At 62.5% G+C, this 57,509-nt stretch carries 48 protein-coding genes, 2 tRNA genes and 1 pseudogene (1 of these 51 running past the window's edge); 29 read left to right on the plus strand and 22 right to left on the minus strand.

The window, feature by feature from the left end:
* The coding region (locus HHL24_RS23440) for a DUF6444 domain-containing protein (RefSeq protein ID WP_230417547.1) at nt 1–215 on the minus strand (215 nt) is incomplete at its 3' end.
* A gap of 353 nt (nt 216–568) precedes the next feature.
* Between HHL24_RS23440 and HHL24_RS23445 the strand changes: the two genes are divergently transcribed.
* The gene (locus tag HHL24_RS23445) at nt 569–2,920 is read left to right on the plus strand and encodes a UvrD-helicase domain-containing protein (protein WP_169487759.1); all 2,352 of its coding nucleotides are present in this window, start codon (nt 569–571) and stop codon (nt 2,918–2,920) included.
* Complete coding sequence (locus HHL24_RS23450) at nt 2,917–3,819, plus strand: 5'-methylthioadenosine/adenosylhomocysteine nucleosidase (RefSeq protein ID WP_206002986.1); 903 nt, start codon at nt 2,917–2,919, stop codon at nt 3,817–3,819. The genes HHL24_RS23445 and HHL24_RS23450 overlap by 4 nt, the downstream gene beginning before the upstream one ends.
* On the opposite strand, the gene HHL24_RS23455 is transcribed toward HHL24_RS23450, so the two are convergent.
* A complete protein-coding gene (locus tag HHL24_RS23455; protein ID WP_169487760.1) occupies nt 3,820–5,724 on the minus strand; it encodes a propionate--CoA ligase in 1,905 nt (634 codons plus the stop codon). It lies immediately after the preceding gene.
* 295 nt (nt 5,725–6,019) lie between these two features.
* Complete coding sequence (locus HHL24_RS23460) at nt 6,020–7,285, minus strand: MFS transporter (protein WP_169487761.1); 1,266 nt, start codon at nt 7,283–7,285, stop codon at nt 6,020–6,022.
* Between the two features lie 486 nt (nt 7,286–7,771).
* Between HHL24_RS23460 and HHL24_RS23465 the strand changes: the two genes are divergently transcribed.
* On the plus strand, nt 7,772–9,451 hold the full coding sequence (locus tag HHL24_RS23465; protein ID WP_169487762.1) for a methyl-accepting chemotaxis protein: 1,680 nt from the start codon (nt 7,772–7,774) through the stop codon (nt 9,449–9,451).
* Between the two features lie 431 nt (nt 9,452–9,882).
* On the opposite strand, the gene HHL24_RS23470 is transcribed toward HHL24_RS23465, so the two are convergent.
* The 4 genes from HHL24_RS23470 to HHL24_RS23485 are packed head-to-tail and all read right to left on the minus strand — an operon-like array spanning nt 9,883 to nt 14,848.
* On the minus strand, nt 9,883–10,743 hold the full coding sequence (locus HHL24_RS23470; protein WP_169487763.1) for an efflux RND transporter periplasmic adaptor subunit: 861 nt from the start codon (nt 10,741–10,743) through the stop codon (nt 9,883–9,885).
* A 13-nt stretch (nt 10,744–10,756) separates the two neighbouring features.
* Nucleotides 10,757–10,957, minus strand: a complete 201-nt coding sequence (locus HHL24_RS23475) for a DUF1656 domain-containing protein (protein ID WP_169487764.1) — start codon at nt 10,955–10,957, stop codon at nt 10,757–10,759.
* The gene (locus tag HHL24_RS23480) at nt 10,947–13,157 is read right to left on the minus strand and encodes an FUSC family protein (RefSeq protein WP_169487765.1); all 2,211 of its coding nucleotides are present in this window, start codon (nt 13,155–13,157) and stop codon (nt 10,947–10,949) included. The genes HHL24_RS23475 and HHL24_RS23480 overlap by 11 nt, the downstream gene beginning before the upstream one ends.
* Before the next feature lie 11 nt (nt 13,158–13,168).
* Nucleotides 13,169–14,848: an efflux transporter outer membrane subunit gene (locus HHL24_RS23485; protein ID WP_169487766.1), complete on the minus strand. Its 1,680-nt coding sequence runs from the start codon at nt 14,846–14,848 to the stop codon at nt 13,169–13,171.
* A 223-nt stretch (nt 14,849–15,071) separates the two neighbouring features.
* Between HHL24_RS23485 and HHL24_RS23490 the strand changes: the two genes are divergently transcribed.
* Both HHL24_RS23490 and HHL24_RS23495 read left to right on the plus strand, forming a co-directional pair.
* Entirely contained in the window at nt 15,072–16,010 is a 939-nt protein-coding gene (locus HHL24_RS23490) for a LysR family transcriptional regulator (protein ID WP_169487767.1), read from the plus strand.
* Nucleotides 16,011–16,228: 218 nt separating this feature from the next.
* Complete coding sequence (locus HHL24_RS23495) at nt 16,229–16,387, plus strand: hypothetical protein (protein ID WP_169487768.1); 159 nt, start codon at nt 16,229–16,231, stop codon at nt 16,385–16,387.
* A gap of 140 nt (nt 16,388–16,527) precedes the next feature.
* On the opposite strand, the gene HHL24_RS23500 is transcribed toward HHL24_RS23495, so the two are convergent.
* The 5 genes from HHL24_RS23500 to wrbA all read right to left on the minus strand — a co-directional run bounded on the left by HHL24_RS23500 (nt 16,528) and on the right by wrbA (nt 21,019).
* Nucleotides 16,528–17,247, minus strand: a complete 720-nt coding sequence (locus HHL24_RS23500; RefSeq protein WP_169487769.1) for an SOS response-associated peptidase — start codon at nt 17,245–17,247, stop codon at nt 16,528–16,530.
* A gap of 195 nt (nt 17,248–17,442) precedes the next feature.
* Nucleotides 17,443–18,249, minus strand: a complete 807-nt coding sequence (locus HHL24_RS23505; RefSeq protein WP_169487770.1) for a metallophosphoesterase — start codon at nt 18,247–18,249, stop codon at nt 17,443–17,445.
* A 51-nt stretch (nt 18,250–18,300) separates the two neighbouring features.
* A complete protein-coding gene (locus HHL24_RS23510) occupies nt 18,301–19,719 on the minus strand; it encodes an FAD-binding oxidoreductase (RefSeq protein WP_169487771.1) in 1,419 nt (472 codons plus the stop codon).
* 74 nt (nt 19,720–19,793) lie between these two features.
* Entirely contained in the window at nt 19,794–20,222 is a 429-nt protein-coding gene (locus HHL24_RS23515; protein ID WP_407947521.1) for a DUF2069 domain-containing protein, read from the minus strand.
* A gap of 194 nt (nt 20,223–20,416) precedes the next feature.
* Nucleotides 20,417–21,019: an NAD(P)H:quinone oxidoreductase gene (gene wrbA / locus HHL24_RS23520; RefSeq protein ID WP_115780521.1), complete on the minus strand. Its 603-nt coding sequence runs from the start codon at nt 21,017–21,019 to the stop codon at nt 20,417–20,419.
* Between the two features lie 120 nt (nt 21,020–21,139).
* Here wrbA and HHL24_RS23525 point away from each other — a divergent pair, with 120 nt between their 5' ends.
* Nucleotides 21,140–22,453 (plus strand): YihY family inner membrane protein, encoded by a 1,314-nt coding sequence (locus HHL24_RS23525; protein WP_206002988.1) that lies wholly within the window; start codon nt 21,140–21,142, stop codon nt 22,451–22,453.
* Between the two features lie 9 nt (nt 22,454–22,462).
* On the opposite strand, the gene HHL24_RS23530 is transcribed toward HHL24_RS23525, so the two are convergent.
* The 3 genes from HHL24_RS23530 to HHL24_RS23540 all read right to left on the minus strand — a co-directional run bounded on the left by HHL24_RS23530 (nt 22,463) and on the right by HHL24_RS23540 (nt 25,399).
* A complete protein-coding gene (locus tag HHL24_RS23530; RefSeq protein WP_012433756.1) occupies nt 22,463–22,783 on the minus strand; it encodes an Mpo1-like protein in 321 nt (106 codons plus the stop codon).
* 199 nt (nt 22,784–22,982) lie between these two features.
* On the minus strand, nt 22,983–23,828 hold the full coding sequence (locus HHL24_RS23535; protein ID WP_169487772.1) for an alpha/beta fold hydrolase: 846 nt from the start codon (nt 23,826–23,828) through the stop codon (nt 22,983–22,985).
* Complete coding sequence (locus tag HHL24_RS23540; protein ID WP_230417548.1) at nt 23,825–25,399, minus strand: O-acetylhomoserine aminocarboxypropyltransferase; 1,575 nt, start codon at nt 25,397–25,399, stop codon at nt 23,825–23,827. The genes HHL24_RS23535 and HHL24_RS23540 overlap by 4 nt, the downstream gene beginning before the upstream one ends.
* 239 nt (nt 25,400–25,638) lie before the next feature.
* On the opposite strand from HHL24_RS23540, the gene HHL24_RS23545 reads away from it, so the two are divergent.
* The 4 genes from HHL24_RS23545 to HHL24_RS23560 all read left to right on the plus strand — a co-directional run bounded on the left by HHL24_RS23545 (nt 25,639) and on the right by HHL24_RS23560 (nt 30,953).
* Nucleotides 25,639–26,103: a CBS domain-containing protein gene (locus HHL24_RS23545; RefSeq protein ID WP_169487773.1), complete on the plus strand. Its 465-nt coding sequence runs from the start codon at nt 25,639–25,641 to the stop codon at nt 26,101–26,103.
* A gap of 155 nt (nt 26,104–26,258) precedes the next feature.
* Complete coding sequence (locus tag HHL24_RS23550) at nt 26,259–28,196, plus strand: MFS transporter (protein WP_169487774.1); 1,938 nt, start codon at nt 26,259–26,261, stop codon at nt 28,194–28,196.
* A gap of 121 nt (nt 28,197–28,317) precedes the next feature.
* Nucleotides 28,318–29,418, plus strand: coding sequence for a chorismate synthase (gene aroC / locus HHL24_RS23555; RefSeq protein WP_169487775.1), 1,101 nt, complete (start codon nt 28,318–28,320; stop codon nt 29,416–29,418).
* Between the two features lie 47 nt (nt 29,419–29,465).
* Complete coding sequence (locus HHL24_RS23560; protein ID WP_169487776.1) at nt 29,466–30,953, plus strand: tetratricopeptide repeat protein; 1,488 nt, start codon at nt 29,466–29,468, stop codon at nt 30,951–30,953.
* Nucleotides 30,954–31,087: 134 nt separating this feature from the next.
* On the opposite strand, the gene HHL24_RS23565 is transcribed toward HHL24_RS23560, so the two are convergent.
* Nucleotides 31,088–32,761, minus strand: a complete 1,674-nt coding sequence (locus HHL24_RS23565; RefSeq protein WP_169487777.1) for an electron transfer flavoprotein-ubiquinone oxidoreductase — start codon at nt 32,759–32,761, stop codon at nt 31,088–31,090.
* A 191-nt stretch (nt 32,762–32,952) separates the two neighbouring features.
* Here HHL24_RS23565 and HHL24_RS23570 point away from each other — a divergent pair, with 191 nt between their 5' ends.
* Both HHL24_RS23570 and HHL24_RS23575 read left to right on the plus strand, forming a co-directional pair.
* A complete protein-coding gene (locus HHL24_RS23570; RefSeq protein WP_169487778.1) occupies nt 32,953–33,729 on the plus strand; it encodes an SDR family oxidoreductase in 777 nt (258 codons plus the stop codon).
* Between the two features lie 241 nt (nt 33,730–33,970).
* Nucleotides 33,971–34,402 carry an acyl-CoA thioesterase gene (locus HHL24_RS23575; protein ID WP_169487779.1) on the plus strand — a complete coding sequence of 144 codons (432 nt, stop codon included), beginning with the start codon at nt 33,971–33,973 and terminating at the stop codon, nt 34,400–34,402.
* A 121-nt stretch (nt 34,403–34,523) separates the two neighbouring features.
* Here the strand turns inward: HHL24_RS23575 and HHL24_RS23580 are convergent, their stop codons facing one another.
* A complete protein-coding gene (locus HHL24_RS23580) occupies nt 34,524–35,069 on the minus strand; it encodes a LuxR C-terminal-related transcriptional regulator (RefSeq protein WP_169487780.1) in 546 nt (181 codons plus the stop codon).
* Between the two features lie 243 nt (nt 35,070–35,312).
* On the opposite strand from HHL24_RS23580, the gene HHL24_RS23585 reads away from it, so the two are divergent.
* The 15 genes from HHL24_RS23585 (at nt 35,313) to HHL24_RS23655 (ending at nt 49,262) form a co-directional block, all read left to right on the plus strand.
* Nucleotides 35,313–36,017, plus strand: coding sequence for a CoA transferase subunit A (locus HHL24_RS23585; RefSeq protein WP_169487781.1), 705 nt, complete (start codon nt 35,313–35,315; stop codon nt 36,015–36,017).
* 2 nt (nt 36,018–36,019) lie between these two features.
* Complete coding sequence (locus tag HHL24_RS23590) at nt 36,020–36,661, plus strand: CoA transferase subunit B (RefSeq protein ID WP_169487782.1); 642 nt, start codon at nt 36,020–36,022, stop codon at nt 36,659–36,661.
* A 342-nt stretch (nt 36,662–37,003) separates the two neighbouring features.
* Nucleotides 37,004–37,915, plus strand: a complete 912-nt coding sequence (locus HHL24_RS23595) for an alpha/beta fold hydrolase (protein ID WP_169487783.1) — start codon at nt 37,004–37,006, stop codon at nt 37,913–37,915.
* Between the two features lie 94 nt (nt 37,916–38,009).
* Entirely contained in the window at nt 38,010–38,363 is a 354-nt protein-coding gene (locus tag HHL24_RS23600; RefSeq protein WP_169487784.1) for a RidA family protein, read from the plus strand.
* A gap of 60 nt (nt 38,364–38,423) precedes the next feature.
* Entirely contained in the window at nt 38,424–40,667 is a 2,244-nt protein-coding gene (locus HHL24_RS23605; RefSeq protein WP_169487785.1) for a RelA/SpoT family protein, read from the plus strand.
* A 130-nt stretch (nt 40,668–40,797) separates the two neighbouring features.
* A tRNA-Val gene (locus HHL24_RS23610) sits at nt 40,798–40,874 on the plus strand.
* 249 nt (nt 40,875–41,123) lie between these two features.
* A complete protein-coding gene (gene thrS, locus HHL24_RS23615) occupies nt 41,124–43,031 on the plus strand; it encodes a threonine--tRNA ligase (RefSeq protein ID WP_169487786.1) in 1,908 nt (635 codons plus the stop codon).
* A 49-nt stretch (nt 43,032–43,080) separates the two neighbouring features.
* Nucleotides 43,081–43,605, plus strand: coding sequence for a translation initiation factor IF-3 (infC, locus tag HHL24_RS23620; protein ID WP_074263967.1), 525 nt, complete (start codon nt 43,081–43,083; stop codon nt 43,603–43,605).
* Between the two features lie 247 nt (nt 43,606–43,852).
* A complete protein-coding gene (rpmI, locus tag HHL24_RS23625) occupies nt 43,853–44,050 on the plus strand; it encodes a 50S ribosomal protein L35 (protein ID WP_074282768.1) in 198 nt (65 codons plus the stop codon).
* Nucleotides 44,051–44,079: 29 nt separating this feature from the next.
* A complete protein-coding gene (gene rplT / locus HHL24_RS23630; protein WP_006052502.1) occupies nt 44,080–44,439 on the plus strand; it encodes a 50S ribosomal protein L20 in 360 nt (119 codons plus the stop codon).
* A 157-nt stretch (nt 44,440–44,596) separates the two neighbouring features.
* The gene (pheS, locus tag HHL24_RS23635; RefSeq protein ID WP_074282769.1) at nt 44,597–45,610 is read left to right on the plus strand and encodes a phenylalanine--tRNA ligase subunit alpha; all 1,014 of its coding nucleotides are present in this window, start codon (nt 44,597–44,599) and stop codon (nt 45,608–45,610) included.
* Nucleotides 45,611–45,752: 142 nt separating this feature from the next.
* Nucleotides 45,753–48,188 (plus strand): phenylalanine--tRNA ligase subunit beta, encoded by a 2,436-nt coding sequence (gene pheT / locus HHL24_RS23640; RefSeq protein ID WP_169487787.1) that lies wholly within the window; start codon nt 45,753–45,755, stop codon nt 48,186–48,188.
* Nucleotides 48,189–48,257: 69 nt separating this feature from the next.
* Nucleotides 48,258–48,668 carry an integration host factor subunit alpha gene (locus tag HHL24_RS23645; protein WP_063496729.1) on the plus strand — a complete coding sequence of 137 codons (411 nt, stop codon included), beginning with the start codon at nt 48,258–48,260 and terminating at the stop codon, nt 48,666–48,668.
* Between the two features lie 46 nt (nt 48,669–48,714).
* A complete protein-coding gene (locus tag HHL24_RS23650; protein ID WP_169487788.1) occupies nt 48,715–49,122 on the plus strand; it encodes a MerR family transcriptional regulator in 408 nt (135 codons plus the stop codon).
* Between the two features lie 63 nt (nt 49,123–49,185).
* A tRNA-Pro gene (locus tag HHL24_RS23655) sits at nt 49,186–49,262 on the plus strand.
* 93 nt (nt 49,263–49,355) lie between these two features.
* Here HHL24_RS23655 and HHL24_RS23660 read toward each other — a convergent pair.
* The 4 genes from HHL24_RS23660 to HHL24_RS23675 all read right to left on the minus strand — a co-directional run bounded on the left by HHL24_RS23660 (nt 49,356) and on the right by HHL24_RS23675 (nt 55,866).
* Entirely contained in the window at nt 49,356–50,936 is a 1,581-nt protein-coding gene (locus HHL24_RS23660) for an aspartate:alanine exchanger family transporter (RefSeq protein ID WP_169487789.1), read from the minus strand.
* A 311-nt stretch (nt 50,937–51,247) separates the two neighbouring features.
* A complete protein-coding gene (locus tag HHL24_RS23665; protein WP_169487790.1) occupies nt 51,248–52,378 on the minus strand; it encodes an acyl-CoA dehydrogenase family protein in 1,131 nt (376 codons plus the stop codon).
* A 12-nt stretch (nt 52,379–52,390) separates the two neighbouring features.
* Nucleotides 52,391–53,599 (minus strand): acyl-CoA dehydrogenase family protein, encoded by a 1,209-nt coding sequence (locus tag HHL24_RS23670; RefSeq protein ID WP_169487791.1) that lies wholly within the window; start codon nt 53,597–53,599, stop codon nt 52,391–52,393.
* Between the two features lie 146 nt (nt 53,600–53,745).
* On the minus strand, nt 53,746–55,866 hold the full coding sequence (locus tag HHL24_RS23675) for a 3-hydroxyacyl-CoA dehydrogenase NAD-binding domain-containing protein (RefSeq protein WP_169487792.1): 2,121 nt from the start codon (nt 55,864–55,866) through the stop codon (nt 53,746–53,748).
* A gap of 175 nt (nt 55,867–56,041) precedes the next feature.
* Here HHL24_RS23675 and HHL24_RS23680 point away from each other — a divergent pair, with 175 nt between their 5' ends.
* Together HHL24_RS23680 and HHL24_RS23685 are read left to right on the plus strand one after the other, a co-directional pair.
* Nucleotides 56,042–56,959, plus strand: a complete 918-nt coding sequence (locus HHL24_RS23680) for a LysR family transcriptional regulator (RefSeq protein ID WP_169487793.1) — start codon at nt 56,042–56,044, stop codon at nt 56,957–56,959.
* A 187-nt stretch (nt 56,960–57,146) separates the two neighbouring features.
* A complete protein-coding gene (locus HHL24_RS23685) occupies nt 57,147–57,335 on the plus strand; it encodes a hypothetical protein (protein WP_169487794.1) in 189 nt (62 codons plus the stop codon).
* A 70-nt stretch (nt 57,336–57,405) separates the two neighbouring features.
* On the opposite strand, the pseudogene HHL24_RS44120 reads toward HHL24_RS23685, so the two are convergent.
* Nucleotides 57,406–57,509: pseudogene (locus HHL24_RS44120) on the minus strand (LysR family transcriptional regulator); its annotated part runs 49 nt beyond the window's last position; the annotation flags it as partial.

The raw sequence follows: 57,509 nt of genomic DNA on the forward strand, positions 1-57,509 counted from the left end.
AGCGTCTTGCCCTTATGCCCCGGCTGCGCGCCAGGCTTTGCCCCGCTCGTGCCGCGCAACGACTTCGGCTTGCGCCCGGGCCCATCGCTTGAGGGCGGCTTGCTGGAGTTACGACTGTTCTTCTCGAGTTTCGCTTCGAGCGCGTTCAGACGCTTCACGAGATCAACGATGAGCGCGTCCTTCTGTTCGTGTGTGAGGTCTTTGAAATCAGGCATCTTCGTCATGTCCTTCACTATGCACAGCCTGGCTGCAGTTTACAAGCGCTGAATAGTTACGCGGCGGCAAAGAAAGTAAGTGCCGCCCCGCACAGGGGCGACGCTAATAGACCAATAACAATTCAAGGAAAGGCCAACGCCGTAAGCGCACAGACGGAAAGCGCCGCACAGACAAACAGACCAGGAAAAGGCCAACGCCCCGGGCATACAGACAAACAAGCGCCGCGAAGGCACAAAGCTAGGGAAACGCCACCACCATAGCCACCCGCCCCGCCAAACAGTCAAACAACCCAAAAAAACCCCAGCCCCGGAGGGGCCTATAATGTCGAACGCCCTCGCCGTCCTCCCAAAAAATGCCCGATCTGCTAGCCAATCTAAACCCCGAACAACACGCCGCCGTCACGCTCCCCAACGAGCCAGCGCTCATCCTTGCCGGCGCGGGCAGCGGCAAAACCCGCGTCCTCATCACGCGGATCGCGTGGCTCATCCAGCACGGTCTGGCGTCGCCCGCCACCATCCTCGCGGTGACCTTCACCAATAAAGCCGCCCGCGAAATGATGTCGCGTCTTTCGGCACTCTTGCCGATCGATACGCGAGGCATGTGGATCGGCACCTTCCACGGCCTGTGCAACCGCATGCTCCGCGCGCACCATCGCGACGCGGGCCTGCCCGCCACCTTCCAGATTCTCGATACCGCGGACCAGCTGTCCGCGATCAAGCGTCTGATGAAGGGCCTTAACATCGACGATGAAAAGTACCCAGCGAAAAATCTCCAGTACTTCATCAACAATTCCAAAGAACAAGGCCTGCGGCCGAAAGACGTCGACGCCACCGACAACTTCAACCGCAAATTCGTCGAACTTTACGAAGCCTACGACCAGCAATGCCAGCGCGAAGGCGTGGTCGACTTCCCGGAACTGCTGCTGCGCTGTTTTGAACTGCTCGCGCACAATCCGCCGCTGCGCGCCCACTATCAGGCGCGCTTCAGGCACATTCTCGTCGACGAGTTCCAGGACACCAACAAGCTGCAATATGCGTGGCTGAAGATGCTGGCCGGGCAGACCAACTCGATCTTCGCGGTCGGCGACGACGACCAGTCGATCTACGCCTTCCGCGGCGCGAACGTCGGCAATATGCGCGACTTCGAACACGAGTTCAACGTCCGGCACATGATCAAGCTGGAGCAGAACTACCGCTCGCACGGCCATATTCTCGACGCGGCCAATCAGCTGATCGCCAATAACTCGCGGCGTCTGGGCAAGAATCTGCGGACCGACGCGGGTCACGGCGAACCGGTGCGCGTCTACGAGTCCGCCACTGATACGCAGGAAGCCGGCTGGATCGTCGAGGAAATCAAGGCGCTGATCAGCACCGGCACGTCGCGCAGCGAAATCGCCATCCTGTATCGCAGCAACGCGCAGTCGCGCACGATCGAACATACGCTGGTCAATGCGGGCATCGCGTACAAGGTGTACGGCGGTCTGCGCTTTTTCGAGCGCCAGGAAGTCAAGCACGCGCTCGCCTATCTGCGCCTGATCGACAATCCGAACGACGACACCGCGTTCGCCCGCGTCGTCAATTTCCCCACACGCGGCATCGGTGCGCGCTCGATCGAGCAACTTGCTGATGCGGCGCGCCTGTACAACTGCTCGATGGCCGCGGCAATTCCGTATGTCGCGGGTAAGGCGGGGTCGAGCCTCGCCAGCTTCGCGAACCTGATCGGCAGGATGCGCGCGGAAACGCAGCAGATGAGCCTGCCGGAAACGGTCGAATACGTGGTTCGCACGAGCGGCCTCACGGAGTTCTATCAGAACGAACGCGAAGGCCAGGACCGGCTGGAGAACTTGCAGGAACTGGTCAACGCGGCCGCTGCTTTCGTCAGCGAAGAAGGCTACGGCATGGATACGCCGGCGCGCTCGATTCCGCTGCGCCCAGGTGCGACCGCGGCGCCGGAGTTGGCCGTCGCCACCGACGATCCGAATACCGTCGTGCTGGACGCACCCAGCATCGTCGATCCGGCGCAAAACCCGGACACGATGACGCCGCTCGCCGGTTTCCTGTCGCACGCATCGCTGGAAGCGGGTGACAACCAGGCACAAGCCGGTCAGGAAGCCGTGCAGTTGATGACGGTGCACGCCGCCAAGGGCCTCGAATTCACGGCGGTGTTCATCACCGGACTCGAAGAAGGGCTGTTCCCCCATGAAAACAGCGCGATGGAGTCGGACGGCCTGGAAGAAGAGCGTCGTCTGATGTACGTGGCGATCACGCGGGCCAAGGAGCGTTTGTATCTGTCGTTTGCGCAGAGCCGGATGCTGCACGGTCAGACGCGCTACAACATCCGCTCGCGCTTCTTCGACGAACTGCCGCAGGAAACCCTCAAGTGGCTCACGCCGAAGGTCGAGGCGGGCGCGCGTTGGGGCGGCCGCTCGGATAATGCCGGCTATGGTCGCGACTGGTTCGCGCGGCCGGGTTACACGGGCGCTGTGTCGTCGACGCCGGCGCCGTTGCCGGCCTTTGCGAACGAACAGCGTGCGGCTGAGACGGGTTTTCGCGTCGGCCAGCAGGTGTTCCACACCAAGTTCGGGGAAGGCACGATCACGGCGCTTGAAGGTGGCGGCACGGATGCCAAGGCCCAGGTCAAATTCAAGCGGCACGGCGAGAAGTGGCTGGCGCTTGCGGTCGCCAAATTGCAGGCGGTCGAATGAGCGCGGGCGGGATGAGCGGGGTGGGGGCGAACGGCGCAGACGCGACAGGTTCAGGTTTGGCTACCGTCAGTGCAACACGTTCAGGTTCGGTTGCTGCCGGTACGGTTGGTATCGATCCAATCCGCAGCGGCGCGCCGGTTTCGCATCGTCCGCTTGGCATTCTGGCCGCCTTGCCGCAGGAACTCGGCGATCTGATCGACGCGATGCGCGCTGAATCCGGCGTGCGCACCATCACCCACGGTCAACGCGACTATCACCTCGGCACCGTGCACGGCGCGCCTTGCGTTGTGACACTGGCGCGCGTCGGCAAGGTCGCGGCGGCGGCCACTGTCAGCGCCTTGATCCATGCGTTCGACGTCGAGGCGGTCGTGTTTACGGGTGTCGCCGGCGGCGTGGGGACCGAGGTGCGGGTCGGCGATATCGTTGTCGCCAACGCGCTGATGCAGCACGATCTCGACGCGTCGCCGTTGTTTCCGCGATTCGAGGTGCCGCTGCTCGGCGTGTCGCACTTCGCAGCCAATGAGGCGCTCGCCGATCAACTGGCCGCGGCATGCGAGCGTTTTGTCGCTGAAGAGGGCGCCGCGTCGGCGGCGCGCTTCGGCACGCGCGAGCCGCGCGTACATCGCGGCTTGATCATCAGCGGAGATCAGTTCGTCGCGAGTGCATCGGGCGTCAAGGCCCTGCGCGATGCACTGCCGGATGCGCTCGCGGTCGAGATGGAAGGCGCGGCGATCGCGCAGGTCTGTTACGAGTACGGCGTGCCGTGCGCGGTGGTGCGCACCATCTCCGACACCGCCGACGATCACGCGCCGCAATCGTTCGTGTCGTTTCTGACGGAGATCGCCGGGACGTATTCGAACGCGATCCTGACGCGGTTTCTGGAGGCGCGTCGCGCGTGATTAGTGCTTGGTTGAATCTCCCAGCGCCTCGCGCACCTGCTGCAAAGCCGCCGGGTCCTCGATCGTCGGCAGATCGCCCGGCTCGCGTCCTTCCGCGAGCGCCGCAATCGCGCGGCGCAGCAGCTTACCCGAGCGCGTCTTCGGCAGCATCGACACCACCACCACGCGCGCCGGCCGCGCAATCGCGCCGAGCTGGCGGTCGACCGTCGCGGTGAGTTCGGCTTCCAGCCTGGACCTCGCCTTATCGTCTGCATAGGCTTGCGCGTCGCGCAGCACGACAAAGGCCATTGCCGCCTGACCCTTTAGCGCATCCGTTACGCCGACCACGGCCACTTCAGCGACCGCCGCGTGGCTCGACAACGCTTCCTCGATCTCGCGCGTGCCGAGCCGATGGCCGGCGACATTGATCACGTCGTCAGTGCGGCCGAGGATCGTCACGTAACCGTCGTCATCCTGGATGCCCCAATCGAAGGTCGAGTAGGCCCGCTGGTTCGGAATGCTCGACCAGTACGTGCTGATAAAGCGCTTGTCGTCGCCCCACACCGTCGACATGCAGCCCGGCGGCAGCGGATATCCCAGCGTGAGCACACCTTTTTCGCCGGGCGGGCAGGGCTCGCCCGTCAGTTCGTTACGCAAGGTCAGATTGAAACCGGCCGATGGCACGCCCGGCGAGCCGAGCTTGGTGGGCAGGGCTTCGACGCCGCGCGGAATCGCCAGCATCGGCCAGCCGGTTTCGGTCTGCCAGTAGTTGTCGATCACGGGCTTGCCGAGCGCGTCGGTGATCCATGCGGCGGTCGGTTCGTCGAGCGGCTCGCCGGCGAGGAACAGCGTGCGCAGGCTCGATAGATCGGATTTTTTCAACAGCGCCGGGTCCTGCTTTTTCAGCACGCGCAGCGCGGTCGGCGCGGTGAACATCAGATTGATCTTGTACTGTTCGACGAGGCGCCACCAGATGCCGCCGTCCGGACGAATCGGCGTGCCTTCGTACATCACGGTAGTGAGGCCCGCGATCAGCGGCGCATAGACGATGTAGCTGTGGCCGACCACCCAGCCCACGTCCGACGCGGTGAACATCGTGTCGCCGGCCTTGCCCTGAAAGATGTGTTCCATCGATGCCGCCAGCGCCACCGCATAGCCGCCGACGTCGCGCTGGACACCCTTCGGCTTGCCGGTGGTGCCCGAGGTGTACAGCACATAAGACGGCTCATTCGATTCGAGCCATTCGCATGGCACATGCGCATCGAAAAACTGTTCGCGCAATGGCTCGTAGGCGACCAGATAGCTCGCGTTCAGGCGCTCGGGTGCGAGTTGCCGGTCGATCAGCAGCACGTGCGGCGTTTTATGGGTCGCGCGCGCGAGCGCCTCGTCCACCAGCGGCGTGTAGTCGATCACCTTGCCGCCGCGTGCGCCGGCGTCGGCGGTCACGATCAGCACAGGCTTCGCATCGTCGATGCGAGCCGCCAGGTTGGCGGCCGCGAAGCCGCCGAACACCACGGAGTGAATCGCGCCGAGCCGCGCGCATGCAAGCATCGCGAACAGCGCTTCGGGGATCATCGGCAGATAGAGCAGCACGACGTCGCCGCGCTTCACGCCCAGCGAGCGCATTGCCGCGGCCATGCGGTTGATTTCCGCGTAGAGCTCGGCGTAGGTGTAGCGCCGCTCGATGCCGGTTTCCGTCGATACGTACACCAGCGCGTTCTGCTGCGGACGATCGACCAGATGCCGGTCCACCGCGTTATGGCACAGGTTCGTGCGGCCGCCGACGAACCAGCGCGCGAACGGCGGATTCGAGCGGTCGAGCACTGTATCGAACGGCGTTTGCCAATGAATCCGCTGCGCCTGTTCACGCCAGAATGCCTCGGGTTGCTCGATCGAACGGCGGTGGAAGTCGCGGTAGCTGGTCATCGGCGGCGATCCTTCTGCTGCGTGAGTGAACGGATGGCGAGTCGTACGGCTGTTGGGCGCGGCGAGAGAGTAGTGCGTACCTCCGCACAAGCATAGAGCACGCGTGGTTGTGCGGACAACGCGGGTTCACCATGAGCGCCACCGCGCTCGGCCTGGCGCGACGCCGAACTGACTTGGCCAAAGCTGCGGCGATGGCAGCGCCGTGCAATCCACGCAAAGGCCACCGGCAAACCCGCCGCGCCAAAGAAAAAGGCGCCGCAGCGCCTTTTTCCTCATTCACTTCCGGAGAAGCTCATCACGCTTTCGCGCGCGTGCCTTCGACATTCGGCAAAAACACCGTCAGCACGCCGATCAGCGGCAGGAACGAGCAGACCTTATACACATAGGTGATGCTGGTGGCATCGGCCAACTGCCCGAGCACGGCAGCGCCGATCCCGCCCATCCCGAACGCAAAACCGAAGAAGAGGCCCGCGACCATCCCCACCTTGCCGGGAATCAGTTCCTGCGCATAGACGAGGATCGCCGAGAACGCCGAAGCCAGCACGATACCGATGATCACCGTCAGCACGCCGGTCCAGAACAGGTTGGCGTACGGCAGCAGCAACGTGAACGGTGCGACGCCGAGGATCGACACCCAGATCACATACTTACGGCCGATCTTGTCGCCGATCGGACCACCGATTACCGTGCCTGCCGCGACCGCCGCGAGGAACACGAACAGGTGGACCTGCGCGGCCTGCACCGGCAGATGGAACTTGTCGATCAGATAGAACGTGAAATAGCTGTTGATGCTGGCGAGGTAAAAGTACTTCGAGAACACCAGCAGCATCAGCACGCCCATCGCGAACATGACCTGATTGCGCGACAGCGTCGCGTGACCGACCTGGCTGCGCGCCTTCTTCACAGCGGGATGCTGCTTGTACCAGCGGCCGATCTGCGTGAGCACGACGATCGCGACCAGCGCCGCCACCGAGAACCACGCGATGCTGCGCTGGCCGTGCGGAATCACGATCAACGCGGCGAGCAACGGCCCGAGCGACGAACCCGCATTGCCGCCCACCTGGAACAGCGACTGCGCCAGACCGTGGCGGCCGCCCGAGGCCATGCGCGCCACCCGCGACGATTCCGGATGGAACACCGACGAGCCGCAGCCAACCAGCGCAGCCGCGACCAGCAGCACGCCGAAATTCGGCGCAACCGACATCAGCAGCAAGCCGGCGAGCGTGAAGCCCATGCCGACGGGCAGCGAATACGGCTTCGGATGCTTGTCGGTATAGGTGCCGACAAGCGGTTGCAGCAGCGACGCGGTGATTTGATAGGTCAGCGTAATCAGGCCGATCTGCCCGAACGACAGCGAAAAGTTGTCTTTCAGCATCGGGTAGATCGCCAGAATCAACGACTGGATCATGTCGTTGAGCAGGTGCGAAAAGCTGATCGCACCCAGCACGGAGTAGACCGTGCGCTGGACTTTAGCGGGCTGCGCTACGGCACCGGGGCTGGCAGAACCGGCGGCAGAGGCTGAGGCGCCGGCGAGGGCGCTTTTATCGAGGCTCGTTTCCATACGCTAGATGAGAGAGAAGAGAGGGTGAATGGTCATGATTTAAGGCTGCGGGCCGCCTGTTCGACCGGTGCGGCATTTCGACGCGGCGTCCGGCGTTTTCAGCTATTTGTCGAAGTTTAATGTGGCTTCGATGAAATGTAAGGACAAGTTTTGTCGCGAATCGGACACATACGGGTCTGTCGGGGCGACACGGCTGCGCGGAAATCGGGCCTCGGGTGCACCGCGGGGGTGCTCGCGGCGAGTGGGTTGCCAGTAGCACGCGTGGTTGGCAAGCCGTCTGATAAATGCGGTTCGGGGATTTTTGGCCATGTATAAAACGGTCGCGGGCGCGAAGCTTACAAAGCAATGCGCCGAGGACCGGGCGCGACGATCGGCGTGACACGAGCGACGTTAAAGATTGCAGACGTTTATGCCGTAGACCCGGAGAGATAAGCATGAATGCCGGAACCGACCTTTCCGGCAGTTCGATACGTGGGGACGAGGAATATGAAAGCAGTTTCGCTGGGCGGCCAGACGGGCGCGGGGTTCGTACCGGAAGGGGAAGCGGCGGGCAAGCCGTCGCCATCGCGTGGACAGGGCAGCCGCTCGCGTGCCGTGCGGCTCAAGGGCTTGTCGGTGAAGGCGACGTTGCGGCTTGCGTTTGCCGTGCTGCTGATCGGCACGCTCGTGATCGGCGTATTTTCGCTGGCTCAGATCAGCCGCCTGAACGCCTCCGCGCAATCGATCTACGACCAGGGGCACGTCGCGAGCCGCGCTGCCGAAGAGGCGCGTGGCCACATGCTGCGCGCAAGCCGCGCGCAAAAGATGCTGCTTACCGCGACCACTGCCAAGGAGCGCGACGATCTCGGCGCCGACATCGACAAGGGCTTGAGCGGTCTTGCTACGGAACTCAGCACGCTGCAACAGTACGTCGACACATCCGACGCCAAGGCAGTCGACCAGCAGAAGAAATTTGCCGCTGCCGTCGGGGTGTGGAGCGGCCACTTGCGTGACTTCGTGACACTCGTGAAAGCGCAGCCGCTCGATCTTTCGCAGATGAACTGGCAGGTCGGCACGCAGGACGTTTCGCTGCTGGTCGAGACCGGCAAGCTTGAAAAACTCGTCGACGAGCTCGTTGCGCAGCGTGGCACGGCCGCGAAGGCGACCATCGAGGCGTCGGGTTTTATCTTCCACTCCTCGTTCGTGATGATTGCGGTGATGACGGTTGCGCTGATCGCGTTGGCGTTCGGCATTAGCGAGTGGGTGGTGCGACGCCTTGCCGGCCAGCTCGGCGGCGAGCCGGCGTACGCAAAGGAAATTGCCAGCCGGATCGCGGCGGGCGATCTGTCGAATCAGATTGTGTTGGGCCGCAAGGACAAGTCGAGCATGCTGTACGCGCTGCACGACATGCAAAGCGGCCTCGCGACGACGGTTTCCGACATTGCGTCCAGTGCGGACGCGATTGCGACCGCGTCGGGCGAAATTTCGATGGGCAATCTAGACCTGTCGCAGCGCACCGAGCAGCAGGCGATGGCGCTCGAGCGCACGGCGAGCAGCATGGAGCAGTTGACCTCCACTGTCAGACAGAACGCCGACAACGCGAAGCAGGCGAGCACGCTGGCCAACAATGCTTCGGCGATTGCCGAGAAGGGCGGCGACGTAGTGAGCCGGGTGGTTGCGACGATGAACGAGATTAACGATAGCGCGCGGAGCATTGGCGACATCATTGGCGTGATCGAGGGGATTGCATTCCAGACCAACATTCTCGCGTTGAACGCCGCGGTGGAAGCTGCGCGGGCCGGCGAGGAAGGACGCGGGTTTTCGGTGGTGGCGGCGGAAGTGCGGAATCTGGCTCAGCGGAGCGCCGGTGCTGCCAAGGAAATCAAAGGCTTGATCAGTACGTCGGTGGAGCGAGTGAGCAACGGGTCGACATTGGCCCAGGATGCCGGACAGACCATGGACGAAGTGGTCAAGGCGGTGAAGCGCGTGACTGACATCATGGGCGAGATTTCGGCGGCGTCGTCTGAGCAGAGCGCGGGCATCGAGGAGATCAACCTTGCGGTAACGCAGATGGACTCGGGCACCCAGCAGAACGCTGCGCTGGTGGAGCAGGCCACAGCGGCTGCCCGGTCGTTGGATGACCAGGCGCGCGGCTTGAAGCAGATGGTCGGCAAGTTCAGGCTATAAAACGGCGAAGCACCGTGCCGAGCCTCGGAAATGAAGCCAGCGACTGAAGTACCGCCCGGCACGCGCAGCGTCGCCGAGGCGAAGCCGACGGCCCCCACCGTGCCGAAACGAAGCCCCTGGTTTCCCATGCAGACCCATCCGCGACGCACGGAGTGCGGAGTGGGAGCTGATGATGCCTTTGTCACTAACGCTCGAAGGTGCGAGGGCCCGGATTCCACGGAGCCACTACCCCCTCCAGGCAAGGGTGCCCACTTAGCATGAGCGGTTCGAGCCGCTTTCTTTGCTTACTTTCTTTGCGGCGGCAAAGAAAGTAAGTGCCTGCCCCGCACAGGGGCGACGCTAATAGACCACTAACAAATCAAGGAAAGGCCAACACCCTAAGCGCACAGACAACAAGCGCACAGACACCAAGCGCCGCGAATGCAAACAACTCAGCTCGGCTTAACAACAACAGTACAAGTAATCCCAGCCGCAAGCACAACCCCATCAGGCACAGAATCAATCTTCACCCGCACGGGTACGCGCTGCGCCAACCGAACCCAATTGAAGGTCGGATTCACATCAGCCAGCAGCTCACGGCTTTCGGGATTATCCCGATCATAGATCCCTCGAGAGATGCTCTCGACATGCCCTTGCAGCGTGCCCCCACTCATCAGCCGAACTTCAGCCTTATCACCGATACGAACATGAGGAAGCTTAGTCTCCTCAAAATACCCATAAACCCAGAACGAGTGACTATCGACAATCGCCAGCTTGGCAGCCCCAGCAGTCGCATAATCCCCGCGGAATACATTCAGGTTAGTGACATAACCATCAACCGGTGACACAACCCGAGTCCGCTCGAGATTCAACTTGGCGGCATCAAGCGCAGCCAGCGCTTGCTGATAAGAAGCCTCAGCAGCAGAAGCAGTGTGCGTAGCATTCTCACGACTCTCCTTGGACACAACCAAAGCATCCATATCCGCACGCCGCTGCGCATCATCCCGCTTCATCTGCAACTCGGCCTGACGCGCGGCAACAGCAGCTTGCGCCTGCTCAACAGCAATCTGATAGTGTGAAGGATCGATCTGCATCAACAGATCCCCCTTCTTCACCAGTTGATTGTCCTTAACAGGCAAATCGACGACCGCGCCGGAAACATCCGGCGCCACATTCACAATCTCAGCGCGCACGCGCCCATCACGTGTCCACGGCTCATCCATGTAATGAACCCACAACACGCGCCCAATCAAAATCGCGACGATAAAAATAATGGCTGTCGCGACGAAGCCAACAATATTTCGGATGGTCATGTTTCGACTCTGATCAACGATAAACGGCGAGACCCAGCGCGCCGCACACACACACGAGCAAGCTGGCCCGGAACAAGGACGGATGCCACACCACGCGATACACGCCTGTGTAGGCAATCACGCGGTCCAACACCCAGGTAAGTGCGGCGCCCGCGATAAACAACAGCACAATGGCCGGCACGTAGGCGTCGAAAACGGCGATATCACGTGGCATGACGAACTCCTTCTGACGCGTCGGCACGTCCGCTCATCAGCGGTTCAAGCGGAGATTGCGGATCGAGCAGCGCGGTACGAATGAAATGCAGTTGACTCAGAATGCGTTGCAGCCGATGCCGCTCCTCACGCGGTGGCGTGAAGGTGGCCAGCATCTGTTGAACTGCGGCAATCGCATCGGTGGTGGCGGCGAGCGCGCGGTCGAAACGGTCCGCACGCGGCCGTTCAAAAAGCGCGGTCACAGCGTCGCGCATCGCACGCAATGTGACGCGCCACGGCATCGTTTTCCCGTAGCGCGCATCGGCGGGCAGCGCCGCCACTTCGCGGCGCAGATCGATCACCGCGTTGCCCACTTCGAGCACCGAGAAGAGCCAGCGCAAGGTGTCGCGCTTGAGCTCGGGTTCGTTCTGCGCGAGCGCGTTAATCTGGAACATCAGATCGCGTGCGCCGCTCTCGAAGCGCGAACGCACCCGGCGCATGCCCGCCCGGCTCGCCAGCGTCACCTGGCGGCGCAGGTCCACCAGCAGGCGGTTGCGCAGCCACGGCGTCGAAGGCGGCAGCAGCACGGCAAAGGCGATCGCGCACACCAGCATCGACAGCACCAGCGCAATCGCGTCGTTAATGGTGCCGCTCGGATCGTAGTGAATCAGGTTGTCCGGACCGGCCAGGAAACAGAAGAAGATGCAGTAGCCGACGCCGTAGCCGGCCAGCGCCGGGCGCGTCGTCATGAACACGCCGAGCAGCAGGAACGGCGTGAGCGCAGCGCACAGCAGGGGAAAGCCGTCGATGTGCGGATACACGCCGTACACCGCGATCATGCCCATCACCGAGGCGACCAGCGTGCCGCCGGCCATCTGGAACGCCGTGCGCTTCGGATTCGGCGACGACGACGCCAGTGCGCACACCGCAGCGGCGTCCAACGTCAAGGTCGAGCCGCTTGGCCACGCGGTCGCGATCCAGAACGCGCCGAGCACGATCATGACGATGGCCGCCCGCAAGCCGGCGACGCCCGCTGCAATGCCATTCGTTTTCGGTTCGTAACGCTCAATCCAGCGCTCGCGTTCGTGCGTGTCGACAGCAAGCGATGCATAGGTGGCCGCATACGCGTGCAGATCGTCGATGAAGCGGTACAGCAGTTCAGCGCCGGTGTCGAAGTCGAGCAGCGGTGCGTCCGGCTGCGTTTCCAGGGCGGCGCGTGTTGCGCGCATCCGCTTGGGCAGGTTCGCCTTGTACGCGTCGAGTTGCGCGGCGGCGTGCGCGGCGTCCGCGGCGCTCAACACCGGTTCGCCGGATTTCGCGAGCAACGGGGCGATTTCCTTGAAGTACGGCTCCAGCGCTTCGACCGCGACCGTCGCGCCGCTCGTGTTCGTATCGCGCAGCCGGTTCATCAACTGATGCAGCGCGTGAAAGCGCGTCGAGGCGGTCATGAACTCGCTGTTCAGACGCGCCAGACGGCCGCCGCGCATCCGCGAATCGGGGCCTTCGAATACGGCAACACTGCGCGCCGCTTCGAAACCGACGATGTCGGCGACGAAGCGTGCGTTGGTCGCTTCGATCTGCGCGCGGTCGTTGCGGCCGGCCAGCGAGGCCGACACATACTCGACGAACGCCGAGAAACGCGCGCGCACGGTGCTGCGCATCTGCAAACCGGCGAATTGCGGAAACACCAGCCCGCTGACGGCGCCCGCGCAGACTATGCCGACCACCACTTCAGCCACCCGCGTGAGCGCGCTCAGGAACGCGCCGTCCGGATGCTGCGAGGCCGGAATACCGATCAGCGCGGCGGTATAGCCGGCCAGCACGAAACCATAAGACTTGAAGTTGCGATTGCGCGCGGCGCCCGCGGTGCAGATGCCGACCCAGATCGCGGTCGTGACGATGAACATCTCCGGCTGCTGCGCGAACAGGCCGATCAACGCCAGCATCACGACGAGACCGACCAGCGTGCCGCAGATCCGGTAGAAGCTCTTGGCGAACACCATCCCGCTTTGCGGCTGCATCACGATGAACACGGTGGTCATGGCGGTGCGCGGTTGCGGCAGGTCGAGTTTCATCGCGATGCCGAGCGCCAGAAAGCAGGCAGCGAGCGCTTTGAACAGATAGACCCACGTGAGACCGTCGGTGCGCGCCCAGTCGGCGGCGGCTGAGTAGAGCGCGGCAAACGATGCCGGGCGCGGGGCGGGAGAGGGGGAGGCTGACATGGTCGGCTTCCTTACTCAGCCGCGGACGCGTTGGTGGACGGGCCCTGTGCGTGCGTGGTGCCGGTCGAGGCCGGTGCAGTGGCCGCCGCATGACCAGCCGGGGCCGGTACGGCGGTCGCTGCGTGGTCAGGCGAGGCCGTTTGCGCCGAGGCGCCCGATGCAGCCGTAGCCGTGGCCGCGCTTGCCGCCGGCTGGCTCTTGCCCTTCCCATGCGCCGGCAGCGTCTCGTTCGCCTGAGGACCATTGGCCGGTTCGTCGAGTCCACCACCCAATGCCGTGACCAGCGACGCATGCGCGCCGAGCCGCTCGGCCTGAATCTTCGCGACGCCTTCCTGTGCGCGCAGCAACTGGCTTTGCGCGATCAGCACGTTCAAATAGTCGGTCAAACCGCGCCGATACCCTTCGCGCGCGAGGTCGTAGTTCTTGCGAGCCGCCGCGACCGAACGGTTGGCGTCTTGCGCCTGGGTGGCGAGCGAACGGATCCGGATCACCTGATCGGAGATGTCCTTCAGCGCGCCGACGATCGACTGGTTATAGCGATCGACTGCCTCGTCGTACCCTGCCGACGCCGCGCCGAGCTGCGAGCGCAGACGTCCGCCGTCGAGGATCGGCAGCGACAGCGCCGGACCCGCGCTCCAGCTATGCGACGGGTCTTTCAGGAACTGGAACAGCGGCCCCATTGCGGCATATCCGCCGATCGACGCCAGCAGGTTGATGTCCGGATAGAAGCTGGCCTTGGCGACGTCGATGCCGCGCGCTTGCGCCGCTACCGTCCAGCGTGCCGCGACCACGTCCGGCCGATGGCCGATCAGATCCGCAGGCAGTGCGCTTGGCAGACCGGCGGGTGCGTTGTCGAGCGAGAGCGTCGGACGCTGGATCGTGTCACACGCGCCAGGACCCTTGCCGGCCAGTGCGGCCAATTGATTGCGGCCGAGTGCGATCTTTTCTTCGATCTCATCGATCTGGCGTTCGTATTCCGGCATCGGCGTTTCGGCCTGGCTTACTTCGAGCTGGGTGCCGATGCCGCCTTTCAGGCGCCGGTTCGCCAGGTCGACGATCTGCTGCTGTTGCTGCAGCGTGGACTTGGCGATATCGAGCAGCGCGTAGTTCATCGACATCTCGATGTACGTCCGCACGACATTGCCTTCCAGTTCGAGCTGGGCGGCGCGGAAATCCGCTGAGCTTGCATGGGCGGCGTCGAGTGCGCGCTCGGCGGCGTTTTTGTCCTTGCCCCAGATATCGAGGTTGTACGACAGACCCAGCGTGCCGGTGTTATTCCACGACTGCTCGCCCGCGAGCGGGCCCGGGCCGTAATAGACGTTGTCGGCCCATTTCTGGCGCTGGATCGACAGGCTGCCATTCACTTGCGGCGACAGCGCCGAACGGGCGACGCCCGCCATTGACATGGCTTCGCGCACGCGCGCCTGGGCCGCAGCGAGACTCGGATTGCCCGCCTGCGCGGCTTCGACCCACTCATTGAGTTGCGGATCGTTATAGGCGCGCCACCAGTCGGTGGCCGGCCATTGGGCGTCCGCGTTGGCGGCCCGGATGGCGTTGCCTGCGTCGAGCGAGGAGGGTTCGATTCCGCGGTCTTGCGGCGCGATGCCTCCGGTACTGGCACAGCCGGCGATTGTTAATAGGATCGTAAGAACCGCGGCTGCGGCGACCCCTTTCTGTACCGGAGACTGCACGATTTCCTCCAAAATTGGCTATAGAAGCATGTGCGCCATTATATTTTTGGATTGATTGGGGAATAACCGGTAAAGATGCAAGGCATTTTTACGCAATATGAGACAATCGCCTTTGCGAATCGTGTAACAATCGCTACCGATCTCGCGCAACTATATTGCAACTATGTTGCATGGGACCGGAGTAAGCGCTAAAGCGCTAACTCCGGATCGACAGGGAAAAAGTATGGATACGCTTCAAAACATGCGCGTATTTGTCCGCGTCGTCGAAGCGGGCAGCTTTACGGGTGCCGCGCAGCATCTGAACACGACCACGGCCTACGCGTCGCGCGCGGTTTCTGATCTGGAAGCGCATTTGCGCACGCGTCTGTTGAACCGCACCACGCGCCGTATCGCGCTGACCGAGGCGGGTGAGCGCTATCTGCAGCGCTGCGAGCAGATCCTCGCTTACGTGGATCAGGCGGAAGCGGAGGCCAGCGACGCCCACGCGCGTCCGTCCGGCAAGCTCAAGGTCCACGCAATGACGAGCTTCGGCCAGCACTATGTGGTGCCGGCGGTGGGCCGCTATCAGGAGCGCTATCCGGACGTGCATATCGAACTGACGCTCGCGCAGCGCATGCCCGATCTGCTCGACGAAGGTTTTGACGTGTCCCTGACACTGGCAACCGGCCTGCCGGATTCGGGCCTGGTGTCGCAGCGGCTGGGCAGCGCGTTCAGCATTGCGTGCGCGTCGCCGGCTTATCTGGAGCGGCACGGCGTGCCCCAAACGCCCGCGGACCTCGTGCGCCACACCTGCCTGCAAATGGTCACGCCGGTGTTTCCGACCGACAAATGGACGTTCGACGGCCCGAACGGCGAGGAAACGATCGCCCTCGGCCCCGCCACCTTCCAGGTGAATGTCGCCGAGGCCATGGCGGTCGCGGCGTGCAACGGTATGGGGGTCGGGCTGATTCCAATCTACTCGGCGATCAGCGGCTTGCGTAGCGGTGAACTCGTGTGGCTGTTGCCGGAATACACGTCGCAGGAAATGAATCTGTATGCGCTGTACCCGTCGCGGCAGTATCTGGACGCGAAAATTCGCACGTGGGTCGAATTCCTGCGCGACGAACTGCCCGCCACGCTGGCCGTCGACCAGGAAGAATTGCGCCAGTTCGCGCGTGGCTGAAGCAGCGCCACACGGGCGGCTGACCATTCTTGACGGTTTGATGCAGATGCGGCGTGACTGCCTGTTACATAAGTGCCGCGCCGCAACATTTCCTTACTTCTGCGCCGCGGTCGATTTGCTAACGTGTGGTTCATGCGCTGCCGCATTCAGCGGGACGCGTTCAATTAGCCGCAGTTCGGCAAATCGCAACAACCGCAATAATTGAAGGACGAGAACTCATGGATACGCATCTGATGATCGGCGTGGCCGTCATGCTGGGACTGATTGGAATCGCCGCATCGCGCGATCTGCTGCGCCGCCTGCGCGACCAGCAGCCGCAACTGGTGCCGATCAAGGTCGAGCGCCCCGATGGGCAGGGACAACGGCGCGATCGTTGAGGCTCTGAAGCTCGTCCGCGCGCCGGGTTGCCTGGCGTGCGCCGATTGAGTTTGCTGTTGCTTTTTTTTCGGTGTGTCTTCCGCGTTGCCGCGCCGTCGCGGTCTGGCTGCCGATCCGCTTCGATCCGCGCTCCGCACGTTCAATGCAGCGCTTCGATCAGACCCGGCTCGTCGTTGAGCGTGCGGTCTACCTCCGGGCTCACCCGGTGCCAGCGAAACCGCGCGGCGGGCAGGCAGGCACTGCGTGCGAGCTGCTCGATTTCGTCGAACTGCAGCGCCGGATCCAGCCAACGGCGCGCGGCCTCCGGCGCGAACACCAGCGGGCGTCGGCCGTGTACGTCGATCAGACCCGCGTCGGCGGTGGCCGTCACGATCACCAGTCCCATGCCTTCCGTTTGCGGTTCTGTGCCGCGTACGCTCGATAAAGCCGCGAGGTACATCGGTGCATCGCTTTTCAGATGCACGAAATAGGGCTGGCGGACCGTTGCGTCGGCTTCCGCTGCGTTATCCCCGTTTGATGTTCCGGGCGCCGCTTCCATGCGCCATTCGAACCAGCCGTCCGCCGGCACCAATACCCGTCCGGTTTTCCATAGGTCTTTGAAGTAGCGCGTCTGCGGCGCGGTTTCGGCGCGCGCGTTGATCGTCTGCGGCAGATGCTGCTCGCGTGCCCATTGCGGGCAATAACCCCAGTGGATTGCGTGCAGCGTTTGGTCCGGGTAAATCGCCAGCGGGTGGGTTCCCGGCGCGAGGTTGTAGCCGGGGCGGCGATCGGCGGCATCGAACAACATCAGCGGATCGGCGAGGCCAAGCTGCTGTGCGTACAGATTTGGATCGCGGTACTGGCTGATTCGACCACACATGAGCGACCTCCGGAGATCACCGGTCTGGCGGTTTGACCGATTCGGGCTATCCGGGCGATTTGGCACCGATACGGCCAGCGCGCCAACGCTAACACCGACACGCCAGTAATGTGTCAGCCAGACCCGAACTCAATGACAACAACAGCGTAGTGCGTGGCGCTTGGCCGCGCTACCCAGATCGGCCCCAAGCCGACGCTATATCTCGACGACCTTATCCCACGCGAACTGCGGATTCTCCGGCTGACCGGTGCGCCGGTCGAGATAGCCGCGTGGATTGCAGACCACCCGCGTGCCGTTCACGGTGTAATCGAACGGCGTATGCGTATGCCCGTGAATCCACAGCGCAACGGGCGAGCGCACCAGTTCCGGCAAATGATTGACGAAACCGGCCGACACGCGGTCCTCCGCGTAGCGCTCGGCCAGACTCAGCCGATGCGGCGCGTGATGCGTGACGACAATCGTCTTGCCGCCGAACGGCCTCGCCAGCTCGCTTTCGAGCCAGGCGCGCGCCTGCCGGTGCAGCGCGAGGGAATCGTCAGGGGCAAAGTCGCGCGGCGAGTCCTGGGTGTCGTGCGGCCAGTTCATCTGGATCAGGCCGCGGAAGTCGAGCATCACCCGGCGCGATGCGTCGATGGACTCGGCGAGCGTGTCAGGATCCGCGCCGAATAACGTGAAATCGGTCCACAAGGTGGTGCCGAGCACGCGCCAGCGGCCTTGCGGGTCGACCAGCGCGGCATTGTTCAGCACATGCACGTTGTCGACTTGCGCGGCGGCGTCGTAGAGGGCCGTTTCGAGCGCGCCGAATTCGCCATCGTAGTACTCGTGATTACCGGGCACGTAGACCACTGGCACGGCGCCGTCGAAGGTTTGCGCGGCCCACCGTGGGCCGGCCGCATGATTGTGGATGTCGCCGGCCAGCACGATCAGATCCGCGTGCGCATGCGGGATCAGCTCGGGCTCGTCGTTCTCCAGATGCAGATCGGACAACACTCGAATCTTCACGACGACGACTCCTGCAATGGGCCCCGTACCAGATGACGAAGGCTTTAACCCTTAGCGTAGCACCTTGCCCGGATTCATCAGGTTCAGCGGGTCGAGCGCGCGTTTGACGGCGCGCATCAACTGCACCTCGACGTCCTGCTTGTAATGCATCGCCTCGTCGATTTTCAACTGGCCGAGGCCGTGTTCCGCGCTGATGCTGCCGCGATGCCGGTGCACGCTGTCGTAGACGAGCTGGTTGATCGGGCTTTGCCAGGTTTTTAGGAATGCCTTCGCGTCGACGCCCTCGGGCGCCTGCACGTTGTAGTGCAGGTTGCCGTCGCCGAGATGTCCGAACGTGACCATGCGCACGCCCGGCACGGCTTGCGCGATCGCCGCGTCGGTTTCCTCGATGAAGTGTCCGATGCGCGAAATCGGCACCGCGATATCGTGCTTGATGTTCAGGCCTTCCTCAGCCTGCGCGAGCGGGATGTGTTCGCGCAGATTCCAGAATGCCCGCGACTGCGTGAGGTTTTCCGCTACCACCGCGTCTTCGACCAGGCCTTTTTCGAGCGCGGTTTCCATCAGGCGCTCGAACAGTCCGCGCGCGTGCTCCTCGCTCTCGCTGTCCGACAGTTCCAGTAGCACGACTTGCGCGTGGGGCTCGGCGAACGGATAGCGCATCTGCTCGAAATGCCGGCCCACCAGCCGCAGACAGAAATCCGACATCAGTTCGAAGCCGGTCAGAAGCGGCCCGGCAATGCGTTGCGTGAGCGACAGGAAATCGAGTGCCGCATGCGGCGACGCGAGTGCGGCGAGCGCCGTGACGCGCGCGGCCGGCTGCGGATGCAGCTTGAGCACGGCGGCGGTGATGATGCCGAGCGTGCCTTCCGCACCGATGAACAGATCGCGCAGATCGTAGCCGGTGTTGTCCTTGCGCAGTCCGCGCAGGCCGTCCCACAGTTCGCCTTGAGGGGTGACCACTTCGAGGCCCAGGCACAGCTCGCGCGTGTTGCCGTAGCGCAGTACGCCGGTGCCGCCCGCGTTGGTGGCGAGATTGCCGCCGATCGTGCAACTGCCTTCGGCAGCGAGGCTCAGGGGGAACAGGCGGCCGGCTTCCTCGGCGTGCTTCTGCACTTCGGCAAGGATGACACCGGCTTCGACGGTGATAGTGTTGTTGTGCGGATCTATGTCACGCACGCGGTTTAGACGCCGCAGACTGATGACCGCCTGCGCGCCGCTTGCATCCGGCGTGGCGCCGCCGGCCAGACCGGTGTTGCCGCCTTGCGGCACCAGCGCGATGCGATGCTCGACGGCGAGTTTGACGAGCGTCGCGACTTCGTCCGGTGTGGCCGGGCAGAGCACCGCGCAGGCCGCGCCGGTGTAGCGGCGGCGCCAGTCGGTGAAGTAGGGGGCGGTGTCGTGCGGGTCGGTCAGTACCTGGGCGGCGCCGATGGTGTCGCGGCAAGCGGTGAGGAAAGCGGCTTGGGTCATGTTGGTCGGTCAGGATGGTCGGCAGACAGGTTATGCGGGAAGTGACGCGAGAAGTGACGCGAGAAGCGCGGTTCTCATCGCGGGCTTCCCCCAGCCTGCCCGGTGTTCTGCTGCGCGTTCTCTTTTGCGGCCTGCCTGGCGGCCCGTTTTGCCGCGCGCTTGAACGGTGCGACATACGCGAGCGTGCAGACGAAGAAAACGACGGTGAGGGCGACTTCGAGCCAGCCGAGGCGGGCGCTCAGGCCGCGGTCGCTCCAGCCTCGGACGATGCCCTCGGCAAAATACAGGAGGATCAGCATCGACGCCCATTGCAGCGTGTAAAGCCGACGCCGCCACACGCCGGGCAGGGCGAGCAGTAGCGGTACGGCTTTGAGCACCAGCGCCGAGCCGCCCGGACGCAGCGGCGCGAGCCACCATTCCCACGCGACGGACAAGACGATCAGCGCGAGCAGGGCAGCGGTGGCGCCGAGTGCGGCGGCGCGTTTTTGCTGCACGGGCTGCATAGGAATACCGGTTGCCGACATGGACGCATTGGTTGCGGCGTTTGCCGCCGATGCGCCGGTTTGCGGCGCATCGTGGCCGGTCGCGGGCGAGCCAGCATCCCGCTCACGCCTGCTCGTAGCCGTCGATGCTCCCGACTCGCTCGCTGATGTCCGAGCCCCGGAGCCGCTCACGCTCTTGTGTGCATCCGGCTCGCTCACGGCCGCTCGCTCATGGACGCCGCCGTGCGGGCAACGCGCGCGCCAAGGGCAATCGCAAGCGTCTTTTCGTCGGCGGAGATACCCTGTTCGGCCGTGCCCGCGCGTGCGAAATGCGACGCGCCGTAGGGCGTGCCGCCGGTTTGCGTGGTGGAGAGCGCGCTCTCGGTGTACGGAATGCCGACGATCAGCATGCCGTGATGCAAAAGCGGCAGCATCATGGACAGCAGCGTCGACTCCTGGCCGCCGTGCAAGCTGCCGGTGGACGTAAACACACAGGCCGGTTTGCCGGATAGCGCACCCGAAAGCCATTGCGGCGTGGTGCCGTCCAGAAAATATTTCAGCGAGGCGGCCATGTTGCCAAAGCGGGTGGGCGAACCGAGCGCGAGACCGGCGCATTCTTCGAGGTCGCGCAGTTCGACGTAGGGCGGCCCTTCAGCGGGAATATCCGGTTGGGTCGCTTCGCAGACGGTGGAAACTGCCGGCACGGTGCGCACGCGCGCCTGCATGCCGGGGACGCTGTCGACGCCGTGCGCGATCGCCAGCGCAAGCTCGCGCGTGGCGCCATGACGGCTGTAATAGAGCACGAGAATGTCTTTCATAGGCCTCATCGGTGAACGGGTATTATAGGGGTTGGGTCCGCTGCAGAGGCCATCCATAGCCATTCGGCCAGGCCTCGCGCACGGTCCTGAAACACCGTTTTATGAAGCAAGGAGGTGGGTTTGTTGTCCAGGGTGCGTTTCGATCTCGACACGCTCAAACGGCTCGCGCAGTTTGCCGCGAAGCGAAGCAGCGAAGACCGCATTCCGCAGGTGGCCGGCAGCCTCACGTTCACCACCATGCTCGCGCTCGTGCCGCTCGCCACGGTCGCGTTCGCGCTGTTCACCGCGTTTCCGATTTTCAGCTCGTTTCAGATGTCGCTGCAGATTTTCCTCGCCGACCATCTGATGCCTGCGCAGCTCAACAGTCAGATTTTCAATTATCTGAACCAATTCGCGTCGAAGGCCAAGGGCCTGACGACCATCGGCATGATTTTTCTGTTCGTCACCGCCGTCATGACAATGATGACCGTGGAATCCGCTTTCAATGTGATCTGGCGGGTGCGCAAGGCGCGGCCGATCGCGCAGCGCATTCTGGTCTACTGGGCGATCATCACGCTCGGGCCGATTCTGATCGGCGTGAGCCTGTCGATTTCTTCCTATCTGTTCACGCGGTCCATGGCGTTCACGGGCGCCCAGCATATCCCGCCGGTGATCGACTGGGCGCTGACCGGGGCATCGCTACCGTTGACGGCGCTCGCCTTCACGATGCTTTACGTGTTTCTGCCGAACTGCCGGGTGGAATGGCGCGACGCGGTGATTGGCGGGATTACTGCCGCGATCGCCTTTGAACTCGCCAAGCGCGGCTTTGGCTTCTACGTGCGCCGAATTCCCACCTACACCGCGGTGTACGGTGCATTTGCCGCTGTGCCGCTATTTCTGTTGTGGATGTACCTCTGCTGGTTCATCGCACTGGCCGGCGCGATGATCGCGTCGGCGTTGCCGGCGATCCGCATCGGCCAGTTTCACCGGCCGACTTTCGCGGGCAGCGATCTGTTCGATTCGCTTGAGCTCCTCGCGCGGCTCTCAGAAGCGCGCGATGCGGGCAAGCGCGGCTACACGGTGCCGGAGCTCTCGCGAATGCTTCGCCGCGAGATGGGCACCACGATCAACTTGCTGCAAAAGCTCGAGGAGATCGACTGGATTGCGCGCCTGGAGGACGACGGTGCGCGTCCGCACTTTCTGCTGCTGGCAAATCCGGCGCAGATCACGGTCGAGCGCCTGTTCGACCTGTTCGTGATCGACCGCGCGGAGCTCGAATATCAGCTCGAACTGAGCTCTACGCGCGTGGATGGCCAGACGCTTCTGGCGGCGCTGGAAAACGACAAGCTGAAAGTGACGCTCGCTACGCTGCTGGCGGCACGTGCTGCCGCGCGGGCCGCGCGTAACCAGGAAGGCGAGCAGGGTACTTCTTCAATGCCACATCAGGCCGCCTGAAGCGGCAACCTACAGCGAAATCTTCCCCACGCAGATGTCCTTGAACATCACCCAATCGCCCATCAGGCTATAAAGCGGATGCCGGAAGGTAGCCGGCCGGTTTTTCTCGAAGAAGAAATGCCCGACCCAGGCAAAGCCATATCCGCAGATTACGGCGGCCGGCAGCCATAACCAGTCACCGGTGGCGAGCGCCATGGCGAGGCAGCCGATCACGCCGAGCGAACCCACGAAATGCAGCCGCCGCGATACCGTGTTGCGATGCTCGCTCAGGTAGTACGGATAGAACTCCGCAAAACTCGCGAAGTGATCGGTGTGCGCGGTTTGAGCCATCACGGCCTCCGAATGTCGACGCTACTCGATTCCGTGCCCGTCGCTTCCAGGTTGCCGCGCCGCGCGTCGACATGCTCGGAACGCGCTCGAAACAGGACAGGCTTAACCCATTGTGCGGCTATCGGACCACGCGCGCAACCTGGCCATTTGGCCGATGGCACGCGTCTGCCTGTGCGGTTATCGTGACGACTCGCAGCAACTATTGAACGCCGTGTGGAACGCCGCTTACGGCCTTCGAGGCAAAGCTGAACAGCGCGTCGAGCGTGGCATCGGGCTGCTCGGTCATCAGGGCATGGCCGGCTTCGAGTATGACGGTGTCGACCGGCACGCCGGTTTGAGAGAGCGCGTCGGCGAGCGCTTTGGCCGCGCGCGGTGGCGTCATCGCATCGCGCCGGCCCACGATCAAGCGCGTCGGGCAACGCACCTCAGCGGCGCGTGCGATGCCGTCCGCGTAGCTATTGCAGGCGGTGAAGTCGGTGTGGAACAGGTGCGGCTCGCCGTTTGCCGAGACGCGTTCCATGAGTCGCTGGTTCATGCCGTGCAGCCAGAAGCCCGGGCCGGGGCACGACGGCTTGGCGGCGAACGTCGAATGCGACCATTGATTGACCATGTCGATTGCATCGGGCTCGCGATGCAGGGCGGCGTCGAGCAAGGTGTCGGAGACGGTCATCGGCACGGCGGTGGCGAGCAGCGCTAGGTGCGTTACGCGCGCCGGATAGCGGCCGGCGAAGTCGAGTGCGATCAGCGAGCCCATGCTGTGGCCGGCCACGAAGGCGCGCTGTACGCCGGCGGCGTCCAGCACGGCGGCCAGCCAGTCGGCCATTGCCGTCACGGTGGTGAGCGCCGGGCCGGCGCTGCGGCAGTGTCCGGGCAGATCGACCGCCAGTACGCTGAAGCCATGATGAGCGAAGTAACGCGTTTGCAATGCCCACACGCTATGGTCATGTTCGGCGCCGTGGATCAACACGGCGGTCGGCAGGCCGGGGTCGAATGGTTTGCCGCCGGTATACGCGTAGGCGGCCTTGCCTTGAACGGTGAGGATCATGCGGACTCCGGGCGGGGGTTGACCGCATCGGCGGATGGGGCGGATGGGTTGCCGTGGGCTGGAGCGGCGGATGAGCCGGATGGGTTGCCGTGGGCTGGAGCGGCGGATGAGCCGGATGGGTTGCCGTGGGCTGGAGCGGCGGATGAGCCGGATGGGTCGCTGTGGGCTGGAGCGGCGGATGAGCCGGAGAGGTTGCCTTGGGCCGAAGCAGCGGATGAGTTGGAGGGGCCGTTTTTCGCCCCGCTGGACGGACCGGATGGTCCGCTCCCAGGCGCGGTCGTCCCGCCCGCTTTCTGCGCGGCTTTCAGCGCACGCTTGAGGTCGTCGATCAGATCGTCGGGGTCTTCGAGGCCGATCGAGAGTCGGATCGTGCCTTCGGCGATGCCGGCTGCGGCGAGCGCGGCGGCGTCCATGCGGAAGTGCGTTGTCGACGCGGGATGGATGACCAGCGAGCGCGCGTCGCCGACGTTCGCGAGATGCGAGAACAGCGAAAGCGTTTCAATAAAGCTGCGCCCTGCGGCACGGTCGCCGCGCAGATTGAAGCTGAACACCGCCCCCGCGCCGCGTGGCAGCAGACGCTTTGCGAGCGCATGGTCCGGATGCGACGGTAGTTCCGGGTAGGCGACGGCTTCGACGGCAGGGTGCGTGCACAGGAATTCGACCACCTTGCGCGTATTCGCGACGTGCCGCTCCATGCGTAGCGGCAGTGTTTCGATGCCTTGCAGCAGTTGCCAGGCGGCCTGGGGATGCAGGCACGCGCCGAAGTCGCGCAAGCCTTCGCGGCGCGCGCGCAGGAGGAACGGCGCGACTGTGCTTTCCTCGGCGAATACCATGCCGTGAAAGCCTTCGTACGGTTCGGTCAATTCGGGGAAACGGCCGGACGCGTTGAAGTCGAAGGTGCCGCCGTCCACGAGTACGCCGCCGATCGTGGTGCCGTGGCCGCCGAGGAATTTGGTCGCCGAGTGATAGACGAAGTCGGCGCCATGCTCGAACGGTTTGAGCAGGTAGGGCGTGGTGAAGGTCGAATCGACCAGCAGCGGCACGCGGTGCTCATGTGCGAGCTGCGCCACCGCGGCGATATCGAGCACGTCGAGGCCCGGGTTGCCAAGCGTCTCGCCGAACAGCAGGCGTGTGTTCGGGCGCAGCGCGGCGCGCCACGCGTCGAGGTCGCCCGGTTTGACGAAGGTCGTCTCGATGCCGAAGCGCCGCAGCGTGTAGTGCAGCAGGTTGTGCGAGCCACCGTACAGGGCGCTCGAGGCGACGATGTGGGAGCCGGCGCCCATCAACGTGGCGATCGCCAGATGGAGTGCGGCCTGGCCGCTGGCTGTACCGATCGCACCCGCGCCGTTTTCCAGCGCGGCAACGCGTTCCTCGAACACGGCCACGGTCGGATTCGAGATGCGCGAATAGACGTGGCCGGCGCGTTCCATATTGAAGAGCGCCGCGGCGTGGTCCGAGTCGCGAAACGAAAACGAGGTAGTCTGGTAAATCGGCGTGGCGCGCGCGCCGGTGGTGGGGTCGGGCGCCGCGCCGGCGTGCAGCGCAAGCGTATCGAAACGGTTGGCGGACATCCTGGGCGGCGAGGCCACGGACGGCCTCGCGAAAGGTGAAAGTGGCGGCCATCCTATCACCGGCATGGCTCGCTTCAAGCGCGGTTTTCCCGATGCGCGCGCTCGGGATGGCGCCGGACCGGCCTTGCAAACGCCCGTTGCGCCTTGGTGGGCGGCCCGCTTTCCTTTTATGGGCCTTTCCGCTAGGATCGAAAATCATTCAGGCATTATCAGCTTAGCGGGTATCACGGAGACAGATCATGCGAGTCAGCGACATTCTTAAAGTCAAAGGCAACACCCTTTTCACGGTCACGCCAGATACAACGCTGCACGACGCAGTCAATACCATGGCCGAGCACGACATCGGCTCGCTGGTCGTGATGGAATACGGCGACCTGGTCGGCATGCTGACGTTTCGCGAAATTATTCTGACCTTGAGCAAGCATGGCGGCAGCCTAGGTACCTCCACGATCCGTAAGTTGATGGACGATCATCCGCTCACCTGCACGCCCGAAACGGACGTCAACGAGGTTCGTCGCATGATGCTCGAGCATCATGTGCGCTATTTGCCGGTGATGGAAAGCCGCACGCTGATGGGCGTGATCTCGTTCTACGACGTCGCGAAGGCGGTGGTCGAAGAGCAGGGCTTCGAAAACCGCATGCTCAAGGCCTACATCCGCGACTGGCCGGAAGAACCGCAGGAACAGCAAGCGGCGCCGCGCTAATCAAGTAACGCGCGGTGGCTCACCGCGGCGCTCGCGCCGTTGCCGTGAGTGTGAAGATGCGGTCAAGGCGCGCGCGAAAGCGTGCGCTTTTTTTGTGTCTGGTCCTTTCCCCTGTGTTGGTCTTTTAGCCCGCTTTTAGCCCGTTCCCGAACTTCATGAGCGATCGACCGTTACCTGCTGCCCGCCGTGCCGCCCGCCCTCACGAGTCGCACGAGTCGCAGTTCCGCCTGCTCGGTCAGCGCCGCTTCGCGCCGTTTTTCTGGACCCAGTTCCTCGGCGCGATGAACGACAACGTGTTCAAGATCGGCTTCACATCGCTCGTCACGTATCAGGCGGCGCGCTTTTCCGGTGTCGATCCGAAAACGGCCGCGTTCCTGATTTCGGCGATTTTCATTTTGCCGTTCGTGCTGCTGTCGGCCACCTCCGGCCAGATCGCGGACAAGTACGACAAGGCGATGCTCACGCGCTTCGTCAAAAGCTTCGAGATCGTCGTGATGTTGATCGGCGGCGCGGGTTTCTGGCTGCATAGCGCGCCGCTGCTGTATCTGTGCACGTTTCTGATGGGCGTCCATTCGACTGTGTTCGGACCGGTCAAGTACTCATATCTGCCGCAGCATCTGTCGAAGTCGGAACTGGTCGGCGGTAACGGGATGGTTGAGATGGGCACCTTCGTCGCGATCCTGATCGGCACGATCGTCGGCGGCGTGGGCGCTGGATTCGTCGAGCATGGCGCCGTGGTGCTGGCCTGCGCATGTGTCGGGATTGCGCTGGTGGGGCGGCTGGTGTCGAACTTCGTGCCTGTCACGGCGGCGCCGCAGCCGGATCTGCGCATCAACTGGAACCCGGTCAGCGAGACGTGGCGCAACCTGAAGCTCGCGCGAGAAAACCGGACGGTGTTTCTGAGTCTGCTGGGGATTTCCTGGCTGTGGTTCGTCGGCGCGACCTTTCTGTCGTCGTTTTTCAGCTTTGCGAAAAACGTGCTGTCCGCCGATCCGGATGTTGTCACCGTGCTTCTCGGTACGTTCTCGATCGGCATCGGTTTGGGTTCGCTGATGTGCGAAAAGCTCTCGAAGCGGCGCATCGAAATCGGCCTCGTGCCGCTCGGCTCGATCGGCATGAGCGTGTTCGCGATCGATCTATTCTTCGCGAGTCATGCGTTGCCGGCCGCCGGGCATCTGCTGAGCGTCGGCGAATTCCTGGTGCGGCCTGCCCATTGGCGCGTGCTGGCCGATCTGTTTCTGTTGGCCATGTTCGGCGGCTTCTATAGCGTGCCGCTCTATGCGCTGATCCAGAGCCGCAGCCAGCCGAGCCATCGCGCACGCATCATCGCCGCGAACAATATTCTGAATTCGCTGTTCATGATCGTTTCGGCGTTGATGGCGATGGGGCTGACCGCGGCGGGTTTCAGCATTCCGGCGATTTTCCTCGTTACCGCGTTGCTGAACATTGTCGTCGCGACGTACATCTATTCGCTCGTGCCCGAGTTTTTGCTGCGCTTTATTGCCTGGGTGCTGGTGCATACGTTCTACCGGATTCGTCTGGTTCATGCCGAGCGGATTCCGGAAGAAGGCGCGGCCGTGCTGGTGTGCAACCACGTGAGCTTCGTCGATGCGATCGTCATCATGGCCGAGAGCCCGCGGCCGATCCGCTTCGTGATGGACTATCAGATCTTCAAGTCGCCGTTCGCCGGCTGGGTGTTCCGTCATGCGAAGGCGATTCCGATCGCGCCCGCCCATCAGGATCCGGCGCTGCTGGCGGGCGCCTATGAGCGCTGCGCCGAGGCGCTCGCCGAGGGCGATCTGGTCTGCATCTTCCCGGAAGGCAAGCTTACGAAGACTGGCGAGATGAATCCGTTCCGCCACGGCGTGACCGAGATCATCCGCCGCACGCCGGCGCCGGTAATACCGATGGCGTTGCGCGGACTGTGGGGCAGCGTGTTTTCGCGCGCCAACGACGCGCGCTGGCCGCGACCGATCCAGAAGGGCGTGATGAGCCGGCTGACGCTGGCGGTGGGTGAGCCGATCGATCCGGCGCAGGCGTCGCCGGAAGTGCTGCAGCAGATCGTCACCGAGTTGCGCGGGGCGCGGAAGTAGCATGGGGATTGCTGCACTCGCTCCCGGCTTGTCCAGAAGACATAGGCCGGCACGCAACCCGGCCCTAGGCCCATAGGGCTGGCATAATAGTGCCTTCCCCGCATTTCTTTGGACGACGCCCATGTCCGGCAACACGCTCGGTACGCTTTTCACTGTCACGACCTTCGGCGAATCGCACGGCCCCGCTATCGGCTGCGTGATCGACGGCTGCCCGCCGGGCATGGCGCTTAGCGAAGCCGACATTCAGCTCGAACTCGACCGCCGCAAGCCGGGCACGTCGCGCCATGTCACGCAGCGCCAGGAAGAAGACAAGGTCGAGATCCTGTCGGGCGTGTTCGAAGGCCAGACCACCGGCGCGCCGATCGCGCTTCTGATCCGCAATACAGACCAGCGCAGCAAGGATTACGGCAATATCGCGGACACCTTCCGGCCCGGTCACGCCGACTACACCTACTGGCAAAAATACGGCATTCGCGACTATCGCGGCGGTGGCCGTTCGTCAGCTCGTCTGACTGCGCCGACGGTGGCGGCCGGTGCGGTAGCGAAGAAATGGCTGCGCGAAAAATTCGGTACCGAGATCCGCGGCTACATGGCGGCGCTCGGCGAGATCGACGTGCCGTTCGTCGACTGGGTTCACGTGCGTGAGAACCCGTTCTTTGTGCCGAATGCGGAGATCGTGCCGGAACTCGAAAATTACATGGATGCGCTGCGCAAAGACGGCGATTCGATCGGCGCGCGTATCAACGTCGTGGCTTCAGGCGTGCCGGTCGGGCTTGGCGAGCCGCTGTTCGACCGCCTCGACGCGGACATCGCGCACGCCATGATGGGCATCAATGCGGTGAAGGGCGTCGAGATCGGCGCGGGCTTCGCCAGCGTCGCGCAACGCGGCTCGGTGCACGGTGATGAATTGACGCCGGAGGGCTTCGTCGGTAATCACGCGGGCGGCGTGCTCGGTGGTATTTCGACCGGCCAGGACATCACGGTGTCCGTCGCGATCAAGCCGACTTCGAGCATCCGCACGCCGCGCCGCTCGATCGACAAGGCAGGGCAGCCGGCCATCGTCGAAACGTTCGGACGCCATGACCCGTGCGTCGGCATCCGTGCCACGCCGATCGCCGAATCCATGCTCGCGCTGGTGCTGATCGACCACGCGCTGCGCCACCGTGCTCAATGTGGCGATGTCGCCGTGAGCACGCCGAAGATCGCGGCGAGCGCGCCGTAAAGGGCGCGCTCTGAGCGTCTTCGTACTGCGCGTGCAGCACCGTCTCAATGACTGATCTGAATACCGAGCCGAACACCGAACCGGCAGATAGCCAACTCGCGGACCTGCGCACACGTGCCGCCGCGCCGCATGCCGGCGCGGCCGACTGTCTCGCGTTCGGACAAACGCTGTTGCAAGGCGCCGGGCGCGACAAAGCAGGCCAGAGCGAAGCGCTGGCAGCGCTGGTGCGCGCTTATCAGCTCGATCCCTCTTGCGAACCCACGCTGCTTCACACGATTGCGCAGACGGCATTCATCGTGCGCGACTGGGCACTTGTCGACTCCGCCACAACGTTGCTTCTCAAACAGAACGCCGAAGACGCCAATGCGCTGATCTGGCGCGCCGCCGCCGTGCAACAACGCAACGACTTCGACACGGCCGAGCGGCTGCTGCGCAGAGCAGTGCGTGTTGTGCCCGGCAATCCGGTGGCGCTTCACAAACTCGCGTTGTGCATCAAGGAGCAGGCGCGTCTTGCCGAAGCGGAAGCGTTGCTCAGGCAGGTGCTGGTGTTGTCGCCGAATAACGCGCATGCACTGTTCGATCTGTCGGAGCTCGAAATCCGTACGGGACGTTTCGCCGAGGGCTGGGCGCATTACGAATCACGCGTCGCGTTTGCCGACGACCTGAATAACGCGCAACATGCGCTCGCCGCGATCAGCGCGCATTGGCAGGGCGAATCGCTGGAAGGAAAAACGCTGATCGTGTATGGCGAACAAGGCAACGGCGACTGTCTGTGGGCGGTGCGCTTTCTGCCGCTGCTGGCCGAGCGGGCGCGCCGCGAGGGCGGCCGGGTGATTTTCGGTCACGACGGGCCATTGCGGCATCTATTCGAACGGATGCTGCCGGCCGACTTGCCGCTCGAAACGAGCCTTGAAACGCGGCCTGATTTCCATTGCGGGTTGATGAGCTTGCCGCTGCGGCTTGGCCTCTTCGAAGCCAAAGGGTGGGGCGCGCCGTATCTGAGCGCTGAACCCGCGCGTGTGCAGGCGTGGCGCGAGCGGGTCCATGCGCACACGGCTGGCAAGCCGGGCAATCGCAGGGTCGGTCTAGTGTGGAACGGCAATCCTGACCATATCCGCGATAGGCGGCGGTCGATGCCTGTCGAGCAACTCGAGCCGCTATTGACCGTGCCCGGCGTGACCTGGTTTGCGTTGTCGCCTGGGCGCAGCGAGACGGTCGCGCAGTGGCGGGCCAAGGGTCTCGATGTCGTCGACTTGACCCATCATTTTCAGTCCGGATTCGACGACGTCGCTGCGTTGCTGACGAATCTGGATCTGGTCGTCACGATCGATAGCGGGCCCGCGCATCTGGCCGGAGCGCTCGGCGTGCCGACGTGTTTGATGATCGATCATGTGTCGGCATGGTTTTGGGGCGACGAGTCGCGCGCCACGGCCTGGTACGATTCTATTGAGCTCTTTCGACAGCCGGAGATTGGTGCGTGGGCGCCGGTGCTGGCTAAAGTGCGAGAGCGGATTGAAATGATGCGGGGCGTTTGAGTTTTTTGCTTTGCGGCGATGTCGGCAGTACGTCTCGGCAGTGGATGCCGCTTTGTTTTTTTGCTCGGAGCGATTGTTTGCATGCCGTGCGCGGACCGACAAACAAGCTCCGCGCACGGCAAACCAGCGCCGAATCACATATTCGGATAGTTCGGACCGCCGCCGCCTTCGGGCGTGACCCAGACGATGTTCTGCGTCGGGTCCTTGATATCACAGGTCTTGCAGTGCACACAGTTCTGCGCGTTGATCACGAGCCGCTCGCTGCCGTCGTCGTTCTTCACGAACTCATACACCGCGGCCGGGCAATAACGTGCTTCCGGACCGGCATAGGTCTGCCAGTTCACATTCACCGGCACCGAAGGATCTTTCAGCGTCAGGTGCGCCGGCTGATTCTCTTCATGGTTGGTGTTCGAGATGAACACTGAAGAGAGCCGGTCGAACGTCAGCTTCCCATCCGGCTTCGGATAAACAATCGGCTTGCACTGTGACGCGGGCTTCAGCATCTCGTGATCGGAATGCTGGTGATGCAGCGTCCAGGGCACATTGCCGCCCAGCAGCTTCTGCTCGATGCCGACCATCAGTGTGCCGAGGTACAGGCCCTTGCTCATCCACTGCTTGAAGTTGCGCGCACGATGCAACTCCGTGTGCAGCCAAGACGTCTTGAAGCTCTCCGGATATGCCGTGAGTTCATCGCTGGTGCGTCCTGCCTGCACGGCATCGAATGCCGCTTCTGCGGCCAGCATGCCGGTCTTGATCGCCGCATGCGAGCCTTTGATCCGCGATGCGTTCAGGAAGCCGGCATCGTCCCCCACCAGCGCGCCACCCGGGAACACCAGCTTTGGCAGCGACAGCAGGCCGCCGGCCGTAATCGCGCGTGCGCCGTACGACACCCGCTTGCCGCCTTCGAGGACCGCGCGGATCGCCGGATGCGTCTTGTAGCGCTGGAACTCCTCGAACGGTGATAGGTACGGATTCGTATAGCCGAGACCGACCACGAAGCCCACCACCACCTGGTTGTTGTCCATGTGATAGAGGAACGAGCCGCCGTACGTGTCGCTCTGTAAAGGCCAGCCGGCCGTATGCATCACCAGACCCGGCTTGTGCTTCGACGGATCGATTTCCCACAGTTCCTTGATGCCGATCCCGTAGACCTGCGGGTCAACGCCTTCGCGCAGCTTGAATTTGTCGTTCAGTTGACGGCCGAGGTGCCCACGCGCGCCTTCGCAGAAGAGCGTGTACTTCGCGTGCAGCTCCATGCCGAGCTGGAAATTCTCGGTCGGCTCGCCATCCTTGCCGATCCCGAGGTTGCCGGTGGCGACGCCTTTAACCGAACCATCGTCGTTGTACAAAATCTCAGCAGCCGGAAAGCCCGGGAAAATCTCGACGCCCAGCGCTTCCGCCTGCTGACCCAGCCAGCGCGTGACATTCGCGAGGCTGATCACATAGTTGCCGTGATTCTTGAAGTTATCCGGCAGCGCCCAGACCGGCACACTCTTCGAACCGGTTTCGGTCAGGAACAGGAATTTATCTTCGGTCACGTCCACCGTCAGCGGCGCGCCTTTTTCCTTCCAGTCGGGGATCAGTTCGGTGATGGCGCGCGGATCCATCACCGCGCCCGACAGGATATGCGCCCCGATCTCCGAGCCTTTCTCCAGTACGCACACGCCAATCTCGACGCCTTTCTCAGCCGCCAGCTGCTTCAGGCGGATCGCTGCGGACAGGCCAGCCGGGCCGCCGCCGACGATCACGACGTCGTACTCCATCGACTCGCGTGGACCGTATTGCTCAATGAGACTTGCGGGGGTCATTGATGCTCCTCTTCTTACCGTTAGAATGCTTTTTTCGGGATCGTATTGTGGGCGATGGTCTCCGCCACTGCAACCAGATGAGCGGAGATTAGCACGATCGTTCTATTTATGTGATACGGTATGACCCGCAGTGACGGTCTTGCCGCATCTGTCAACCGCGTCTGTAACAACAACCGAACAAGGGAACGACAATGGGCCGTTCGATCAATCTGGAAGGCAAGGTCGCGCTGGTCACCGGCGCTTCGAGCGGGTTGGGAAAGCGCTTTGCTCAAGTATTGTCGCAGGCCGGCGCCAAGGTCGTGCTGGCGAGCCGCCGCACCGAGCGTCTGAAGGAGTTGCGCGCCGAGATTGAGGCCGCCGGCGGCGCGGCGCACGTTGTCTCGCTCGACGTCACGGATTATCAGAGCATCAAGTCGGCTGTTGCCCATGCGGAGACCGAGGCGGGCACGATCGACATTCTGGTGAACAATTCAGGCGTATCGACCACGCAGAAGCTTTCGGAAGTCACGCCGGCCGACTTCGAATACGTGTTCGACACTAACACGCGCGGCGCTTTCTTTGTCGCCCAGGAAGTCGCCAAGCGCATGATCATGCGGGGCAATAGTGCACAGAAGCCGTCATACCGGATCATCAATATCGCGTCGATGGCGGGCTTGCGGGTGCTGCCGCAGATCGGCCTGTACTCGATGAGCAAGGCCGCCGTTGTTCATATGACGAAAGCTATGGCGCTGGAGTGGGGCAAGCACGGTATCAACGTCAACGCCATCTGCCCGGGCTATATCGATACTGAGATCAACCATCATCACTGGTCGACCGAGCAGGGACAGAAGCTGGTGTCCCTGATGCCGCGTCATCGTGTCGGCAAGCCGGAGGATCTGGACGGGCTGTTGCTGCTGCTGGCGGCCGACGAGTCGCAGTTCATCAATGGCTCGGTGATTGCCGCCGACGATGGGTTCGGTCTCGCCTGAGCGCGGCTTTCGGGCGCCGTTGGGGCTTTATGCGACTTTTGCGCCACTGTCGTGGGGCTTTGCCGCGCTTTATTCCGGCGCCGCCTCGCACTGCCGCCACATCGGATTAGCGCACAGCCGAAGAAACTGTTTTACGCGCGCGGGCCTTCTGTACAAAGAATCCTCGCGTTATGTTGTTTGTCATTTCTGCGCCGGCGCTCTCGCCGGTTTCACCCTCGTTTCAACCCGTTAAAGAAGTACGATGAGCGATTTTCACGCAGTTTTTGAGATGTCGATGCCGATCCGCTGGGGCGACATGGACGCATTCGGTCATGTGAACAACACGGTCTATTTCCGTTACATGGAGCAGGTACGGATTTCGTGGTTCGAACAACTGGGTCTGGCCGGCAGCAACGCCGACGGGCAGGGGCCAGTGATCGTCAATGCGTCGATGGAGTTTCTCAAGCAGTTGCACTATCCCGGCGACGTGATCGGCCGGATGTCCGTGGCCACGCCCGGCCGCAGCAGCTTTGACACGGGGTTCGAACTCGTGCGCGCCGACGATCCGAACACCGTCTATGCCCGTGGCGCTGCGCGCTGCGTGTGGATCGATTACGCCGCTGGCAAGTCGGTTGCGGTTCCGGATCTGCTGCGCGCGACCATCGAGCGCGCGGCGCTGGTTAAAGCGGCTTGATCTCCTGGCTCCCGTAACAACCGCGTAGTCGCGCCCGCAATCGAACCTGGAACCATCCTCACGTTCGCTGCGGGTCGCCCCAAGGCCGGCTTCTCACCGAGCCGGCACCCGATTCCAGCCCTCAATGCCCGAGCAAACGCTGCAATAGCTCGGTCGCGTTCCCCGTATCGTATTTGCGCATCAGCCGCGCGCGGTAGACATCGACCGTGCGCGGACTGATATCCAGCGCGCGCCCGATCTGCTTGCTGGTTTTGCCGGTCACCAGTTGCGCGGCGATTTCCCGCTCGCGAGGCGTCAATTCGACCGCCACGCGCCGCGTCGCGCTCAAATCCTCGAATGTCCACACACCGGCTGCATGTGCGTCGGCGCGTTGCTGCGCGCGGCCCGTCACATGGCACCAGAACAATTCCCCGTTGGCCCGCTTCATGATCCGGTCGTCCGCGTAACTGCCTTGCGCGGTCATGATCGGCGGAATTCGGGTGCCGATTCGCTCGAATTCGTCCGTCGACGGGTACAACACCTGGAACGACTGGCCGAGCAGCGCCTCACGCGTGCAGCCGAATATCGACGCCAGCTCGTCGTTGCAGTCTTCGATGATCCGTTCGCGCGACAGCACGAGTCCGATCGGGGCGAGGTGAAAAGCGGTTTGGTAATCCAGTGCGGGCATGGGCTGGCGGCAAGTACTTATGTATTTTTGCGTATTGTGCCGTATGGCGCGCCCAGCGTACTCTTTCGGGCACATGACAACGCGGCGAAACGTTCGCGGCAGGCATCCTCGCGAGGCAGGGTAACCTGAGCGCAGGGCCGGCCGCGGATGACTAGAATGATGTGTCGGGCATTTGCCCGCTCTCCGTCATATCGAAGTCGCAACGATCCGGATTCGGGTTTCCATAAAGGAAGGGACATACTGATGAACAAGGTCTATCCAGGCGCCGCCGAGGCGCTGAAAGACATCGTCAAGGACGGGCAGACGTTTGCCGTCGGCGGCTTCGGGCTGTGCGGCATTCCCGAGGCGCTGATTGCGGCGCTGCGCGATTCGAAGGTGCAAGGCATCACCTGCATCAGCAACAACGCGGGCGTTGACGGTTTCGGCCTCGGTCTGTTGCTCGAAACGCGCCAGGTCAAGAAGATGATTTCGTCCTACGTGGGCGAGAACAAGGAGTTCGAACGCCAGTATCTGGCCGGCGAACTCGAACTGGAATTCACGCCGCAAGGCACGCTCGCCGAGAAGCTGCGCGCCGGCGGCTCGGGCATTCCGGCCTTCTTCACGAACACCGGCTACGGCACGCTGATCGCCGAGGGCAAGGAAACCCGCCAGTTCGGCGAGAACCACTATGTGCTCGAACATTCGCTGACGGCCGACGTCGCTTTGGTCAAGGCATGGAAAGCCGACAAATCGGGCAACCTGATCTATCGCCGCACCGCGCGCAACTTCAACCCGATGTGCGCGATGGCCGGCAAGATTACCGTCGCGGAAGTCGAGGAAATCGTTGAAGTGGGCGAACTCGATCCGGATGCGATCCACACGCCGGGCATTTTCGTGCAGCGCATTGTGCTCAACGCGAATCCGGAAAAGCGCATTGAACAACGCGTCGTTCGCGCGAAAGGAAACTGATCATGGCATGGACTCGTGACGAAATGGCCGCACGCGCGGCGAAGGAATTGCAGGACGGTTTCTACGTGAACCTCGGCATCGGCTTGCCGACGCTGGTGGCGAACCACGTGCCGGCTGGCGTCGAAGTGTGGCTGCAGTCGGAGAACGGCCTGCTGGGCATCGGCCCGTCGCCGACCGAAGAAGAAGTGGATGCCGACCTGATCAACGCCGGCAAGCAGACGGTGACCACGCTACCGGGTTCGTCGATTTTCTCGTCGGCGGATTCGTTCGCGATGATTCGCGGCGGCCACATCAACCTGGCGATTCTGGGCGCGATGCAGATCAGCAAGAAGGGCGATCTGGCCAACTGGATGATCCCCGGCAAGATGATCAAAGGCATGGGCGGCGCGATGGATCTGGTCGCGGGCGTCAAGCGCGTGGTCGTGCTGATGGAACACGTCGCGAAGGGCGACCAGCACAAGATCCTCGAAGAATGCACGTTGCCGCTGACGGGCGTGGGCGTGGTCGATCAGATCATCACCGATCTCGGCGTGATCGAAGTGACGGAAGACGGCCTGAAGCTGACTGAGCTGGCGCCGGGCGTCAGCGTCGAGGAAATCCAGGCGAAGACGGGCGCGCCGTTGGACGTGAGCGCGGTGAGCTGAATGATTGGGTGAGCCGGCCGCCTCGGTTCATGCGAGCGGCACCCGGCGGCAACGCAAGTTGCCTTGTGGGTTGCGGGCGGCTTACGCAGCAAGTTGAAGCAAGTTGTAGGCGGGCGAGGCGCGAGTCTCGCCCGTTTTTGTTTTGTGGCGTTTTTTGTGCCGCTCTGCGCTGCCCGCACGGGGGCGCCTGGGGGCTATGTGTTGGTGCCTCCCGGGCAGTCCTAGGCCGTTTGGCCGATCCTTGCTGCGAGGCAAAGCGGTTTACAATCGTTTGAAGATTCGACGTTCATTTCCCGCCGCTTGGTCTGCGCCGAGCCCGCAGCGTTTTTGCAAGGAACCCAGATGACCGAAACGTCCGTTTCCACCGCCGAGCGGCCCGTGCCGCGCCAACGTTATGTACAGTGCGCGAGCGCCGGTGGCTTGCACCGTATCGCGTACACCGAGTGGGGCGACCCAGCCAACCCGCGTGTGCTGCTGTGCGTACACGGTTTGACGCGCTCGGGGCGTGATTTCGACCGCCTCGCGGCGGAATTCGCCGGCACTTACCGCGTGGTATGCCCGGATGTGGTGGGGCGGGGCTTGTCTTCGTGGCTCGCGAACCCCAACTTCTATAGCGTGCCGCAGTACGTCGCCGACATGGTCACGCTGATCGCGCGCCTGAACGTCGAAACGGTCGACTGGTTCGGCACCTCGATGGGCGGTCTGATCGGGCTAGCGCTGGCCGGTCTGCCGGAAACGCCCATTCGCAAGATGCTGCTGAATGACGTCGGTCCGCATCTGGAGCCTGTGGCCGTGCAGCGCATCGGCGATTACCTCGGCAAGCCCGTGCGTTTCGAAACGCTGCAGCAGGGCATCGATTACGCCGCGTTGCTTGCGCAAACGTTCGGTCCTCTCACGCCAGAGGAGTGGCGCGAGATCAATACGCCGCTTTTGCACGAGAAGGACGGCGCATGGTTGCTCCGCTACGACCCGCGGATCGCACAGCCGTTTACCGCAACGACCGAAGAGGCGGCCAAACTCGGCGAGGCCGCGCTGTGGCATTCGCTGGCTGCGTTTCAGGGGCCGGTGCTGGTGGTGCGCGGCGAGCAGTCGGATCTGCTTTCTCGGGAGACCGTTGCCAGGATGGTCGAGACCGGGCGTGCTGTATCGAGCGCGGAAATCGCAGGCGTCGGGCATGCGCCGGCGTTTCTGTCGGCCGATCAGATCGACATTGCGAGGCAGTTCTTTATCGGACCGGCCGCTGACGCGTCATAATATAGAGTTCCGCGCGGCGTTCTTGAGCCTTGAGCGAGCGGGCGCAATGCGGAACGCATCTTCGATCAACTTTCAATCAACCTCAGGATTCTTCATGGCAGTCATTCGTCACCACGTCGGCAAGCGCCTCTCGGAAATCGCCGTGCACAACGGCACCGTGTACCTCGCGGGCCAGATTGCCGAAGACGATGATCAGGACATCACGGGTCAGACGCGCGAAGTGCTGGGTCATATCGACCGTCTGCTGGACGAAGTGAATAGCGACAAGTCGCAGTTGCTGTCCGTGCAGATCTACATCTCGGACATGGTGCACTTCGCCGGCATGAACGCGGTGTGGGACGAGTGGGTCGCACAAGGCGACACGCCGCCGCGCGCCACCGTCGAAGCCAAGCTCGCGAATCCGAAGTGCCTCGTCGAAATCGTCGTGGTCGCCGCGCAGCTCGCTTAAGCCTGGCCTCGCAGTTGTTGAAATTCCGTTGATCCGTCTGGCCCGGTGGGCCGTCGCACCATGACTACCGAAATCGTTACGAGTACTCCGACCCCCATCCCGTCCTTCGACGAAGCGATGGCGTTCGTGCGCGAACATGCGGGCGAGGTGCGGCTCTCATCGGGCGAGTTGCTGGCGGATCATGCGGCGGGTACGGCGTCGATCATGCGCACGCTTAACGTCGATCCGCCGGCTGTGCTGGCGGCGGCCTTGTTTGCGCTGACGCCGCATCTGCAGGATCCGGAGCGCTTGATTGCCGACAACTTCGGCGAAGAAGTCGCGCAACTGGTCGGCGACGTTCGCAAGTTGCTTCGCCTGGGTACCGTGAGCTTGCGCGCGGCGCAGAATGCGATGCCTGAAGCGGGGCGAGATGCGCAGGCTGCGCGCCGCGCCCAGGTCGAGGCGTTGCGCAAGATGCTGCTCGCGTTCGCGCAGGACATTCGCGTCGTGTTGATCCGGCTCGCGTCGCGCTTGCAATCGCTGCGCTATTACGCGGCGGCGAAAATCACGCCGTCGCCCGACGTCGCGCGTGAGACGCTCGATATTTACGCACCGCTCGCGAACCGTCTGGGCATCTGGCAACTGAAATGGGAGCTCGAGGATCTCGCGCTCCGCTTTGAAGAGCCGGTCACTTACAAGCGCATCGCCAAGCTGCTCGACGAGAAGCGCGTCGAGCGCGAGAGTTATGTTGCGCAGGCAATCGAACGTCTGCAGCGGGAACTGGCTGCGGCGCATGTCCAGGCCGAGGTCAGCGGCCGGCCGAAACACATCTACAGCATCTGGCGCAAGATGCGCGGCAAGGAGCTGGACTTCGCCGAGCTGTACGACGTGCGCGCGTTTCGCGTGATCGTGCCGGACATCAAGGATTGCTACACCGTGCTCGGCATCGTGCATAACCTGTGGCAGCCGGTGCCGAAAGAGTTCGACGACTACATCTCGCGGCCGAAGCCGAACGGCTATAAGTCGCTGCACACGGTCGTGATCGGCGACGACGGCCGTGCGTTCGAAGTGCAGATCCGCACGCAGGAAATGCATCAGTTCGCCGAGTACGGCGTGGCGGCGCACTGGCGCTACAAGGAAGCGGGCACGCGTGGTTACGGCGGCCAGTTCAGCGCCAATGAGAAGTACGACGAGAAGATTGCGTGGTTGCGCCAGTTGCTTGCGTGGAAGGACGAAGTCTCGGAGGGCGAGCACGGCGAGAAGCGCGCAGCGCAGCCGTGGGAGCAACTGCGCCAGGCTACGCTCGACGACGACCACATTTACGTGCTCACGCCGCAAGCGCGCGTGATTCCGCTGCCGCACGGCGCGACACCGGTGGACTTCGCGTATCACCTGCATAGCGAGCTGGGGCATCGCTGCCGTGGCGCGCGTGTCGATGGCGCAATGGTGCCGCTCAATACGCAACTGCAGAATGGTCAGACGGTCGAGATCGTCGCGGTGAAAGAGGGCGGTCCGTCGCGTGACTGGCTCAACCCGCAACTCGGGTATCTGCAGAGCCATCGGGCACGGCAGAAAGTGCGTGCGTGGTTCAACGCGGTCGAAGTGCAGGAGCACATCGCGAGCGGCCGTGCGATGGTCGAAAAGACCCTGCAGCGCGAGGGCAAGACGTCGGTCAATCTCGATCAGCTCGCCGCCAAGCTCGGCTTCAAGACCACCGACGATCTGTTCTCGGTGGTCGGCAAGGAAGAGTTCAGTCTGCGGCTCGTCGAGCAGGCGCTGCACGATGCGCCGCCGCCCGAGCCGGTAGTCGAAGCGCCGGAACAGTTCGAGAAGCGCAGTAGCGGCGCGAGCGTCGCCCGCGGGGCTTCTACGGGCGTGCTGGTGGTCGGCGTCGACGCGTTGCTCACGCAACTCGCGCGTTGTTGCCGTCCGGCACCGCCCGACGACATCAGCGGCTTCGTCACGCGCGGCAAGGGCATGTCGATCCACCGCAGCGATTGCCCGACCTTCCTGCGCATGGCCGATCGCGCGCCGGAGCGTGTGTTGCAAACCGCATGGTCGGCAGATGTCATGAGCGGCCGCGGGCAATCGGTCTATCCCGTTGACCTCAGCATCGAGGCAACGGATCGCCAAGGTCTGCTACGCGATATCTCGGAAGTTTTCGCGCGCGAGAAAATGAATGTGATCGGCGTGAAAACGCAATCGCGACGTAACGCCGCGTTTATGCAATTCACTGTCGAGGTATCGAGCGCTGCGCAGATTCAGCGCGCGTGTACGTTGCTGGGTGAAGTAACGGGCGTGATGCGCGCTACACGCAAGAACTAAAGCTTGGGCGAGGTGGCCAGGTGTCAACAGGCATCCGTTCGATGCGCCCGCGCGTGTGAGTAGAAATTTAAAGTCGGTGCATAAAAGTACTTGCCAAGCGGTGTGGCGCTCCATATAATCTCGTTTCTTCAGGCTCGTAGCTCAGCTGGTTAGAGCACCACCTTGACATGGTGGGGGTCGTTGGTTCGAGTCCAATCGAGCCTACCAACGAAAGAGAAATTCCGGTTTTACCGGGGTTTCGCAAACTGCAGTAAGCGCCTCGGCGCAAAAGGCGAGTAGGGTATGACACCGCGAACGTTGACCGAAACTACTTCGGAGCGACGCTAGTCGAGGACCACTTTCGCCAATGTAGTTTGCAGGAAATGTGAATGCGGCCCCTCGAAAGCGGGGCCGCATTTTTTTTGGCTTATTTGATGGTTGTATGTGCCGCCGCCGGTCGGCACCACGGAGAACGCAATGGTTTCGATACGTCTGCCTGACGGTTCTGTTCGACAGTACGAGCATCCGGTGACCGTCGCCGAAGTGGCCGCCTCGATCGGCCCCGGCCTCGCGAAGGCCGCGCTCGGCGGCAAGATCGACGGTGAACTCGTCGACACGTCCACGCTGATCGATCACGACGTGGCGCTTGCCATCGTCACCGAGAAAGACGCGGACGGCCTCGATATCATTCGCCACTCCGCAGCGCACTTGCTCGCGTACGCGGTGAAGGATCTGTATCCGGAAGCGCAAGTCACGATCGGTCCGGTGATCGACAACGGCTTCTACTACGACTTCGCATATAACCGTCCCTTCACGCCTGAAGATCTCGAGAAGATCGAAAAGCGCATGCAGGAACTCGCGAAGAAAGACGAGCCGGTCTCGCGCCGCGTAGTGTCGCGCGACGAAGCTGTGGACTACTTCAAGAGCATCGGCGAAAAGTACAAGGCCGAGATCATCGAATCGATTCCGGCTACCGACGAAATCAAGCTTTACTCGCATGGCGGCTTCACTGATCTGTGCCGCGGCCCGCACGTGCCGTCCACCGGCAAGCTGAAGGTCTTCAAGCTGATGAAGCTCGCCGGCGCCTATTGGCGCGGCGATTCGAAGAACGAGCAGTTGCAGCGCATCTACGGTACGGCCTGGACGAAGAAAGAAGACCAGGACGCGTATCTGCACATGCTCGAAGAGGCAGAGAAGCGCGATCACCGCAAGCTCGGCAAGCAACTCGATCTGTTCCATATGCAGGACGAGTCGCCGGGCATGGTGTTCTGGCATCCGCGTGGCTGGACGCTGTGGCAGCAGGTCGAGCAGTACATGCGCCGCCGCGTGAACGACGCTGGCTACCTTGAAATCAAGACGCCGATGATCATGGACCGCTCGCTCTGGGAAGCGTCCGGTCACTGGCAGAATTATCGTGAAAACATGTTCACGACCGAGTCGGAAAAGCGCGACTACGCAATCAAGCCGATGAACTGCCCCGGTCACGTGCAGGTGTTCAACCACGGTCTGCGCTCGTACCGCGATCTGCCGCTGCGCTACGCCGAGTTCGGCTCGTGCCACCGCAACGAATCGTCGGGCGCGCTGCACGGCCTGATGCGTGTGCGCGGTTTCGTGCAGGACGACGCGCACATTTTCTGTACCGAAGACCAGTTCATCAGCGAATCGATCGCGTTCAACACGCTGGCCATGAGCGTCTATAAGGACTTTGGCTTCGACAATGTCGAGATCAAGCTGTCGCTGCGCCCGGATGCGCGCGCCGGCACGGACGAGACATGGGATCGTGCGGAGCAGGGCCTGCGCGAGGCGCTGACGGCGTGCGGCGTGACGTGGGAAGAGTTGCCGGGTGAGGGTGCGTTCTACGGCCCGAAGGTCGAGTACCACATCAAGGACGCGCTCGGCCGCTCGTGGCAGTGCGGCACGTTGCAGCTCGATATGGTGCTGCCGGAGCGCCTGGGCGCCGAATACGTCGCCGAAGACAATAGCCGTCGCCGCCCGATCATGCTGCACCGGGCAATCGTCGGATCAATGGAGCGCTTTCTCGGTATTCTGATCGAGCACCATGCTGGTGCAATGCCGTCATGGCTCGCGCCCATGCAGGTTGTGGTGATGAATATCGCGGAAAGTCAGGCCGAATATGCGCAGTCTCTAGCCCAATCGTTGCAAAAACAAGGGGTTAGAGTGGAGGCCGATTTGCGCAACGAGAAGATTAGCTATAAAATACGCGAGCACACGCTAGAAAAGGTGCCGTACCTGCTTGTGGTCGGTGACAAAGAGCGTGAAGCCCAAACGGTAGCCGTGCGTGCCCGTGGTGGTGTCGATCTGGGTGTGATGCCTCTCGATACCTTCATTGAGCGTCTGCGCCAGGACGTGCAGTCGTTCAACTGAGCCACTTGGCAGCCCGGCTCGTTTTTTTAATTTTTAGAGGAAACGTAACATCGCTACTGATAAGTCTGCGCACCGCATCAACGGTGAAATTACAGCACCCGAGGTGCGTCTGGTCGGCGTCGAGAACGAACCGCTCGGCATCGTGAAACTCGCTGATGCGTTCCGCATGTCGGAACAGCAAGATGTGGATCTGGTCGAAATCGCTCCGCAAGCGGTTCCGCCGGTCTGCCGTTTGATGGACTACGGCAAGTTCAAGTACTCGGAAGCGAAGAAGCAACACGAGGCCAAGCTGAAGCAGAAGATCGTCCAGGTCAAGGAAGTCAAATTCCGCCCGGGCACTGATGACGGCGATTACAACGTCAAGCTGCGCAACCTCATCCGCTTCCTCGACGACGGCGACAAGACGAAAATCACGTTGCGTTTCCGTGGCCGCGAAATGGCTCACCAGGAAATCGGTATGCGCATGCTCGAGCGCCTGCGCACGGACCTCGACGAAGTCGGTCAGGTCGAGCAGATGCCGAAAATGGAAGGGCGCCAGATGATCATGGTGCTCGCGCCGAAGAAAAAGAAGTAAGCGATTGGAGCAGCGGCGCGCCGTGTGGCGCGCGCTCTGGTTGTCAAAGATTGAACGATGCTGTGCCGGGTGTCCGGCGCGGTATCGGCAGGTTTCGGATCGGTGCCTATGCGAATGGGCGCCGCTTCCTGAAAAGCGGCTGCCGGCAGTATCGGCGGTCTGCATACCAAGTGGAATGGGTTTCGAAGGGCGGGTAATGGCCATCTGGCCGACCGCACACCCATATCCATCTAATAATGGAGTTGTCATGCCGAAGATGAAGACCAAGAAGAGTGCTGCAAAGCGCTTCGTGGTGCGTCCGGGCGGTACCGTCAAGCGCGGTCAAGCCTTCAAGCGCCACATTCTTACCAAGAAGACCACCAAGAACAAACGCCATTTGCGCGGTTCCACGTCAGTTCATGAGTCAGATATGAACTCCGTGCGCGCAATGCTGCCGTTCGCTTAACCCTTAACCGACACTCATAGGAGCAAGATATGCCTCGAGTAAAACGTGGGGTTACCGCACGGGCCCGTCACAAGAAGATCATCAAGCTGGCCAAGGGTTACCGCGGCCGTCGCAATAACGTCTATCGCATCGCCAAGCAGGCGGTCATGCGCGCAGGCCAATACGCCTACCGCGATCGCCGCAACAAGAAGCGTGTGTTCCGTGCATTGTGGATCACGCGTATCAACGCGGCGGTGCGTCAGCACGACATGACGTACAGCGTGTTCATCAACGGCCTGAAGAAGGCTTCGATCGAACTCGACCGCAAGGTGCTGGCCGACATGGCTGTGTTTGACAAGGCTGCTTTTGCTGCGATCGTTCAGCAGGTGAAAGCCGCCGTTGCAGCCTGATTGCGCTTTGGGCAATTAAACTGCGTGGTTCGTTGTAGCGAACATCCGGTAGTCTCGGTGACGCTGCAACAAAAACGGGGCTCCTCACCGAGCCCCGTTTTTGTTGGTAGAACCAGTTTTGCAACGATTGAACACTGACGTTGAAATGATGGGATCAATGGATCTGGACCAGATTGTCGCCGACGCGCAAAAAGCCTTCGCAGAAGCCTCCGACGTCACCACCCTCGAGAACGAGAAAGCGCGCTTTCTCGGCAAATCGGGTGCGCTGACCGAGCTATTGAAGGGCCTTGGCAAACTCGATCCCGAAACGCGCAAGACCGAAGGCGCACGGATCAACCTCGTCAAGCAACAAGTGGAAGCCGCGTTGACGGCCCGCCGTCAGGCGCTGGCCGACGCGTTGCTGAACCAGCGCCTCGCCGCTGAAGCCATCGACGTCACGCTGCCCGGCCGCGGCACCGGTGCAGGCAGCCTGCACCCGGTGATGCGCACGTGGGAGCGCGTCGAACAGATTTTCCGGTCGATCGGATTCGACGTGGCCGACGGCCCCGAAATCGAAACCGACTGGTACAACTTCACCTCGCTGAACAGCCCGGAAAACCATCCGGCGCGTTCGATGCAGGACACCTTCTACGTCGACGGCAAAGATGCCGACGGCCGTCAACTGCTGCTGCGCACGCACACCAGTCCGATGCAGGTGCGTTACGCCCGTACCAACACGCCGCCCATCAAGGTGATCGTGCCGGGCCGCACGTATCGTGTGGACAGCGATGCAACGCATTCGCCGATGTTCAACCAGGTCGAAGGCCTGTGGATTGACGAGAACATCAGCTTCGCGGACCTGAAGGGTGTCTACTCCGACTTCCTCAAGAAATTCTTCGAACGCGACGATATTCAGGTGCGCTTCCGTCCGTCGTACTTTCCGTTCACCGAACCGTCGGCTGAAATTGACATGCTGTTCGAAACGGGCAAGAACGCCGGCAAGTGGCTTGAAATTTCGGGTTCCGGCCAGGTTCACCCCACGGTGATCCGCAACATGGGCCTCGACCCCGAGCGCTACATCGGTTTTGCTTTCGGCAGCGGCCTCGAGCGGCTCACGATGTTGCGTTACGGCGTGCAAGACCTGCGTCTGTTCTTCGAAAACGACTTGCGTTTCCTGCGTCAATTCGCGTGAACTGGCGCGTACGAACGCGACAAGCATAGAGCGCGGCACTGTGCGCAGTGCCGCAGCAGCGTCCCCGGCAGCGCTCGTCAATGGCGAGTATTGAAGCAGCTGCCGGACGTGGACCTAACCCGATCAGAACGTACACAGAACCATGCAATTCCCGGAATCCTGGCTGAGAACCTTTGTCGATCCGCAACTGACGACCGATGAGCTGTCGCACGCGCTGACGATGGCGGGTCTCGAAGTCGAAGACCTGCGGCCGGCCGCGCCGCCGACCTCGAAGATCGTCGTCGGCCAGGTGCTGGAAGTCGTCAAGCACCCGGACGCGGATAAGCTCAACGTGTGTCAGGTCGACGCCGGCACGGGCGCGACGCTGAACATCGTGTGCGGCGCGCCGAATGTCGCGCCGGGCATCAAGGTGCCGGTCGCATTGGTCGGTGCGCAACTGCCGCCGGCCGAAGAAGGCGGCACGCCGTTCGCGATCAAGCTCTCGAAGCTGCGCGGCGTGGAAAGTCAGGGCATGCTGTGCTCTGCACGCGAACTGAAGCTCTCGGAAGATCATAGCGGCCTGATGATCCTGCCGGAAGATACGCCGATTGGCCAGGACATCCGCGAAACGCTCAATCTCGACGACACGGTTTTCGAAATCAAGCTGACGCCGAACAAGGCGGACTGCCTGTCGGTGTTCGGCGTGGCGCGCGAGACGTCGGCGATCACCGGCGCGCCGCTGCGTCCGCTTGAGATCAAGCCGGCCGAAGTCAAGCTCAACGAAACGTTGCCCGTCAAAATCTCGGCGCCCGATCTGTGCGGCCGTTTTTCGGGTCGCGTGATTCGCGGCGTGAATGCGCGCGCGAAGTCGCCGCAATGGATGGTGCAGCGTCTCGAACGCTCGGGTCAGCGCAGCATCTCCGCGCTCGTCGACATCTCGAACTATGTGATGCTCGAACTCGGTCGTCCGTCGCACGTGTTCGATCTGGACAAGATCCACGGCGGTATGGATGTGCGTTGGGGCCGCAAGGGCGAAACGCTCAAGCTGCTGAACGGCAACACCGTCGAACTCGATGAAACCGTGGGCGTGATCGCCGATGAACAGCACATCGAAAGCCTCGCAGGCATCATGGGAGGCGACAGCACGGCCGTCACGCTTGACACCACCAACATCTATCTCGAAGCCGCGTTCTGGTGGCCGGATAGCATTCGCGGCCGCTCGCGCAAGTACAACTTCTCGACCGATGCAGGCCATCGTTTCGAGCGCGGTGTCGATTACGCGACCACCGTCGAACACATCGAACGCATTACGCAATTGATCCTCGATATCTGTAGCGGCGAAGCCGGCCCGGTCGACGATCAGATCGTCAACGTGCCGAAGCGTGAGCCGGTGAAGATGCGGGTCTCGCGTGCGAACCGCATCATCGGCATCAAGATCGACGCGGACGAAATCGCGCAGATCTTCACGCGCCTCGGCCTCACGTTCGAACGCGACGGCGATACGTTCTCGGTGATGCCGCCGTCTTACCGCTTCGATATCGAAATCGAAGAAGACCTGATCGAAGAAGTCGCGCGTATCTACGGCTTCGAAAAGATCCCCGCACGTCCGCCGGTCGCGACCAGCGAAATGCTGCCGACCAACGAAACGCAGCGTTCGATCCACGTGATCCGTCACGCGCTCGCCGCGCGCGATTACGCGGAAACGGTCAACTTCAGTTTCGTGGACGCCGAGTGGGAACAGGACTTCGCCGGCAACGACAAGCCGGTACGTCTGCTGAATCCGATTGCGAGCCAGCTGTCGGTGATGCGCACCACGCTGTTCGGTAGCCTGATCAATGTGCTGCGCACGAACCTGAACCGTCGCGCCGCCGATCGCGTGCGCGTGTTCGAAGCCGGCCGCGTGTTCCTGCACGATCCGTCGATCAAGGCAGGTGAGCTGACGGTAGAAGGTTTCGCGCAGCCGAAGATGATCGGAGGCCTCGCCTACGGTCCCGCGCTCGAAGAGCAGTGGGGCGCGCAAACGCGCGCAGTCGACTACTTCGACGTGAAGGGCGATCTGGAAGCCGTGCTCGCGCCGGCCGTGGCAAGCTTCGTGAAAGCGGAGCATCCGGCCTTGCATCCGGGCCGCAGCGCGCGTATTGAACTGAATGGCCGCGCAGTGGGCTGGATTGGCGAATTGCATCCGCGCTGGATGCAAAAATATGATTTGTCGCATGCGCCGATTCTGTTTGAAATCGAAGCGGAAGCATTAATGCAGCGGGTATTGCCGACTCCGGCCGACGTGTCTAAATTCCCGCCCGTGCGTCGCGATATTGCGGTGGTCGTCGATCAGAAAATCGAGGTGCAGGCGCTGCTGGACGAGCTCCAGAAGGCTCAGTCTGAAGAGGCCTGCAAGACTGTCCAGAAGGTTGCGCTTTTCGACGAATTCCGTCCAAAATCAAACACTTCCGCTGGTCTGGCTGCTCACGAGAAAAGCCTTGCGTTCCGTGTGACCTTGCAAGATACTGGCGGGACCCTTCAGGATGAAACGGTCGATTTGGCCATTCAAACTCTTGTGGAACGTCTGGCTCGAGTATATGGCGCACGGTTGCGTGGATAACCCGCATTTAACATTTGCACGGCATTTTTCCGCAACTTACGTTTCTGCTTGGCGCGCCATTTGATAGATATGAATGAAATGAACTCGAGTGATTTCGAAGCCCTTCTTACGGCGCAACGCAGCGCCATGATTCGCGAAATTCCGACATCACCCGCGGCCGTTTCCACTGAAACGCCGACGCTGACCAAGGCTGAACTTGCCGAGTTGCTGTTCGACAATGTCGGGCTCAACAAGCGGGAAGCGAAAGACATGGTCGAAGCGTTCTTCGAGGTGATCCGTGACGCGCTGGAGAGTGGCGATAGCGTGAAGCTGTCGGGGTTCGGCAACTTTCAGTTGCGCGACAAACCCCAGCGTCCCGGCAGAAACCCGAAGACCGGCGAGGCAATTCCGATCGCCGCGCGCCGCGTTGTGACGTTCCATGCAAGTCAAAAGCTGAAAGCGCTGGTCGAGAACGGCGCTGAAGCGAGCTTCGCGCGCTGATCGATTGGCGCGTCCCTGCGCAACCCACCACGACGGCTAACTGACGATGACAGCGACGATCGAAAAAGTCGTCTTGCCTCCGATTCCGGCGAAGCGCTACTTCACGATTGGTGAGGTCAGCGAACTATGCGGCGTGAAACCGCATGTGCTGCGCTACTGGGAACAGGAGTTCACGCAGTTGAGGCCGGTCAAACGGCGCGGCAATCGCCGGTACTACCAGCATCATGAGGTGCTGTTGATCCGGCGGATTCGTGAGTTGCTGTATGAGCAGGGTTTCACGATCAACGGTGCGCGCAATCGGCTTGATTCGCCTGGCGGTGGCGCGCGCGCCGCGCCGGCTGACGTAGTCGAGGAAGCTGAGGGCGCAGCGGCGCCGGCAGCAGCAACGGCTGCGGTCGATGTGGAGCAGTTGCGCAAGGAGTTGCTGCACGTGATCGATTTGTTGGGTCACTAGTTTGCTTTGTTAGCGTAGAGCGGTTCTAATCGCTTGAAGTGTCTGTTATAATTTTTAACTGTTCGGGGCGTAGCGCAGCCTGGTAGCGTACACGCCTGGGGGGCGTGTGGTCGGAGGTTCAAATCCTCTCGCCCCGACCAAAGAAATCAAGGCCTTACAAGCAATGCTTGTAAGGCCTTTTTCTTTGTCTCGACGCAGGCCGGCGTCCCAGATCGCCTTTGGCCCCATCGCCGTCACCACAGCCCTGGCACAATATCCACGAACAGTATCTTTACGATCGTCATAGCCGGAAAGATCATCGCGTAACCGATGTCCGGCTTGTCGGTTGGCGTGAGCTTGTTGGCGAAAGCGAGAATCGCCGGATTGCCGCAGGCGCCGGCAACGATGCCCGCCACCTCGTCGTACGGTAGCCGGTACACCAACAGACCCAGAATTAGAATTGGCGCGGCCAGCGCGAGCAGCACGATCGCGCCAAGGGCAAGCATCAACAGTCCGGTCTGTGAGACCGTCGCGGCGAACTTCGGCCCCGACGCCATGCCCACCTGAGCAAGAAAAATCGTCAGCCCGAGATTGCGCAACACGAGGTTTGCGGGCAGTGGCATCGTCCAGTTGATGCCCCCCGTGCGGCGCAGTTTGCCGAGCACAAGCGCCACGATCAAAACCCCGCATAAGCCGAGCGCAAGCTTGCCAAAACCCGGAAGCGGAATCTGGATCGCGCCGACCAGAAATCCCAACGCCATCCCGAGGCCTACCGAGATATAGCTGAATTCAGCCGTGCCCTTGATCGAATCGCCGAAGAAGGTCCGCAATGCCGGAAACGCCGCGCGCTGCGTTAGCAGCCCAACCCGATCGCCGTATTCGAGTATCAGATCGGGGCTTGGCATGACGTCCGCGTCCCCGCGCCGCACATGCGCGACGATCGAGCCGTCCGGCAGTTTCAGTTCGCCAAGCATACGGCCCACCACATTCGCACGCGAGGCAAACACGCGCAGATAGTCCAGATCGCCGCGGTCTCGCAGCACGCGCCCGGGCGCTGCTTCGCCGAGACTCTTGCGGGCCTCGGCAAGCGCACTCTCATTCGGACTGACAGCGAGCACCACATCGTTTTCGGTCAGCACGAGTTCGGGTGTGGCCGGAGCATTGTGATGCGCGCTCCGCACAGCGACGATCTGCACGTTGGCGGGCAGGGCGGTGACCGCTTCGGCGAGCGTCTTGCCACAGAACGCCGGGTTGCGTAGCCCGATTTCGAGGATTTCGAGGCCAGCGTTGGAGGCCGTTTTGATCTTCGGCGCGAGCACCATGAACGCCAGATACAGCAGCAGGATCGGACCGGCCACGCCAAATGGATAGGAAACCGAATATCCCACTGCCGCATCGTCGTTGCCGAGCGTGGCAATGGCTGCCTGCAACGCAGCAGTGCTGGTGCCGGAACCTGAGAAGAGGCCGAGTGCATAGCCCGGATTCAGTTGCATGATTTTCTGAATCGCGACGCTCGCAGCGCCCGCGCACAGCACGCCGATCAATGCGAGGAGGTTCGCGCGTCGGCCAGCGGCGCTGGTCAGCCCGAGGAAAAACTGCTTGCCGTATTGCACGCCGACTGTGTAGAGGAAGAGCGAGAGGCCTAGCGCGCCGATCATTGGCGCGGGTGCTGACTTCGGCGCGAACCAGCCGGCAGCGAGTGCGACGAACAGCACCGCGCCGACGCCGAGAGAGAACCCTTTGATATTGATTTCGCCAACGAAATAACCTACCGCGATGGTGAGGAACAGCGTCATTAAGGGCTGCTGCTCGAGAAGCGTCTTCAGGAAATCCACGTTTCCTCCGATAGGGTTTAAGACTTCGGGCTCTGCTGGTTTCCTGCGGCTGTGATGCTTATGCTGAATGAGTCGAAGAGGTGCCCTCTGGGGCGGGATGTGTGCCAGTATCTAACAGAATCCTGGTTTTTTCTTCCGTGTTTGAGGGCGGCGCTGAGGGCACGCCCGCGGCGGGGGAAATTCTATGCGGGTTAGTTAGCGGTGCTTCGCGCCGATGGATGCCATTGAGTCGTTGGCAAACCGGGCGAGGGCAGCGCCGTTGGCAAACTGCCTTAGCGGCGCTGATTCGGAGAAAGCCTGGGAGCCAGGTCTCAACCTCTGCCGAGCGCGATATACCGCTCGAGGTGATGATCCTCATCCCCCAGTTGATGGTCGATCATCACGAGGCGCTTTGCATAGTGAGCCAGCGGCAACTCCCACGTCATGCCGATGCCGCCATGCAGCTGAATACATTCCTCGGCAACCAGCGCGCCAATCCTGCCAATACTGTATTTGGCCGCCGAAACCGCCCGTTCCCGCACCGCGCGTTCAGCCCCAAGCGCCGCAGCTGCGTTGATCACCGCCGATCGCGCCTGCTCGATCTCGAGCAGCAGATCGGCCATCCGATGTTGCAATGCCTGGAAGCTGCCGATCGGCACGCCGAACTGCTTGCGCGTGCGCAAGTACTCAAGCGTGTAGTCCTTCGCGACATCCATCGCGCCGACCGCTTCGGAGCACAAGGCCAGCACGCCGCAGCTGATCGCGTATTCGAGCGTCGCAAAGCCTTCGCCGACCGTGCCGAGCAGTGCGTCGTCGCCCAGCGTGACGTTGTCGAACGTGACCTCGGCCGCGCGGCCGCCGTCGATCTTGTGATAGCCGCGCACGCTGACACCCGCGGCGTCGCGAGAGACGAGAAAGAGCGTGATGCCGGTTTCGGCATCGTCGGTACCGTCCGTGCGCGCGGAGACGAGAAAGAGGGAAGCGTTCTCGCCTTGCTGAACGACCGCTTTCGCGCCGTTCAGCTTCCACGCATTGCCATTGCGTTCCGCACGCGTCGTCACGCGCGATAGTTCGTAGTGGCCGTCAGGTTCGCCATGCGCGAGCGCAACGATCCGGGATCCGTCGATCAAATCGCCCAGTGCGGCCTTTTGCGTTTCGTTGGCGCTACGCGCGATCGCCTGGCCAACGATTAGCGTATCGAGAAACGGCTCGACCACGAGGCCGCGACCCAGACTCTCGAAGACGACAGCGATATCGAAGCCGCCGCCGCCAAAGCCGCCATCCGTTTCATCGAACAACGCGCCGATAATGCCGAGTTCCGCGAAGCGATTCCACAGGTCGGCGCTGAAGCCTTCGGGCGAGCGTGCAATCCGGTCGCGCGTTTCGAAGCCGTATTGCTCGGTGACAAAACGGTTGAGCGTATCCGCCAGCATGCGGCGGTCTTCGGTGTGCTGGAAATTCATGGCGTTCGCCCCTTACAGTCCCAGGATCATTTTGGAAATGATGTTCTTCTGGATTTCGTTGGAGCCGCCGAAGATCGACAGCTTGCGGTTGTTGAAGTAAAGCGAGGCAGCGCTCGCCGCTTCGTCGGGACCGACTGGCGTGCCCTCGAAGCCATCGTGCAAGGCTTCCTCGACGAACGGCTGCGCATACGGTCCCATCGCGCGGCGTGTGAGCGAGGAGATTTCCTGGCGGATCTCAGTGCCGCGAATCTTCAGCATCGAACTCTCGGCGCCCGGCACGCCGCCACCGGCCACGGCCGCGATCACGCGCAGGTTGGTGGTTTTCATGTTCTCCAGATCGATTTCGACGCGCGCCATGCGTGCGGCAAACGAGGGATCATCCGCCAGCGGTCGGCCGTTGCGCTTCTGTTTCGCGGCGATCTTGCGCAGCCGGTTAAAGGCGGCCACGGAGAAGCCGACGCCAGCGATATTGGTACGCTCATACGTGAGCAGGTACTTGGCGTAGGTCCAGCCCTTGTTCTCTTCGCCCACGAGGTTCTCGACGGGCACGCGTACGTCCGTGAAAAACACTTCGTTGACTTCGTGCTCGCCGTCGAGCGTGATGATCGGCCGCACTTCGACGCCTGGCGTATTCATGTTGATCAGCAGGAAGCTGATACCTTCCTGCTTGCGCACGTCGGTGGCGGTGCGCACGAGGCAGAAGATCATGTTCGCGTAGTGGCCGAGCGTGGTCCACGTTTTCTGGCCGTTGACGATGTAGTGCTCGCCTTGCGCGTCGCTGGCGCGTACCGCGGTGGTCTTGACCGACGCGAGGTCTGAGCCCGCGCCGGGTTCGGAGTAGCCTTGGCACCACCAGTCCGAGCCATCAAGAATGCGCGGCAGCCAGTGGCGCTTTTGCGCCTCGTTACCGTATTTGATCATCACCGGGCCCAGCATGTTGACGCCGAACGGCACGACACGCGGTGCGCCCGCCAATGCGCATTCATTCTCGAAGATAAATTTCTGCACGGCGTTCCAGCCCGGGCCGCCGTACTCCTTCGGCCAATGATTGGCGAGCCAGCCTTGCGCGTTGAGAATCGCGTGCCACTCGGCCATGTCGTCGCGCGTGAGACGGCGGCCGCCGTGGACTTTGTCGGCGAGACGCTGCGGGAGCTTGTCGCGCAAGAAGCGCTGCACGTCGCCGCGAAAAGCCTCTTCTGCAGGCGTGAAGTTCAGATCCATAGCGGGTTCTTTCCTCGATATTTATTGGGGCTGCGAACCGGCGAACCGGCGAACCGGCGAACCGGCGAACCGGCGAACCGGCAGACCGGCAGATCGGTGGCGATCAGGCCGCCACCGGTCGAGAATGCTCCAAATGAAGTGCCGTCTCAAGCTGCCTGATTGAGGCTCGCGAAATCGGCGCCGCGCTCAACCAGATCGATCAGCAGCGGTGACGCTTGCCAGAACAACGGGTCTTCTTTCGCGAACTCGCGGATGTCCGCAAGCACCGTGGCGAGGCCCACCGTATCGGCGTATTTCATCGGCCCGCCGCGATAACGCGGAAAACCGTAGCCATAGAGGAAGGTCACGTCGACGTCGAGTGGCCGCAGCGCGATGCCTTCGTGCACAACATTGGCGCCTTCGTTGATCATCGCGGCCATGTAGCGGCGCATGATTTCTTCGTCGGTGAAAGTACGCGGCGTGATGCCGGCGCGTTCACGCTCGGCGTCGATGATGGCCGCGACCTCAGGGTCGTGCGAGCCACTGCGCGAACCTTCGGGGTACAGATAGAAACCACGGCCGGTCTTCTGGCCGAACCAGCCGCGTTCGCAAAGTCGATCGGCGATCTGTACGTAGCGTGCATCGGGATTGCGTGTGGCCGCGCGCCGCTTGCGCGTGGCCCAGCCAATGTCGCCGCCTGCCAGATCGACCACCTGGAACGGCCCCATCGGGAAGCCGAATGCACGCACCGCCGCATCGATCTGATAAGGCGACGCACCGTCCTCCATCATCGCGTCCGCCGCGCTGCGATACACCGCCAGCACGCGATTGCCGATAAAGCCGTCGCACACGCCGGCACGCACCGGTGTCTTGCGCAGCTTCTTCGCGAGTTCGAACGCGGTGGCAACCACGTCCGCACTGACCTGCTTCGGCACCACCACTTCCAGCAGTTTCATGATGTTGGCGGGGGAGAAGAAGTGCAGACCGATCACGTCCGCGGGGCGCGAAATGCTGGCCGCAATCGCGTCGATGTCCAGGTACGACGTGTTGGTGGCGAGCACCGCGCCGGCTTTGCAGACACGATCGAGTTCGGCGAACACGGCTTTCTTGACCGACAGGTCCTCGAATACGGCTTCGATCACCAGATCGGCCTCGGCGAGCGAGTCGTACGAGGTGCTGCCATGCCAGCGCGTCATCACGTCAGCTTTCTTCTCCGCACTCATGCGGCCTTTGGCGATCAGGCCGTCGTAGACCTTTTCAATGTGTGCGCGGCCGCGCGCGAGCGACGCGTCGTCGCGCTCGATCGTCGTCACCGGCAAGCCTGCATCCAGCACCGCGACGGCGATGCCCGCGCCCATCGTGCCACCGCCCACCACGCCGATTTTATTCAGCGCGCGGGGTTTTGCATCGCGTGTTTCCGGTGCCTTGAGCACTTCGCGTTCGGCAAAGAACGCGTGAATCAGTCCGGCACGTTGCGGGCTGTCGATGCATTCCAGGAACAGTTTGCGTTCGAGCCGCAGGCCGTCTTCGAAAGATTGTTCTACGGCGGCTTCAACGGCATCGACGATTTTGAGCGGTGAGAACAGACCGCGCGATTTCTTCGCCGTTTCCGCGCGTGCCGTGGCGACGGCGGCGAGGCTCGCTGCGCGGCCGTTTAGCGCCGCGGCATCGCGCGTGCGCCGTACGGGAGCGTGAGCGGCCAGCAATTCGTGCACATAGGCGAGTCCTTCCGCGAGGATGTCGTCGCTGCTGCCGAGCCGGTCGATGAGGCCGAGCGCGAGCGCTTCTTTCGCGCCGGCGTGGCGGCCGCTCAGGATCAGGTCGAGGGCGGCCTGCGCGCCGATCAGGCGCGGTGTACGCTGCGTGCCGCCTGCGCCCGGCAGCAGGCCGAGTTGCACTTCGGGCAAACCGAGCTTCGCGCCATCCACGGCGAGCCGGTAGTGCGCCGCGAGGGCCACTTCCAGGCCGCCGCCGAGCGCCGCGCCGTGAATGGCGGCCACCACCGGCTTCGCACACGCCTCGATGCGGTTACACACGTCCGGCAGCGACGGCGGCACCGGCAGCTTGCCGAACTCGCGAATGTCCGCGCCTGCGATGAAGTTGCGCCCGGCGCCGACGATCAGCACCGCCTCGACGGCCTTGTCGGCATCCGCGGCTTCAATGGCGGCGAGCAGGCCGCGCCGCACGTCGGCGGACAAGGCGTTGACTGGCGCGTGGTCGATCGTCACCAGCAGGACTTTGCCGCGCAATTCGCGCGTTACAACATCGGCGGAAGGATTGAGGGTCATCGTGTCGTCTCCTGATTGTTTGCTAACCGGCCAACTCGGGCCAGATCGAGGCAGATCGAGGCAGATCGGGCATGCCTGGTCTGGCGAATTCTCCGATTGTCGGTTGGTCAAGGTTTATTGACAATTACATAGACCGTTGACAGACTGTCAAAATTATTTTGACAAAGGCCGTGTCATGGACGTCAATTCACTGACCCTGCTGGTTGATATCCTCGATGCGGGCAACCTGAGCGAAGCCGCGCGCCGGCTGAAAATGAGCCGCGCCAATGTGAGTTACCACCTGAACCAGCTGGAGCGCTCGATCGGGTTGCAGTTGGTCAGGCGCACCACGCGCCGGGTCGAGGCGACGGAAATCGGTCTGCAGTTATACGAGCATGGCCGCACGATCCAGAACGCGCTGCTGGCCGCGCGCGAGTCGGTCACCACGCTCGGGCAGAGCTTGCAGGGGCGGGTGAGGTTGAGTGTGCCGAGCGGCTACGGGCAACTGGTGATGTCCGATTGGCTGATCGCGTTCAAGCGTCTTTATCCGGGCATCGTGCTGGATGTGATGTTCGAGAATCGCGTCGAGGATCTGATGCGCGACGAGGTCGACATCGCGGTTCGGGTGATGTCCGAGCCGCCGCAGAATCTCGTCGCGCGCGACATGGGGCCGGTGCGATATGTTGCCTGTGCTTCGCCGGATTTTGCTGAAAGCCGGGGCATGCCAGTGCGGCTTGATGATCTGCGCACGACACCGTTGATTACGGCGGCGGTGGTTGGCAAGCAGTTGCGCGTGGCGGCGTATCTGCGCGACGAGCGCCACGAAGTGCTGCTGGAGCCGACGATTATTTCGGAGAACTTTCTGTTCTTGCGCCAGGCGGTGCTGGCCGGGCTGGGTGTCGGTCTGGTGCCCGATTACGTGGTGCAGGACGACCTGCGCCGTGGGGATGTGGTGACAGCGCTCGATGAGTGGCGTCTAAGCATCTTCGGTACGAATATGTACATGCTCTATATGCCGAATCGGCATCACACGCGGGCGGCGGCGAGTTTTATCGAGTTCATTCTGGAGCAGGCGCGCGGAAGTGGGAGAGGGTTATCGCTTGAGCCGCGATGAAGCGGTTTTTCTTCGGTGCGCCGATGGTCTGTGCGCGGCAGGCGAACTGAGCAAGGATGGACTCACTGCATGGGCACGCAGAAGAAAGCGGCACCAGCACTGGTGCCTCACTCACGGGTATGCTTAACAAAACGGCGAGATAGCCGTGCGCTCTTGGGCCGCACATCAAACTTCAGGGGAGACGAAGATGAAATGGACAATCGCATTTCTAACTCTGCTTGCAATCGCCATTGTCATTGTGCTGGTCTCCCGTCTTTCGAGCGAGGAGGTCATCCGCCTCGCCGGGTATGCCGCCACCGCGGCCTTTGCCGCACTGATCGGCGTCCTGATTCGCTGGCGCGCAAATCGCGCCCAACGAAGCAAACACACGGGGTGAACACGCACGCTGGGTATTCGCCTGACCCGCATGAAGGCCATGCAGCATCGCGCTTGTCACTGCACGCGCGCTAAACCGATCGAACGCTTGCCTTTAGTTCGTCGCCAAGAAAGTCGATAAATGTTCTGAGTTTTGCTGACAGCCGATGCCGCTCCAGATAGATCGCGTGAATGT

Source organism: Paraburkholderia polaris (genome assembly GCF_012927345.1).
In the GTDB taxonomy this organism is placed as follows: domain Bacteria; phylum Pseudomonadota; class Gammaproteobacteria; order Burkholderiales; family Burkholderiaceae; genus Paraburkholderia; species Paraburkholderia polaris.

Coding starts and splice junctions, on each gene's coding strand:
- HHL24_RS23565 (WP_169487777.1), bottom strand. CDS start 32,761: ATGACCCCCGCAAGTCTCATTGAGCAATACGGTCCACGCGAGTCGATG.
- HHL24_RS23600 (WP_169487784.1), top strand. CDS start 38,010: ATGGCAGTCATTCGTCACCACGTCGGCAAGCGCCTCTCGGAAATCGCC.
- HHL24_RS23455 (WP_169487760.1), bottom strand. CDS start 5,724: ATGACCAGCTACCGCGACTTCCACCGCCGTTCGATCGAGCAACCCGAG.
- HHL24_RS23645 (WP_063496729.1), top strand. CDS start 48,258: ATGAATGAAATGAACTCGAGTGATTTCGAAGCCCTTCTTACGGCGCAA.
- HHL24_RS23575 (WP_169487779.1), top strand. CDS start 33,971: ATGAGCGATTTTCACGCAGTTTTTGAGATGTCGATGCCGATCCGCTGG.
- HHL24_RS23475 (WP_169487764.1), bottom strand. CDS start 10,957: ATGCCACGTGATATCGCCGTTTTCGACGCCTACGTGCCGGCCATTGTG.
- HHL24_RS23535 (WP_169487772.1), bottom strand. CDS start 23,828: ATGATCCTCACCGTTCAAGGCAAGGCCGCCTACGCGTATACCGGCGGC.
- thrS (WP_169487786.1), top strand. CDS start 41,124: ATGGTTTCGATACGTCTGCCTGACGGTTCTGTTCGACAGTACGAGCAT.
- HHL24_RS23585 (WP_169487781.1), top strand. CDS start 35,313: ATGAACAAGGTCTATCCAGGCGCCGCCGAGGCGCTGAAAGACATCGTC.
- HHL24_RS23595 (WP_169487783.1), top strand. CDS start 37,004: ATGACCGAAACGTCCGTTTCCACCGCCGAGCGGCCCGTGCCGCGCCAA.
- HHL24_RS23495 (WP_169487768.1), top strand. CDS start 16,229: ATGGATACGCATCTGATGATCGGCGTGGCCGTCATGCTGGGACTGATT.
- pheS (WP_074282769.1), top strand. CDS start 44,597: ATGGATCTGGACCAGATTGTCGCCGACGCGCAAAAAGCCTTCGCAGAA.
- HHL24_RS23490 (WP_169487767.1), top strand. CDS start 15,072: ATGGATACGCTTCAAAACATGCGCGTATTTGTCCGCGTCGTCGAAGCG.
- HHL24_RS23560 (WP_169487776.1), top strand. CDS start 29,466: ATGACTGATCTGAATACCGAGCCGAACACCGAACCGGCAGATAGCCAA.
- HHL24_RS23510 (WP_169487771.1), bottom strand. CDS start 19,719: ATGACCCAAGCCGCTTTCCTCACCGCTTGCCGCGACACCATCGGCGCC.
- wrbA (WP_115780521.1), bottom strand. CDS start 21,019: ATGAAAGACATTCTCGTGCTCTATTACAGCCGTCATGGCGCCACGCGC.
- HHL24_RS23540 (WP_230417548.1), bottom strand. CDS start 25,399: ATGTCCGCCAACCGTTTCGATACGCTTGCGCTGCACGCCGGCGCGGCG.
- HHL24_RS23480 (WP_169487765.1), bottom strand. CDS start 13,157: ATGTCAGCCTCCCCCTCTCCCGCCCCGCGCCCGGCATCGTTTGCCGCG.
- rpmI (WP_074282768.1), top strand. CDS start 43,853: ATGCCGAAGATGAAGACCAAGAAGAGTGCTGCAAAGCGCTTCGTGGTG.
- HHL24_RS23450 (WP_206002986.1), top strand. CDS start 2,917: ATGAGCGCGGGCGGGATGAGCGGGGTGGGGGCGAACGGCGCAGACGCG.
- HHL24_RS23580 (WP_169487780.1), bottom strand. CDS start 35,069: ATGCCCGCACTGGATTACCAAACCGCTTTTCACCTCGCCCCGATCGGA.
- rplT (WP_006052502.1), top strand. CDS start 44,080: ATGCCTCGAGTAAAACGTGGGGTTACCGCACGGGCCCGTCACAAGAAG.
- HHL24_RS23460 (WP_169487761.1), bottom strand. CDS start 7,285: ATGGAAACGAGCCTCGATAAAAGCGCCCTCGCCGGCGCCTCAGCCTCT.
- pheT (WP_169487787.1), top strand. CDS start 45,753: ATGCAATTCCCGGAATCCTGGCTGAGAACCTTTGTCGATCCGCAACTG.
- HHL24_RS23680 (WP_169487793.1), top strand. CDS start 56,042: ATGGACGTCAATTCACTGACCCTGCTGGTTGATATCCTCGATGCGGGC.
- HHL24_RS23605 (WP_169487785.1), top strand. CDS start 38,424: ATGACTACCGAAATCGTTACGAGTACTCCGACCCCCATCCCGTCCTTC.
- HHL24_RS23545 (WP_169487773.1), top strand. CDS start 25,639: ATGCGAGTCAGCGACATTCTTAAAGTCAAAGGCAACACCCTTTTCACG.
- HHL24_RS23665 (WP_169487790.1), bottom strand. CDS start 52,378: ATGAATTTCCAGCACACCGAAGACCGCCGCATGCTGGCGGATACGCTC.
- HHL24_RS23465 (WP_169487762.1), top strand. CDS start 7,772: ATGAAAGCAGTTTCGCTGGGCGGCCAGACGGGCGCGGGGTTCGTACCG.
- HHL24_RS23515 (WP_407947521.1), bottom strand. CDS start 20,222: ATGCAGCCCGTGCAGCAAAAACGCGCCGCCGCACTCGGCGCCACCGCT.
- aroC (WP_169487775.1), top strand. CDS start 28,318: ATGTCCGGCAACACGCTCGGTACGCTTTTCACTGTCACGACCTTCGGC.
- HHL24_RS23530 (WP_012433756.1), bottom strand. CDS start 22,783: ATGGCTCAAACCGCGCACACCGATCACTTCGCGAGTTTTGCGGAGTTC.
- HHL24_RS23670 (WP_169487791.1), bottom strand. CDS start 53,599: ATGGATCTGAACTTCACGCCTGCAGAAGAGGCTTTTCGCGGCGACGTG.
- HHL24_RS23445 (WP_169487759.1), top strand. CDS start 569: ATGCCCGATCTGCTAGCCAATCTAAACCCCGAACAACACGCCGCCGTC.
- HHL24_RS23470 (WP_169487763.1), bottom strand. CDS start 10,743: ATGACCATCCGAAATATTGTTGGCTTCGTCGCGACAGCCATTATTTTT.
- HHL24_RS23675 (WP_169487792.1), bottom strand. CDS start 55,866: ATGACCCTCAATCCTTCCGCCGATGTTGTAACGCGCGAATTGCGCGGC.
- HHL24_RS23685 (WP_169487794.1), top strand. CDS start 57,147: ATGAAATGGACAATCGCATTTCTAACTCTGCTTGCAATCGCCATTGTC.
- HHL24_RS23500 (WP_169487769.1), bottom strand. CDS start 17,247: ATGTGTGGTCGAATCAGCCAGTACCGCGATCCAAATCTGTACGCACAG.
- HHL24_RS23550 (WP_169487774.1), top strand. CDS start 26,259: ATGAGCGATCGACCGTTACCTGCTGCCCGCCGTGCCGCCCGCCCTCAC.
- HHL24_RS23590 (WP_169487782.1), top strand. CDS start 36,020: ATGGCATGGACTCGTGACGAAATGGCCGCACGCGCGGCGAAGGAATTG.
- HHL24_RS23570 (WP_169487778.1), top strand. CDS start 32,953: ATGGGCCGTTCGATCAATCTGGAAGGCAAGGTCGCGCTGGTCACCGGC.
- HHL24_RS23650 (WP_169487788.1), top strand. CDS start 48,715: ATGACAGCGACGATCGAAAAAGTCGTCTTGCCTCCGATTCCGGCGAAG.